Consider the following 53,594-nt stretch of genomic DNA (forward strand, 5'->3'; position numbering starts at 1 on the left):
GCCGGGCGAGGCGAAGGCGACCGCGCCGGCCGGTTGACCGGCGCGGCGCGGGGCCATTCCGCAACCAGCGAGGCGTCCGCGCGCAGGAGGACGAAGCGACCCGGCAAACAATGCCCGGGAATGGTCGTGGACGCACGCTCGCCAGGGCCGGCGCGCCGTGCATCCGCACCGCGCGCTGCACCTCAGTCCTGGTCGGATTCCGCCGCCGCCTCGCGTCCCTGCTGGCGGATCAGGGCTTCCTCGCGCGCATCGTTGATCGCGTGGCGCACGCCATCGACGTCGATCTCCGATTCGTCGTGGGCGAACACGCCGGTCAGCTCGCTGTCCGGCCGCAACTCGCCCGCCTCGAACAGCGCCCACATCTCCTCGCCGTACCAGGTCTCCAGCAGTTCCGGCGCGAATGCGCCCAGGCACGCGGTGAGGTTGTTGACGTCGCGCAGCAGCATCGTGCGCGCGGCGTTGTTGCCGGCGGCGCTCACCACCTGCGGGAAGTCGATCAGCACCGGGCCATCGGGCGCCACCAGCACGTTGTAGGCCGACAGGTCGCCGTGGATCAGGCCCACGCACAGCATCTTCACCACCTGTCGCACCAGGAAGCGGTGGAACCCGCACGCCTGGTCGTGCGACAGCTCCACCTCGCCCAGCCGCGGCGCCGAGTGGCCGTCGGCATCGACCACCAGTTCCATGACCAGCACGCCATGGAAGTAGCCGTGCGGCTCGGGCACGCGAACCCCGGCATCGCGCAGGCGGTAGAGCGCATCGACCTCGGTGTTCTTCCACTCGGCTTCCTGCTGCCGGCGCCCGTACCTGCTGGCCTTGCCGATCGCGCGCGCCTCGCGGCTGCCGCGCACCTTGCGCCCTTCCTGGTACTGCACACGCTGCTGGAAACTGCGCTGCGCCATGTCCTTGTAGACCTTGGCGCAGCGGATGTCCTCGCCCGCGCGCACCACGTACACCGCGGCTTCCTTGCCGCTCTTGAGCGGGCGCATCACCTCGTCGATCACGCCGTCGTCGATCAGCGCTTGCAGGCCTGCAGGGGTTTTCATGGCGTCTCGAGGGGAAAAACGGTGCGGCGCGCGGGCCGAAGCCGGGCCGCCGGCTGGAATCCGGGGCGACAGAGTGCCTGATCGCTACACTGCCTGTCCCGATTTCCGTGGCCCCGATTCATGTCCGATCCGGTTCGACTGTCCAGGCGCGTGGCCGATCTGGCGCGCTGCTCCCGCGGCGAGGCCGAGCAGTACGTGAAGGGCGGCTGGGTCCGGGTGGACGGACGCGTGGTGGAGGATCCGCAGCATCCGGTGGGCGGTGAAGCCGTCGAAATCGATCCGGCCGCGCGGCTCGAAACCGTCGAGCCTGCGACGATCCTGCTGCACAAGCCGGTCGGCTACGACACGATCAGCGGGCCGGAGCCGGCGGCGCGGCTGGTACATCCCGCGACGCGCTGGGACGCGGACGGGTCGGGCGTGCGCCTGCTCCAGCGCCACTTCCAGCGGCTGACGCCGCTGGTGCCGCTCGACCGCGACGCCAGCGGGTTGATGGTGCTGACCCAGGATGGGCGCGTGTGGCGGCGGCTCACCGAGGACGGCGACGAGATCGAACAGGAGTTCGTGGTCGAGGTCAGCGGTGAGATCGCGCCCTACGGCCTGCACAGGCTCAAGCATGGCCTGTCCTACGGTGGCCGCACCCTGCCGCCGTGCAAGGTCAGCTGGCAGAACGAGATCCGCCTGCGGTTCGCGATCAAGGGCGTGCAGGGCGGGCAGCTGCGCGACATGTGCGCGCAGGTCGGGCTGGGCGTGGTGGCGATCCGGCGGCTGCGCATCGGCAAGGTGTCGCTGGCGAAGATGCCGGTCGGTGCATGGCGCTACCTGCCGGTGGGCGAGCGGTTCTGAATCGCGGGCGCGGGCCCTGAGCGCGCGCCCGGCCGGCGCGGACCCGCCCTCGTCCACCGCGACCTCACCGGCGCCCGGCTAGCGTGGAGTCCTGTTCCCGCCGGGACTACCGCAGATGGCACGCAAGGCCGACCGACATCCCGACCCAGGGCAGGACGACCGCGGCCGGCACGGGGCGACCCGCCTGCCCGGCTTCGACATCGACCACTACAACCTGCCGCTGCGCGATCCGGAAGGCGACGGCTTCCTGGGCGACCGCGCCAGCCAGTCCGCCTTCCGCGAACTGCTGGACGTGGCACGCGCCCGCCACCTGACGGGTGAGGATCCGTTCGGCAGGACGCCTTCCGCCGAACTGGGCAAGGACGCGATCGACCTGGCCCTGGTCGGTGGCGATCCCGATGCCGCCCACGCGATCCACCTGGCCGTGGAGGAATACGCGCGCCGCCTGGCCTACGTGGTGCAGGTATTCCTGGCGCAGCCGCAGTGGCGCGGGGTGGAGCGCATCGTCCTGGGCGGGGGCTTTCCCGAGCACGAAACCGGCGAGCTGGCGATCCGCCGCGCCATGCGCCTGCTGCAACTGGCGGATACCGGCGTGACCCTGCACCCGTTGCGGCATGACCCGGACGAAGGCGGGCTGCTCGGCTGGGTGCCGCTGCTGCCGGAAGAGGCACGGGACCACGATGCCTTCCTCGCCGTGGACGTGGGCGGCACCAACATCCGCTGCGGCATCGTCGAACACCGGCTGCGCAAGGACGCGTACGGCGGCAAGGCGCGCGTGCTCGAAAGCCTCAAGTGGCGGCACGCGGGGGACGATCCGGGCCGGAACGAGGCCGTCGCTCGCCTCGCCGCGATGCTCAACGGCCTGTCCGCGTTCGCCCGTACGCTGGACCTGCGGCTCGCGTCGTTCGTCGGCATCGCCTGTCCCGGCCAGGTCGAAACCGACGGCAGCCTGTCGGCCGGTGCCCAGAACCTCCCGGGCGACTGGGAACGGCCCTTCCACCTGCCGGGGGCCCTGGGCGCACGACTCGACCCGATCGACGACATCCCCCCTTCCGTGGTGATGCACAACGACGCCGTGGTCCAGGGCCTGAGCGAGCTGCGGCGTATGCGCAAGGCGCGGCGCTGGGCGGTGCTGACCATCGGCACCGGGCTGGGCAACGCGAGCTACACCATGCGCTGAACGGGAGGCAGGCTGCCGCCGCCCGGTTGCGCCGGCTGTCGAATCCCGCGTTCCCGCCTCGTCGTAGGGGACAGGCGCATGAGTCGCCTGCCATCCATCACGGAGCATGAAGATGACCCACAAGAACACGATCTGCCTCTGGTACGACGGCAACGCACTCGAAGCCGCCACCTTCTATGCGCAGACCTTTCCCGACAGCGAGGTCACCGCCGTCCACCATGCACCCGGAGACTATCCCTCCGGCAAGCAGGGCGACGAGCTGACGGTCGAGTTCACCGTGCTGGGCATTCCCTGCATCGGGCTGAACGGCGGCCCGACGTTCAAGCACAGCGAGGCGTTCTCGTTCCAGGTGTCCACCGAGGACCAGGCCGAGACCGACCGGCTTTGGGATGCGATCGTCGGCAATGGCGGGCAGGAAAGCGCCTGCGGCTGGTGCAAGGACAAGTGGGGCGTGTCGTGGCAGATCACCCCGCGCGCCCTGATCGAAGCGACCACCGACCCCGATCGCGAGGCCGCCAGGCGTGCGTTCGACGCCATGATGACCATGCGCAAGATCGACATCGCCGCGATCGAGGCGGCGCGAAGGGGCTGACGTCCGCTGGTGGCGCTGGCATCGCCGTGCGCTCGCAACAGGCGAGCGCCACCGGTCGCGAAGCAGGACGCCGGCCGGAACGCTGTTCGCGCCGTCGTTCGCGCGGACTTCAGTAACGCGTCAGCACCACCGATGTCGTCACCTCGACCACGCCCGGCAGCGCGGCGATGCGATCGCGCGTCCCGTTGAGCGAAGGGGCGTCCGGGGCAGCGATCTCGACCAGCAGGTCGATTTCGCCCGACAGCGCATCGCATCGCACCACCTCCGGCATGGCGGTTAGCGAATGGACGATGCCCATGTCGGGCGTACGGGCGAGGCGCAGCATGCAGATCGCGGACAAGGTACCCGCCTGTGGCGCCGTTTCGATGGTGTAGCGGCGGATCGCGCCCTGCGCCTGCATGCGCGCGATGCGGTCGCGGACGCTGCTGCGGGACAGGCCGACTTCCGCGGCGAGCGTCTTCAGCGGACGGCTGGCGTCCTCGCGCAGCAGTTCCAGCAGGTGTCGGTCGATGGCATCCACGGGGCCGTCCATTTGACGGGCGCTGCCGGACGAATGTCGGGGCGCCGGCGAGACATGAGGCGGCATCATAGGGCACCCACGGCCCTCCCCTTTCCAGCATGCGACGACGTGACCTGCTGCCCTGCATCTCCGCTGCGCTGGCGTTCGCGATCCCGCTTCCTTCCCGCTCGAATCCGACCGACATGACCATCCAACCGATCGCGCCCACTGGCCTGGCGTATGCGCAGGCCAGCCTCGTATCCGGTGCCTCCCGCTGGCTCTTCGTCAGCGGCCAGGTGCCCGAGGACCCCGACGGCCGCATCCCGGACGACTACCCCTCGCAGTACCGACTTGCCTGGCGCAATGTGGAGACGCAGCTGCATGCCGCCGGAATGACGTTCGACAACCTCGTCAAGGCCACCATCTTCCTGTCCGATCGCGCCCTGATCGCGCAGAGCGGTGGCCTGCGACAATCGATCCTCGGCGACCGCTCGCCAGCCCTCACGATCGTGATCGCCGGGATCTACGACAGCCGCTGGCTGCTGGAGATCGAGGCGATCGCGGCGGCGTAGCGCGGCGGGCGCGCCGGTCCGAAGCCGCTGGGGCGTCGAACCGGCGCAGGGGAGACGATTCCTGCGCGGCGGCGCGGACGCCTCAGAGCTGGAGCGGATTCGAGCGAACCGGTTCTCCCTTCCTGCTGCAGGAGGGCGGGTTGGTCATGCCCATGCTCAGCAGGTTGCCGCCGTTGACCACGCACGTGAACTCGCGGCCGTCGTTCGCCTGGAGGTTGACGTAGGTGTTGGTGCCCTCGGTCCGGCGGCTGGCGATCGTCAGTTCGGAAGGCTCGTAACCCAGCACTCCGGCGGTCATCGACTGGATCCTCTCATCCGACAGGGTGTTGGTGCTCTGCGCGAGCGACGTGCAGCCGACGAGCAATCCGCCCGAAATGACGATCGCGATGAGCAAATGGGGAGCTTTCATGCGTCTACCTCCATGTAGGTTCGTCCACCATCGATGACGCATCGGCAGGTGCGTGGACGGAAGTCACCCGTCGCCGATCCGAGCACTCGATCCTTGTGCTGCGTGCAGTATCCCGCGCCATGGTGCCGCCGGCCATCGGAAAACCCCGACCCGCGTGTCGGACAATCACCCGGCCGCACACATGGCATTCCGATCGCCGCCATGCAGGAGCAATGGCCCCGTGGCAGCGGAAGCGCGAACGGACGCTCTGGCGATTGCCGCGATGCTTGTTCGGCGCTGTCCGCCGGTCGCATCGCCCCACGTTGGCACACTGGAGCCACGGCCGGCCGTACATGCCGTGGGCAGTTCGTCCGGTGGCAACATGCCGTCGGACCCCGCCAAGGAGCCCTGTATGCATCGCATCCGCCTCCCCCGTTCCGTCGTCGCGCGGCGTCCCCGGCGCCTGGGCCTCCTGCTGGTTGCGACCCTCGCCGCCTCGCCGGTCCTCGCCGCGCATGCCGCCGACCCACAGCAGCACGCCGGCCAGCCGCTGGGCACGGTCGAGTTCCCGGTGTCGTGCAATGCCGGGGCGCAGGCGGCGTTCGACCGCGCACTCGCGCTGCTCCACCACATGACCTACCCGCAGGCACGCGAGGCGTTCCGGGCATCCGCCAGCGCCGATCCCACCTGCGCGATGGCGCACTGGGGCGTGGCGATGACGCTGTTCACGCCGTTGTGGCCCACCCGGCCCGATGCCGCCGCGCTGCAGGAAGGCTGGCGCGAAGTCGAACTGGCGCGATCGCTCGCGCCCGAGGACGTGCGCGAGCGCGGTTTCATCGCGGCGGCCGGCGCGTTCTTCCGCGATCCGGAGCAATCCGACTACTGGGTACGCGTGCGGCGCTGGGAGGCCGCGCAGGCGGACCTGTACGACGCTTTCCCGGATGACGTCGAGGTGGCCACGTTCCACGCGCTGGCGCACATGGCCGGCGCACCGCCGACGGGCGACGAGGCGCGGCAGCGTGCGGAACGAGCGGCCGCCATCCTCGTGGCCATGCACCAGGCGCATCCCGGGCACCCCGGCGCGATGCACTACCTGGTCCATGCCAACGACGTGCCGGGGCGCGAGCACGAGTCGCTCGACGTGACCCGCCGCTACGATGCCGCCGCACCGCGCAACCCGCATGCGCTGCACATGCCGACCCACATCTACACCCGGCTCGGCGATTGGGACCGCGTGATCAGCGGCAATCGGCGCGCGGCCGAAGCCGCGCTGGAACATCCCGCCGGCGATCGCGGCCAGTTCGTCTGGGACGAATTCGCGCACGCCATCGAATACCTCGTCTACGCCCACCTGCAGCAGGGCGACGACGTCGCGGCCGCGGGCGAGATGGCGCGACTGCGGGCCGTGCCCAACCTGCAGCCGAGTGCGAAGACCGCATTCCACCTGGCGTCGATCCCGTCGCGACTTGCGCTCGAACGCGGCGACTGGGCGGCCGCCGCTTCGCTCGAACCGCGGCAGCCCGGTTCGCTCGACTGGGACCGCAACACCTGGCCGGAGGCGATCGTGCGCTTCGCACGCGGCACCGGCGCCGCCCGCCGGCAGGAACTGGCCGAGGCGCGCCTGCAACGCGCGCGACTGGGCGATCTTGAAGCCGCCACGCGGGCGAACGGCGAAGACCTGTTCGCCAACCACGTGCGCGTGCTCGCGCTCGCACTGGACGGATGGATCGCCCAGGCCGCGGAGGACCCGACGACCGCGCGTACGCGTCTGGAGGAGGCGGCCCGGCTGGAAGCTTCCATCCCGAAGCCGCCGGTCACGCCCGGTCCCACCCTCCCGGCCTACGAAATGCTCGGCGACCTGCTGTCCCTGCAGCAATCGCATGCGCAGGCACTGGCTGCCTACGAGCAGGCGCTGTCGCTGTACCCCAACCGCTTCAACAGCCTGCTCGGCGCGGCCCGCGCCGCGGAAGCCGCCGGGGAAAAGACGATTGCGAAGCGGCATTACGAAGGCCTGCTGGCCGTGGCGGCGCACGCGACGCGCCCGACGCCAATGGCCGAGGCGCGGGCGTACATCGGACGAGATCAGCAGGCGCCAGACCGCCCCTGAGACCGGCTCCTCGTCTGCGCCAGCCCGTGCCGCCGGCACGTTCGAGGGCGGTGTCGGGGATCCGTCCCGGTTCCGCTCCATCCGGAACGCCGTCGGCACCGACGCTCCGATGCCGCGCACTGGGACGACGCATTGCCCGCGGGACGATCCCGGCACCAAGCGCCAGGCGACTGCCGGATTCTTCGGCGCGTTCGGGGATGGATGATGCAGGCGGTGCTGCCCGGCGCCTACCCTCGCTGCAGGTCGAACGCAAACGCCTGCGCCGGATTGCGAACGAACAGGGCCTGCACCTCGTCCTCGCCAAAGCCGTCGGCGCGCAACGCCGGGATCAGGGTGGTGAACACAGGATCGAACGGATTGAACTCACCGCCATCCGGCACACCGGCGTCGTACCAGCCCGCATCCTGGGAAACCAGCACGCGGTGCAGCAGGCCCTCGTCGCGCATGCGGCGGATCAGTTCGAGGTAGCGATCCACCTGCCCCGGGCGGAAACCGTCGAACGCCACCCAGCCGCCGCGTCGCGCGGCACGGATGTGATGCTCCGCCAGCACTTCGTTCTGGGCGTGTACCCAGATCCATGCCGACGGATGCACGCCCTCGGCTTGCAGCAGGTCGAGCTGCTCGAATGCGCAACGCGCATTGCGGCCCGGCGCCACTTCCTCCCAGGGCCCGGTGTGCGCCGCGATCACCAGGCCGGTGTTGCGATGCGTGAGTGCCGCTGCGCGCACCACCTTGCGCTCGAGCTCGCTGAGCGGATCGCCCTCCAGGCCCAGCTTGACCAGACCCGGGCGCACGCCGCTGCCGTCGATGCCATTCCGCCATTCACCGGTCCAGCGCGCGGCCAGCTGCTCGCCCGTCCCTTCCAGCACATGGGGCGCGTTGAACCGGCCACCCGCGGCGACATAGGCCCCGGTCGCGACCAGCATGTGCAGGCCACTCGCCTGCGACAGGCGCCGGATGAGCCGTGGGTCCCGCCCGAGCGTGGTCGCGGTGCAGTCGACCAGCGAGCGGCAGCCCAGGCTGCGGATCTTCTGCAGATGCGGCAACACCACCCCGAGCACGGCATCCGCGTCCGCCGCGAGCGGGTGCGCCAGTTGCTCGGCGTACGGACGCAGGTCGGCGTACAGATGCTCATGGACGAGGGTCATGCCCAGTTCCGACGCCTCGATCTGGCCGTTCACCGTCATCACGCGTCCATTGCCGCGGGCTTGCGGATGCGTGGGGTGGCTGCGGCATCCCGGCAGGACCAGGCCGCCCGCGGAGGCCGCAAGGGTGGTGAGAAATGTCCTGCGCTTCATCCGCCTCACCCTCCGCTACCTGCATGGATCGACATGCCTGCGTGGCGTTCATCGCACCGCGCTGCCAGGCGGGCGTGCCCCGTCACCCGATGCGCGAGCCGTACCGTGTCCGCATGCGGGGAACACCTGTCGACCATCCTACGTACGCCTCGACCACGCGCGCAGGGTCGTCGCGGCGTTTCGTCGCGCGGATCCTTCGGTTCGCCGATTCCTGATCGCGCCGCCAACGTGCGTACCGGGTTGCACCGAACCCAGGGCAGGCAGTCCGCTACGGCAGGGTGAACTTCCGGCTGGGGCGCAACGGCCAGATGGAGGTGAAACGCGCGCCGCCCACCAGACGATGCGCCGCCGAAACGCTGTGCAGCACGCCCAGGTCCTCGAGCACGGTTTTCGCGCGCCGGAAGGAGTGCCGTGGATCGCCTGTCAGCACGAACAGGTCGATCTCCTTGGCCCCCACGTCGTATCCGTCGGGCACCGCGGCATCGCCCAGCACCTGCCTGAGCCGGTCCTCGATGGTCGCGAGGAAGCCTTCGTCCGTCAGCGACTTCCTCCAGAACCTGATCACGAGCTGATAGTCCATCGCCATCGCGTACTCCTGACGAACCACGCCGCGAAGCGGCATCGGATGGAACGTCCTGCCACGCATCCGCATCTGCGGATGGTCGCGTCGTGGAGTATGCCTGCAGGCGTCGAGGCACGTCCGCCCGTGTGAAAAACGCGGGTCGCCGCGTTCTTTGCGTGCGACCGGTTTTCTCCAGCCCGTTGCGGGGTGGGCTGCGCTGCCCCGGACCCGGGCTGGCCGGCGTCCATCCGCGGACACGGCATGCGCACGCCCCGGCGCCCGCAACTTCGCCCACGTGCCGCCCGGCGCAGCCGGCGCGCGTCGCAGTCGCCTTGACAGGCGCACATCGCCTCTGCTGTGCTGCGCGCGTTATCTCCGTCGCGCTGCCGCCGGCAGCGTGGACCCTCCGTCGAGGGGCGCTGCAGCGGATTCCGATCCGTCACGCTCGACGCTGGCCCGGATGGCAAGGGCGCCTCTTTGCGAAAGAGGATGCGCGATGCATGGCTCCATGAACTGCAGGTCTGTCGGCCGCGTGGTCGGCTTGTGGCGTTACCCGGTGAAGTCGATGGCGGCCGAGGCCCTGCCGGAGGTCGACGTGAGTTGGCACGGATTCGCCGGGGACCGGCGCTGGGCGTTCGTGCGCGATGGCGTGGCACACAGCGGGTTCCCTGGCTGACGCTGCGCGAACGCGCCGACATGAACCACTATCGGCCGTCGTTCGCCGATCCGGAGCGCCCGGACAAGTCGCGGACCGTCGTGCGGACGCCGGCGGGCGCGACGTTCGACGTTACCGACCCCGCGCTCGCGGCGGAGCTGCACCCGGACGGCGCCCGGATGATCCGCCAGGATCGCGGCGTGTTCGACAGCTTCCCGCTCTCGCTCGTCACGAGCGGCACGATCTCGCGGCTCGCAGAGGCGGTGGGTACGCCGCTCGAGGTGGGGCGATTCCGGCCGAACATCCTGGTGGAAGCGACCGATGGCCAGCCGTTCGCCGAGGACGACTGGCTGGGCTGCGTGCTGCACGTGGGCGCCATGCGCATGCGCGTGGACAAGCGCGATGGCCGCTGCGTCGTCATCACCATCGACCCGGTGACGGGCGAGCGCAACCCGGCGATCCTGCGCACGGTCGCGCGCGAGCGCCAAGGCTGCCTCGGCGTCTACGCCTCGACCGTGACGCCGGGGCGCATCGCGCTCGGCGATCCGGTGCTGGTCGAGTCTCCGGCCTGAGCGCGTTGCGACGTCCGGCGCCGTCCGGCGCCGCCCTCGTCCCGCACCCCGGTGCGCGGGTACCGAAACCTCGCGCTCGCGCAGAGGCATGCCGTGCGCCCACGCCGCCGCGCCGTCGTCGACTCAGTCTTCGAGCAGCGGCCGCATGAAGGTCCGCTCGTAGCGCAGCACGCAACCCGACTCGTCCCGGATCCTGTCGGCGGCAAGGAACTCGGGGTCGTGGCCGAAGCGCGCGCGGTAGCGCTCGTAGCTGGCGAGGCTGTCGAAGCTGAAAAGCGCCAGCGCCTTGTCACTGGCGCCCTCGCCGGGCAGGAAGTAGCCGTGATGGCGGCCGCCATGCAGGTTCACCAGCCGTACCCATTCCCGGGCGAAGCGTTCGAACGCCTCGGTCTTCGCCGGATCGATGGTGTAGTGGATCACGCAGGTGATCATCGTGTGGCCGAACGGTCGTCGCGGGGATGTCGCCAGTCTAGCGTCGCCTGGCCTGCGCCAGCGCCTGCACTCGTTGTCCGCAGGAACCGGCCCGCGGAGTGACGGCGTGCGAAATTCGAGACGATGGCGACTGGTGGGCGTCCTCGCCTGCGTGCTGGGCGGCGCCATGTCGGCGCTGGCCTGGTCCCTGCCCGATGGCGCCATTCCGCAGGCTCCGCACGGCGCGCTGGTCGCGGTCGGCCTGACCGCCGCACTGCTCGGGCTGGTGTTCGCCGTTCTCGCGCACCGGACCGCGCGGGCCGGATCCCGGCTGGTGCGCGGGATCGGCGAACTGGCGCGCTGGCGCGTGGATGCCGCCGACTGGCAGGCCTTCGTCGAAGCCGAGCGCGCCGCGCCGACGGATGCCGCCGGGCGGCGCAACGAACTCTCGCTGCCCGCGCACGTGCCGGCCGAGGGGGTCGGGATCATCGTCGGCGAGGATGCCATCGACATCGGCGGCAGCATCCACCTGCTGCCGCGCCATGGCGCGCCGGAAGTCCTCGAGGCGGAAATGCGCGCTGCCGGCGCCGGCCCGGCCGTCGCCGAACTGCACCTGCGCCACCCGCCCAGCCGGGGTCGCAACGGGCGCCTGAATCCGCCGCTGCACAGCCGGCTGACCTTTCCCGTGGCGCCGGGTGCGTGGCGTGATGCGCGACGTGCGATCGGCCGCTATTCGCTCGGTCGTCCGGGCAAGGCCAGCCTGGTGCACGGCCCAGGCGACGGCAGCGATCCGGAGGATCTCAGCCGCTGCGGCCGCTGTCGCTACTGCACCCACCGCTATGCCAGCACCTGCCCCGAATGCGGCGGCGGCATGATCTCGCGCCGGTGGATCCGGCGCCTGGGCGCGGTCCTGGTCGTGCTCGGTGCCGTACTGGCGGTGGGCATGACCGTGCTGCTGGCCAGACTCGCGCCGATGCTCGCCAATCCGGGAGTCGAAATCGAGCGCATGCGCTTCAGCGGATCCCCGGCCCAGGCGGTGCTGGTGTGGGCCGTGCTGGGCGCGGTGTGGGTGTTCGGCACCACCATCACCGCGCAGGGCGCCTTCCAGATGGCGACCGGACGGCGCGACCTGCGCGTGCTGCTCGCCCTGGCCGGCATTGCGACCCTGGCGTGCGGGGCGATGGGAGTCGTCCTGTCGCTGCGCGACGGCGGGCAGTCCTGACCGGTGTTCAGGCCGGGAGCGGTTCGGCCGGCACGGCAGGCGCGTCGATCTCCGCCAGCAAGGTATCGACCAGCCGGTCGACGTTCGTCTCGGCCTCCGCCACCGACGCGGCCAGGCGTCCGCCGCCGAACTCTTCGTTCTCGATCGCGATGCCGCGCAGGTCGTGGATGCCGATGAATCCGAGCGCGGTGCGCAGGTGCGGGTCGAGGTGGTTCATGTGCGCCAGCGGCCCGCCCGCGTCCATGCCGAAGCCACCGCGCGACGACAGCAGCACCACGCGCCGCGGCCGGTCGGCCAGCAGGGGCACGTAAGGATCCTCCTCGCGCGAAGGATCGAACACCACGGTCCGACCGATGCGCACGATCGCGTCGATCCATGCCTTCAGCGGGGCGGGCATGCCGAAGTTGTACAGCGGCGCGCCGATCACCAGCAGGTCGCTGCCGATCACTTCGTCGACCATCGCATCGCTTTCGGCCAGGCGTTCGATCATCCACGGCTCGCGACGGTTGCGCGGGGTGAATTCCGCCCGGATCCAGTCGTGGTCGACCAGTCGTGGCGGCGCGGCACCCAGATCCCGGTAGCGGACCGGATCGTGCGGGCGCGCGGCACGCCAGCGGGCGATGAAACGATGGCTCAGCGCGCGCGTATGCGAGCCGTGCGGGTCGATGCCACGCCGGCCCGGGCGGGCGCTGGCGTCGAGATGCAGGAGGTGGGTCATGGGGGCTCCTCGTTCGGGTTAGGATCATTCACGCATCGATCCGGGTCAGGTCACGCTAGGACCCATTCGATGAGCTGACAAACGATCTTTTCTTCCAGAATGAGTGAGGAATATTTGCTCATGAACCGTCGCCTGCCCTCGCTGTCCGCACTGCGCGCCTTCGAGGCCGTCGCCCGGTTGGGCAGCGCCAAGCGCGCGGCCGGGGAGCTGTCCGTCACCCCGGCGGCGATCAGCCACCAGATCCGGCAACTGGAAGGCGAGCTGGGCCTGGCGCTGTTCGTTCGCAGGCCGCGGCAGCTGCTGCCGACGCCACAGGGACAGGAACTGCAGCGCAGCCTCACCGGCGCCTTCGGTGCGATGGCGGCCGCGGTCGAGCGCGTGCGCGCGCCGCAGCGGCGCAGCCTGACCCTGAGCACCACGCCGGCGGTGGCCTCGCGCTGGCTGGTGCCGCGCCTGCCGCAGTTGCGCGAGGCCTGTCCCGGACTGGACCTGCGCATCCACGTCTCGCACGAACCGGTGGCGCTCGACGGCATCGAGGCCGATGCGGCGATCCGCTACGGCAGCGGCCACTGGCCCGGCCTGATCGCCTACAGGCTGTTCGCCAACGTATTCGCGCCTGTGTGCAGCCCTACCCTGGCGTTGCGCGAGCCGCGCGAGATGACGCGCCACACGCTGCTGCACTTCGCCCCGCCGGGAGCGCGCAGCGCGCCGGTCGACTGGCCCGCCTGGCAACGCCGCGCACGCGTGCCAGGCCTCGATGCCGGGATCGGGCCGGTGTTCTCCGACGAAACCCACACCATCTCCGCCGCGCTGGCCGGCCAGGGCGTGGCATTGATGAGCCTGGCCCTGGTCGCCGACGAACTGGCGATCGGCTCGCTGGTGCAGCCGTTCGGCCCGCAGTTGCAGGCCGAGCCGTTCCACCTGGTGCATCCGGAGGACGGGCGCGAGGACTGCTGGCTGACGACCCTGCGCGACTGGATCCTCGGGCTGCCGCAACCCGGGTTGCAGTCGCAAGCCGCGCGTTGAGCGGACGGGATCGACAGGCCGGGCCGGACGCGGGAGATTGCCTGGCACGGGCGCGCCCCGCCAGGCAAGGAAGCATGCGGACACCGGGCCGAGGCATCGCGACCGTGGGATCCCGGCTCGGCACGCAGCCCGGCAGCGCCTGCGCGGACCGCGAGTAGATCGTTCTACCCCTACTTCAACCTGCGGCGTGCCTGCAGCCGTCGAAGAACCGCAGCATCTGTGCCGAGGCATCGGGTCCTTGCGGATCGGTGTAACTCCCGGCCGCATCGCCGCCGGACCAGGCATGTCCGGAGCCGTGGACGATCCAGTGTTCGGCCGCGATGCGGCCGTCCGCGGTGCGGTGGAGGGTGCGGGTCGAACTGCGCCCGCCTGGTGTGCCGTCGCGCTCGACGGTGCTGGACGTGGCAGCGTGAGCGGCCCCACCGGCGCTGCCCAGGCTCTGTTCGACCACGCCCTGGCCATTGCCCGGATGCACGGTGGTGTCGCTGTCGCCGTGGAAGACGATCGCCGGCACCAGGGGACGGCGCGCCGCGGACGCGCCTCGCCGCGAGACGCCGCCCTTGCGCATGGCGGCGAACGCCGAAGGCACGTCGCTGGCCAGGCCGATCGGCAGGCCGGAGTGCACGCCGATGGCGGCATAGACGTCCGGGTGGGTGCTGGCGAGCACCGCGGCCATCGCGCCCCCCGCGGACAGGCCGGCCACGTACACGCGATTCGCGTCGAGCCGGTGGCTGGCGACCAGGTGCCGGGTGAGTGCGGCAAGCATCGCCGGTTCGCCCTGCCCGCGTTGCTGGTCGCTGCCGCGGAACCAGTTCCAGCACCGGTTCTGGTTGCGCTCGGCCGACTGCGCGGGCCAGGCGACGACGTAGCCGTGCACGTCCGCGAGCTGGTTCATGCGCGTGCCGCGGGCGAAATCCGCGGGCGTCTGGGTGCAGCCGTGCAGCATCACCAGCAATGGCGCGCCAGCCGGGTCGAGCCCCGGGGGGATGTGCAGCCCGTACTGCAGGTCGCCCGCTTCGCAGGAGAATCGGTGCATCGGCAGGCCACCGGTCCGGACCTCGCCGCGCCGCGAGGACCGGAAGGCAGGCTGCCCGCCGGCGCCGGGCGGCATGGTCACGGCGCGTTGCCACAAGCCCGAAAGCGTCGCCGTCGCGCCGCGGGCATCAGCGGCAGCCGTGGTGGCGCGCGCGTCCTCGCGGTGATCGGCTTCGCGGCGGGGATCGCGTGCGGTACCTGTGTCGGTATCGGCATCGCGGCGCGCGTCGGCGGAGGACGCCCTGCCACTCCCGATCACGCGGAACTCGCCCTCGAGGGTCGCGCCCGGCGCGTCCCCGTTCTGCCGCACGTCCGGCCCGGACGCTGCCGCCGTCGCGCCGACATCGCCGCCGAGCGCCTGCTGGAGGGTGCGCGTGGCGGCGTGCAGGTCGCCTTCCTGCATCTGGCGCATCGCGCGGAGCATGGTGTCGTTGCCGGGTTTCATTGAATTCCTGGTCAGTGGATGCGGCCGGCCAATGCGGCCTTGACCTGCGGGCTTGCCTGGAGCACGCCGAGCACGGCGATCGACTCGATCGCCTCGCGTGCCAGGTCCGGGGTGACGTCTTCCGCGATCCGCACCAGTCCCAGGGCCTGGATCCGCAGGCGCTCGCCGGCATCTCGCGCGGCCTCCAGTTCGGGGCGGCCGTAATCCTGCAGGCCGACCACCAGCGTGCGGCGCGCCAGCGTGTTGCGCAGCGCATCGCCATGCGTCGCAAGCTGGTTGCGGATGGCGGTGCGGATCAGGTCGGTGCGGTTGGAATAGAAGCCTTCCTGCACCAGCAGGTCGATCTGGCCCAGGTCGACGACGCCGAGGTTGATGGTGATCTTCTCGCTGTCGGCAAGGGCGCGCGGGCGGGGCTCGGCCATGGACTGGATCCGGCGGATGGTAGAGGCCATCCTAACACCATCCATATGGATGGTGTGAAACCGTACCTGGCCGTCGCCGGACAGCGAAGCAACGGGACGCCAGCCGTTCGGGGAGGCATGGTCTCTGATCCTGGAAAGGCTGGCCGGCTCTCCGCAGCGGCTATCCCGCCAGGCCCGCCCAAGTCGCATCGGGCACCGTGTCCAACCGTTCCAGGGCCGGCCTGCCGAACAGATAGCCCTGGAACAGGTCGATGCCGATCTCCCGCAGGGTCCGGTACTCGGCCGCCGTCTCGACGCCCTCGGCCAGCAGCGTCGAGCCGATGCCGCTGGCGATCCTGGCAACGCCCGCGACGATGGCCTGGCGTACGGAATCGGCGTCGATGCCGCGGACCAGGCCCATGTCGAGCTTGATCAGGTCCGGCTGGAACGCGGTCAGGCTGGGCAGGCCGGCGTAGCCCGCGCCGAAGTCGTCGATCGCGGTCTGGAAACCGCGGCTGCGGTAGTCGCGGAAGATGCGCGCGACATGCGCCTGGTCGCGGATTTCCTCGGACTCCGCGGCTTCGAAGACCAGGTGCTCGGTCGGAAAGCCGCTCATCTGCGCCGCGAGCAGGGTCAGCCGGATGCAGGTGGCGGGCTCGTACACCGCGTTCGGGAAGAAATTGATGAACAGCCGCTGCCGCAGGCCCAGTTCCGCCGCGGTGACGATCGCCTTGACCCGGCAGGTCTGGTCGAAACGGTACAACTGCTCGGGCTCCACCCGCGCCAGCACCTCGCCCGCCCCGCCTCCTTCGGCGGTGCGCACCAGGGCTTCATAGCCGTAGATGGACCGGTCCCGGGCGTCGACCACGGGCTGGAACGCCATCCGGATATCGAAATCCAGGCGCTGGTCGCCCCGGCAGTTCGCACAAGGCCGCGGATCCGGCGTCTGTTCCCCGAAAAACCGCTGCAAGAACATGCAAGCCTCCCGATGCTGCGATGTGCCCGTATTGCGACGATAACGGCACGGCCGGGCGAACCTGTGCGATGCCTGCCATCAGAACACCGACAACCCCGTCATCCGGGTGAAGCGGTGCAGCGCATAGCGCCCGAGCAGCGAATTGCCCTTCTCGTCCAGCCCCGGCGACCACACGCTAAGGCCCATCACGTGCGGCACCACCGCGACGATGCCGCCGCCCACCCCGCTCTTGGCGGGCAGCCCGACGTAGAACGCGAAGTCGCCCGCCGCATCGTAGGTGCCCGCGGTCATCATCAGCGAATTGATGCGCGTCGCGCCCTCCGCCGTGGTCACCTGCACGTCCGACGACGCGCAATGGCCGGCATCGGCCAGGTAGCGCACGCTGCGCGCCAGATCCACGCAGTCCATCCGCAGCGAACACTGCAGGTAGTAGAAATCCAGGACATCCTGCACGTCGTTGTCCATGTTGCCGAAGCTGCGGATGAAGTTGGCCACGGCCACGTTGCGGTAGCCGCTCTCGCGCTCGGACCTGGCCACCACTTCGTCCGTGCCCACGTCTGGATTGCCCGAGCGGGCACGCATGAAGGCCAGCAGCGTCGCCTCCGCATCCTCGAAATTCGACAGGATCACGTCGGCGGAGATCAAGGCGCCGGCGTTCATGAAGGGATTGCGCGGGATCCCCTTCTCGTACTCCAGCTGCACCAGGGAGTTGAACGGATCGCCGGACGGCTCGCGATCGACCCGCTTCCACAGCTCCTCGCCGATCGCCTCCAGCGCCAGCGTCAGCGTGTACACCTTGGACACGCTCTGGATCGAGAAGCGCTCGCGCGAATGGCCCGCTTCGTGGACCGCGCCGTCCGGCAAGGCCAGGGCGATGCCGAAGCGGTCCCTGGGCACGTCGGCCAGCGAGGGGATGTAGTCGGCGACCTTGCCTTCGCCGAAACGCTGCCGCACCTCCTCGTCGATGGTGCCGAGGATATCGTCCAGGTCGTGGCGGCCGAGGTCGTGCGGATTGTGCGGGGGCTTGCGCATGCGGGGTCCGTGGACGGAGCAGGCACACCTTATGCGGCGGCCCGTAAGGCTGCGTCACGCCGCAACCCCCATGAATCGCCTGTTGCGCACCACCCGCTCACTCGATCCGGATCCGCAGCCGGACCGGATCGCCGCTTTGCGCCATCGCGGTCGAAGGCGGGCGCGGACCCACCCGGTTACCGCCGGCGGACTCAGGCCTTGAGCTTCCAGCCGGTCCTGAAGATCCACCACACCGCGCCCAGGCACAGCGCGAGGAAGCCCAGGATCGCCGCCATGCTGATGCCCACGCCGACGTCGGAGACCCCGTAGAAACTCCAGCGGAAGCCGCTGATCAGGTACACCACGGGATTGAACAGGGTGATCTTCTGCCAGACCGGCGGCAGCATGCTGATCGAGTAGAACGCGCCGCCCAGGAAGGTCAGCGGGGTCACGATCATCAGCGGGATCACCTGCAGCTTCTGGAAGTCGTCGGCCCACAGCCCGATGATGAAACCGAACAGGCTGAAGGTGACCGCGGTCAGCAGCAGGAAGGCCAGCATCCACAGCGGATGCGCGATCTCGTAGGGCACGAACACGCGCGCCGTCACCAGGATCAGCACGCCCAGCATCAGCGACTTGGTCGCCGCCGCGCCGACGTAGCCGATCACCACCTCGACGTACGACACCGGCGCGGAGAGCAGTTCGTAGATCGTGCCCGCCCACTTGGGCATGTAGATCCCGAACGAGGCGTTGGAGATGCTCTCGTTCAACAGCGACAGCATGATCAGGCCGGGGATGATGAACGCCCCGTACGAAACGCCGTCGATCTCGCCCATGCGCGAGCCGATGGCCGCGCCGAACACCACGAAGTACAGCGAGGTCGACAGCACCGGCGAGGCGATCGACTGGGTGATGGTGCGGAAGGTGCGCGCCATCTCGAAACGGTAGATCGCGCGGATCGCGTGCCAGTTCATGCGCGTGCCTCCCGGCCGCCGGCGTGCACCAGGCCCACGAAGATCTCCTCCAGCGAGCTCTCGCTCGAATGCAGGTCCTTGAAGTCGATCCCCAGCTCGCCCAGCCGCCGCAGCAGCGCGGCGATCCCGGTCTGGTCGGTCTGCGAATCGAAGGTGTAGACCAGGGTGCGGCCCTCGTCGGCCAGCTCCAGCGCCAGCGTGGACAGCTCCCCGGGGATCCGCTCCAGCGGCTCCTGCAGCGCGAGGGTCAGCTGCTTCTTGCCCAGCTTGCGCATCAGCACGTGCTTGTCCTCCACCAGCACCAGCTCGCCCTTGTCGATCACGCCGATGCGGTCGGCCATCTCCTCGGCTTCCTCGATGTAGTGCGTGGTCAGGATGATGGTCACCCCGCTCTCGCGCAGCTTGCGCACCATCTCCCACATGTCGCGGCGCAGCTCCACGTCGACGCCCGCGGTGGGTTCGTCCAGGAACAGGATGGCCGGTTCGTGCGACAGCGCCTTGGCGATCAGCACCCGGCGCTTCATGCCTCCGGACAGGGTCATGATCTTGCTGTCCTTCTTGTCCCACAGCGACAGGTCGCGCAGCACCTTCTCCAGGTACGCCGGGTCCGGCGCCTTGCCGAACAGGCCGCGGCTGAACTTCACCGTGGCCCACACCGTCTCGAACGCGTCGGTCGACAGTTCCTGCGGCACCAGGCCGATCTTCGCCCGCGCGGCGCGGTAGTCGCGCACGATGTCGTGGCCGTCGGCGGTCACCGTGCCCTCGCTCGGGTTGACGATGCCGCAGACGATGCTGATCAGGGTGGTCTTGCCGGCGCCGTTGGGCCCGAGCAGCGCGAGGATCTCGCCCTTGCGGATCTCCAGGTCGACCGACTTGAGGGCCTGGAAACCCGACCGGTACGTCTTGCTGAGGTTCTGGATCGAAATGATGGAAGACACGGCAATCCTGCGGTGACGCGTGAACGAGGCGGGGATCGTACCGGACTGTCGGCGGCGGCAGTGTCCCGTAACCGGGAGTCTGCATCCCGACCTGTCCGTTCCTGTCCGCAATCTTGACCTGGGGCCATTGGCCCCTATTGCGGCGGCATGGCCGCGACCGCGAAATCCGGCGCCGCCACGAAACGTCGGGGCGCTGCGTCGAGCGGATCGTCGAAGGCCAGCGCGTGGGCGAACAGTTGCAGCGGTCGGCGGTGCTCGTCCGGCCCGGGGTCCTGCAACGCCGGATAGAATCGGTCGTGCAGGATCGGCGCGCCCAGCGCCGCCATGTGCACCCGCAACTGGTGCTTGCGCCCGGTGACCGCTTCCAGGCGGTAGGTCCAGGCGTGTTCGCCGCGCGCGACCACCTCGATCAGTGTCTCGCTGTCGGGCGCGCCCGGCACCTCGCGCATGCGGAAGAACGGCTCGCCGCGCGCCAGCCGGCTGCGGTGCACGTGCGGAAACGCCAGATCGGGCAATGGCGGCGCGAGGGCCAGGTAATGCTTGCGGATGCGCCGCTCGCGGAACAGCGCCGAATAGGCCGCGCGACTGCCGGGATCGGCCGAGAACATCACCAGTCCGGCCGTCTCGCGGTCGATCCGGTGCAGCGGTACCAGCGAGGGATTCCCGAGGCGGCGGACCAGTCGCGTCAGCAGCGTCTCGCGCACGTACGCGCCCGTCGGCGCCACCGGCAGGAAGTGCGGCTTGCAGGCCACCACCAGGTGCGCGTCGGCGTGGATCACGGTCTCGGCGAACGGGATGTCGGGCTCGTCCGCCACCTCCCGGAAATACCGGACCTCGGCGCCCACGCGGTACGCGGTCGAGACATCGAGCGCGCGCCCGTCGCCGTCCAGCACGCGGCCGCGCGCGAAGCGGTCGCGCCAGGTGGCCTCGTCCACGCGCGGGAAGTGCGCGCACAGGGCTTCGAGCACGGTCGCCCAGGGCCCGGGCGGCAGTTGCAGGCGGCTGGGCGGCGGCGGATCGACGTTGGTCGGGATCGCTCGTTCCCCGGATAGCGTGTGTGTCCGGTCCGGACGGACCGGGTTGGTGCCGGGCATGGTACGGAGCCTGCGCATGCGCCGTCGACCTGACGTTACGCCGGCAGGCTGCGGCTTTCGCTTGCGCCGACGAACGATTCCCTGCCGGCATGTCGCCATCGCATTACGGAATCGCAGCCGGTTTCCCCGCCGCGGCGTCCATCGCGCATGGCACCCTGTCGCGGAATCCGCCTCCTGCCAAGTTTGCGAGACCGCCATGAACCCGTTCCCACACCGCGTCATCGCGACGCTCCTCGGCGCCATGCTGCTCGCTTGCGTCGCCGCTCCTCTGCTCGCCGCCGAAAAGCAGACCTTCGTGCTCGTCCATGGCGCCACCGCCGGCGGCTGGGAATGGAAGCGCACCGGCCAGTTCCTGACCGATGACGGGCATACGGTCTACCGCCCCACCCTCACGGGCCTGGGCGAGCGCGAGCACCTCAACAGCGCCGACATCGACCTGCAGACCCATATCGACGACGTGGTCAACCTGATCCTGTTCGAGGACCTGCACGACGTGGTGCTCACCGGCCACAGCTACGGCGGCATGGTGGTCACCGGCGTCATGGACCGGATCCCCGGGCGGCTGCGCCATGTGGTGTTCCTCGACGCCGCCGTGCCGGAAGACGGCCAGTCGATCTGGGACCTGTTCGGCAACGATTCGCCGCCCGATCCGGAGCGCTTCAGGGACGGCTTCATGCAGGTGCCGTGGGTCGAGCCCGGCGCGAAGCCGCCGTACAACGTCAAGCAGTCGATCAAGTGCTTCAACCAGCCGGTGTCCTACCGCAATCCCGCCGCGCTGGCACTGCCGGTGACCTATGTCGCCTTCGTGCCGAAGGACCAGTCCGCGGAGCAGCGTGCGAAGACCGACAGGAGCTGGCAGAACGCGCAGGCCCGCGGCTGGACCATCCGCACCTTCCCCGGCGGGCACGTCGCGCAGCAGGAAGACCCGCGCGGCGTGGCGTCGCTGATCGCCGCTTCGGTGGCCGATCGCAACGCCACGCCAGCACCTGCCGGGGAATAGACTCGACGGCCCTGCCTCCCGCACGATGCGATCGCCTGCCGCACCCGCGGCTCTCCCCCGGACAGGAAACACGCCATGTCGCTCCCGGAACAGGACTCGAGTACCGACGTGTTGTCCGGCCGGTGCCACTGCGGCAATGCGGGCTGGCGCATGTCGGGCGACCCGGGACCGGTCACGGCCTGCAACTGCACCCTGTGCCGCCGCTACGGGGCGCTGTGGGCCTACGACTACGAGCATGAACGCATCGCCATCGACGGCGACACCCGTATCTACACCCGCGTGGCCAAGGCCGACCCCGCGCTCGAGATCCACTTCTGCCCCGCCTGCGCCTGCGTGGTGTGCTGGCGCGGCTTGCGGTTGCATGAAGGCGGGCGACGCCGGATGGCGGTCAACGTGCGGCTGGCCGATCCCGACGCGGTCGCGCATCTGCCGATCGACCATTTCGATGGCCTCGACAGCTTCGACGACCTGCCCCCCGACGGTCGCTGCGTGCGGGACATGTGGTTCTAGCGGGCATCGGGCCTGCCGCAGGTTGTCATGCCGCTCGCCCCGGTCGAAGCCGGCGCGATGAATCCGCCGAGGGCATGGCGCGGGCCGTGCAGGGGTTCCTGGGCGACATGCTTGCGGCCTGCCAGCCGGGCTCCGGTTGCCTTCGCCGCATCCCTAGCCGTGGCGTGCCCGGTGACCGTCGAGCGTGCGCGTCACGCGGCGCAGCGCCGACGCCATTTCCCGCGCGAAGCCGCCGTCCCCGAGCTCCCGCACGGCCGAGTGCGCAGCGCACACGATGCGCGTTCCGGACCAGCGCGATGCCAGCATCCGCGCCCACGCGGCATACGCATCGGCCGCGCCGGCTTCCGGCTTGAGCGCACGCGACAGCAAGGGGTGCATGCGCAGCGACGACTGCGGGAGCAGTGGGCGCAGCAGGCCCGGCGCCGCCAGAACGTTGAGCGTGTCGTCGACGTGCACGATGCCGTCGCTTCGATGCCGGACCAGCACCGAAGCGACGTGCACGCGCTCGTCCGCACACACGAAATCCACGCCGTCCGGCACGGACAGATCGAACACGTCGACGAGCGGATGATCCTCGCCCCAGGCCTCCACCGGGGGTCCCGTCCAGGGCAGCGACGACAACCGCCTGCGATGGCGCGCGGTGCCGTACAGGGTGGCGTCCGGGAACAACCGCCGTGTCGACTCCACGTGCAGGGTGTGGAACGGGTGCACGTGGACCACGGCCGCCACGCGTTCGCCATTTCCGGTGAGCGCCAGCAGCGCATCGCGCTGCGCGTCGTCGAGCGCGCAGCCATCGATGACCACGAAGCGGCCATCGGCACGCCGCGCCAGCGACATCTGGGTCCCGATGTCGAGCACGCCGCCGACCCGGTGCACGCCACGGATGTTCCAGAAGGTGTCGGAGAGCTGCCTCATCGGCGACAGCTTAGGCAGGCGCCGTGAAAGCCGGGGGAAGACCGCGCGTCGGCGTCGTCCGGCGGGTTGCGTCGCCACGCATGTGCGGCGACGCCTGGCGACGCGTGCCGCCCCCTCAGGCCTGTGCGCCGCGCAGGCGCAACGTCAGTCCCTTCAGGAGATTGCGCAGCAGCTGGTCGCCGCAGGCACGGAAGTTGCGGTGCCCGGCCTGGCGGAAAAGCGCAGAGAGCTCCGGCTTGGTCACCGGAAAGCCCGCGTCAGCGAAGATCGCGTGCATGTCGCTGTCGGTGAGCTCGAACGCCACCCGCAGCTTCTTCAGCACCACGTTGTTGCTGATGCGCTTCTCGACCGGCCTGGCGGGCCTGCGCTCCTCGCGCCCGCGCAGGTGCACGATCAGCCCGTCGAGCAAGTGCGCGAGCACCTCGTCGCGGCAGGGCACGTATCCGGGCTCGTCCTCCTTCAGCAGCATCGCGCGCACCTCGTCCCTGTCCAGGACGAACGCGGGGCTTGCCAGTGCGGCGATGTCGATCACCTTCTGGTCGCTCAGGTCGAGCATGTAGCGGATGCTGCGCAGGACGTCGTTGTTGATCATCGATCCGACAGGCGGCTGGGAATGCAGCGCAGTCTAACGTCCACGATCGCGATCGGGCATCCGGCCACGGCCCCGCTGCCGATCCGGCCCCTTGTGCGGCGCTTCCCGGCCAACCAGTCGCTCCCTGCTTCCTCCGATGCAGGGAGCCGGACGTCGCCGCAGTCCCGGGCACGTGAACCACGCCCTGCGATCGCCTATGCTGTTCCCCTGCCCTGGCGGAGAACTGCCATGCGAATCCTGTCGGCCGTATTCGCCCTGTCTTTCCTGCTCGCGCTGGCGCCGGCGCATGCACAGGATTCCGAAGCGCCGCTTTCCTACGCCGGCAAGACCGCACTGGTGACAGGATCCACCGACGGACTCGGTCGCGAACTTGCGCTGGCGCTTGCGGCCGACGGCGCACATGTCATCGTCCATGGCCGCAATGCGCAGCGTGGCCAGGACGTGGTCGACGAGATCACGCGGTCGGAAAAGGGCTCGGCACGCTTCGTCGCCGCCGATTTCTCGTCCCTGCAGGCCGTGCGCGAGTTCGCGGACATCATCGCCAAGCAACATCCCAGGCTGGACCTGCTGGTGAACAATGCCGGCATCGCCATCCGCCAGGCGCCGCGGCGCAGCGCCAATGAAGACGGCCACGAACTGCAGTTCGTCGTCAACTATCTCGCCGGCTGGATCCTCGCGAACCGCCTGCTGCCGAACCTGCAGGCCGCGGCGCCGTCGCGGGTCGTCAACGTCTCCTCGATCAGCGCACACGCGATCGATTTCGACGACGTCATGCTGGAGAAGCCCGACGCCCACCAGCGTGGCTACGGGCAGAGCAAGCTGGCGCAGGTCATGATGACCATGGAGCTCGCACCCGCGTTCGCCGCACGCGGAGTCACCATGATCTCCCTGCACCCGGCGACGCTGATGGACACCACCATGGTCAGGGGCATCGGCGTCCCCGCCCGCACCACCGTCGCCGAAGGACGCGACCACGTGATGGGCCTGGTCACCGCGCCCTCGCTCCGGCCTGGCGCCTTCTACGTGGAAGGGAAACCGGCCACGCCCTTCGACCCACAGGCAAGCGACCCCGAAGCGCGTGCGCGCCTGGTCGAGCTGAGCGCCGAACTGACCGGCATCGCCGCGCCGTAGGGCGGGCCTGAAGCCAGCCAGCTCGCGGGGATCAGGGTCGTGCAGGTGGCGGCGGAGCAATGCGCCCGGTCCGCTTTCGTTCGCATTGGGGAGCTGCCGGGCTGGATCCTGTCGGGGCGGTTGTTTGGCGAGGCACGGCGATTTCGCCGGTTGCAGCTTCACGGCTCCGCTCGATCGTCCGGCCATCGCCCAGCGAGATCGCCACATGCGCACTGGACGGCTTCCCCGCAGCGCTTTCCGGCTGCGGTGCCTTCGAGGCTTCGGGCCGTGCGCTTTCCTGGGCCGGGACGGCTGACGAGGCCAGGGCCAGCAGCACCACTGCACGTTCGATCGAGATCCTCATGAGGTCCTTCCTCGCTGTGAACCCTGCCCGCACCCTTGCACGGGCCTGTTACCACCACAACGATGCGCGGCGTCCCTCGCGGACAGGCAACGTCGCGAATGCCGTCGACCCGCCGGCGCATCCACGTGCGCACGCGCCGGCCGTCGTCGCTGTCGTGACCGGAAGGCGGACGCGCCTCCATAGAAACGGATGCAAACTACACGCCGATGCGCAGGCCCTGCCCCCCATCCGCTGCTGACGCCTCCGCGGCCGATCCCGCACAAGCGCGCGCAAGCCGGGACCCCCGGCTGCTGCGCCGCCTGTTGCGCGCGAAGGACCGGATGGACGCCGCCTCGCACGAGGCCTGGCCGGTACACAGGCTGGCGCAGGTGAGCGGCGTGTCCGAGGCGCACTTCGCGCGATCGTTCAAGGATGCCTTCGGCGTACCGCCGCATCGTTACCTGCTCACGCGGCGGATCGAGCGGGCCACGACCCTGCTGCGCGACACCGACCTGCCGATCACCGACATCGCCTTCCAGACCGGCTGGCAAAGCCTGGGCACCTTCGGCCGCACCTTCCGCGACATCACCGGCGAGAGCCCGGGCGAACTGCGCGCACGGCAGCAGGCGGCGGCGCATCCGCTGGACCGGGTGCCGCCTTGCTACCTCGCCGCGGCCCAGCGCCCCGCCCTCACCACCGCAGTTTCGGAGAAGCGGCGCGGGCAGGCGGCCGATAGCATCCCCGCGTCCAAACGACCGGAGGTCACATGAGCAAGGGAATCGGGGTAGTCGGGCTGTACGTCCGCGACCAGGAGGAGGCGTTGAAGTTCTATGTCGAGGCGCTCGGGTTCCGCGTCCACACGGACGCGCGCAACGGCGACTACCGCTGGCTGACGGTGCAGCATCCGCAACAGCCGTCGTTCCAGCTCGGCCTGTTCCTGCCGGGGCCGCCGGTGCACGATGCGGCCACCGCACAGGCGTTGCAGGAAATCGTCGCCAAGGGCGCCATGCCGCCGCTGGTCCTGCACGTGGACGACTGTCGCGGCGACTATGCGCGCCTGCGTGCGCTCGGGGTCGAGTTCACCCAGGAGCCGGTCGACCGCTACGGCAACGTGGACGCCACCTTCCGCGATCCGTCCGGCAACGGCTGGAAGATGATCCAGGCGGCAGCGCGATGAATGCGTGGATCCGGCAGGCGCACCGCTGGCTGTCGATCGGCTTCACCTCGACGGTCATCGCCAACTTCGTCGCCATGGCCTTCGGCGAACCGCCCGCCTGGGTGGTCTATTCGCCATTGCCGCCGCTGTTCCTGCTGATGGCCAGCGGCCTGTACATGTTCGTGCTGCCGTATGCACCGAGGCTGCGTCACAGGCGTTGAACAGCCGGAGCGCCGGCGCCACCGGAGATGGGCGCATCCTGCGCCAGCGTCGGCACAGCCAGTTTCATCCTGACGGCGCGCGTTCCACCCGGAAGTCGATCGGTTTGTAGCTGAAGTTGTTCGACTGTCCCGCCGAGCACGCCGTCATCGCGACCACGAGCGGCATTTCGGCACGCAGGCGGATGAAGTCTCCGGGTCCGCTCAGCGGCGGCAGCACGGCTACCTTGCCGGTCTCGCCGTCCACGGTGACGTTCATGAAGATGTTGAAGGCGATCGGGATGCGGTCGCGGCCGATGCCCCAGGGCGCCAGCGCCGCGGCGAGGTTGCCCTCGCAGCCGGGCCTCCCCTCTACTTCCCCATACAGACGCTCGAACATCTCCTTGGAACACGGCGTCAGGGTGAAATCGTGGCGGCCGCAGGTGTCCTCGAGGATGGTGAACATCGCGCGGCTGCGGTTGGAGTACAGCAAGTCGCCGCGCGTCAGCCACAGCTTCGACGCATAGTCGATCGAGCGCCCGGACGACAGGTATTCATTCGTGTCATCGCGCGAGAACGCGGTGAGATCGCTCACCTGCTGGCCCATCGGGTCGATGACCACCAGTTCGTCTCCGGTATCGAGCTCCACGGCGCGCCCGGAGCATGGCGCGATGCGTTCGACCGCTGGCGCTGCGCTCATCGCGGCTTCCTGACATGGAACGGGCACGTCCACCCGGCCTCGACCTCGCGACCGCTGTACTGCCTGGTCTCGGGCGCGGTGCCGAAGTCGGCCAGGTTCGGATTGAGCGACCCCTGCAGGGCGAGATCGCGCGCACGCGTCGCCGCCTGCATCTTCGCGTAGCGGCCGTCCTGGCGCAGGCGGTCGAACTGGCGATGCGAGTTGAACACCATCGCCGGCCAGTCGAACCTCCGCGCCAGCCGGGAGGCGCCCGGATGCAGGCCGATCACGAAGAACGGGTGGCCCGCCAGGCTGAGGCTGAAGCGCGGATCGTCGGGATCGCGGCTCACGTCCGCCGCCCACGCGGTTCCGCGGCCCGCATCCACGTCGTGCAGGCGCTGCAGCTGCGACCAGAGCATCGCCTCGAAACGGCGCTCGTCCGCATCCGTCGGCCCGTCGAACAGGGCCACGAAGGAATGGACCGTCGTATCGTCTTCCGGCGCGTCGTCGATGCCGGCTGCGAACTCCACCAGCGCATCGAGCAGCGGCACGTCGTTGGCGCGATGGCCCAGCCGGGCGAATTCCTGCGTCTGGATCGCATCGCGTGCCAGGGCCGCCTTCGATCCCACGCACGGAAAGGCGGGATCGTCGACGAAGGACAGGAAGCGGGAAGACATTTCGCCGCCGGCGGATTGCGCCGGTCGTTTGACTGCAGAAGTTTTCATGTCGCCTACCCTACCGGCGACATCGCCATGACCATGTGTACGTGATTCGCGAGCAGCGCGCCCGCACGCGACTTCCAGCGTGCGCGGTCAGGGACGGTTCACCGCTTTGCGGAGGGCGACAGGCCTCACGCCACCGGCTCGCGCGCAAGCGAAGGAAAGCAGCGCGCAGCGACGCGTTCCACGTGCGCATCGAACTGAACAAGCTGAACACACCCGCCCGCTTCGCGATTCATTGCACGCATACCCGTAGCCCGGGTAAGCGAAGCGCACCCGGGGGCGCTGTGCGCCCCCTGCCCGCGCCGCGTCCTCGCACCCGTTTGACAAGGACAGAGCCGCTTCGGAGCATGCGACGTTCCGCCACGGAGCATCGCCACCATGCGTCGACTTCTCGCACTTTCGCTGTCGCTGTTGCCATTGCTGTGGCCGGCCGTGTCCGATGCCCGCGACACGCAGGCGACTCCGGACCCCGGTGCCGTGGCCCTGCCGCCCGCACCGGCCTGGCTCGGGACGCTCGATGCGCTGTACGACCAGCGCATCCGGGTCGCTGGGCTGGAAGACCGCCGCTTCGCGCCGGAGCACTGGTGGTCCGTCGCCGGTCCGCTGGCGGACGAGGCCGGCGGTTTCGACACCGAAGTGGTGGGCCGCAGCGTCGAGGGGCGCCCCTTGCGCCACGTGTCGTGGGGCCGCGGCGACACGCGCGTGCTGCTGTGGTCGCAGATGCACGGCGACGAGAGCACCGCGTCGATGTCGATCGCCGACCTGTTCCGCTTCCTCGGCGAGCATCCGCGCCACCCGCTGGTGCAGCGGCTGCGCCAGCGCACCACCCTGCACTTCCTGCCGGTGATGAATCCCGACGGTGCGGCGCGCTTCCAGCGCCGCAACGCGCAGGGCATCGACATCAACCGCGACGCGCGTGCGCTGGCCACGCCCGAAGGGCGCGCCCTGCACGACCTGCGCGAGCGGATCGAGCCCCACTTCGGCTTCAACCTGCACGACCAGGACGTCGGTACCCGGGTCGGCGACACCAGCCGCGGCACCGCCATCGCGCTGCTCGCCCCGCCGGCCAACGCCGCCCGCGAGGTGGATGCGTCGCGGGCGCGCGCCATGGAAGTGTCGGTCGCGATCCGCGCCGTGCTCGAGCCCTACATCGCCGGATACATCGCCAGGTGGGACGACACCTTCAATCCGCGCGCGTTCGGCGACCTCACCGCCCGGGCCGGCGTGTCCACCATCCTGATCGAGTCCGGCGGCATCGAGGGCGACCTGCAGAAGCAGCAACTGCGCAAGCTCAACTTCCTTGCCCTCGTCGGCGCGCTCGACGCCATCGCCACCGGTGCGCACGCGGGCCTGCCGCGCGCCGCGTACGAGCAACTGCCCGAGAACGGGCGCGACTGGGCGGACCTGCGCGTCGAGGGCGGCACCCTGGTCCTGCCCGGCACGCCCCCGGCCAGGGCGGACCTGCTGATCGGGTTCGACGACCCGCTGCTGGAGCGCGGCGGTACGATCCTCGACATCGGCGACCTTGCCGACAGTCACGCACGCAGGACGATCGACGCCGCCGGCCTGTACATCGTGCCGGTCGCCGTGCAGGGCGCGGGCGCGAACGCGGAATACCGGAAACTCGCCCGGCACGCGCCGGCCCATTTCCATCTCAGCCGTGACCCGCAGGGCCGCGACATCGTGTGGACGCTGGCGGGCGACGTGGATCCATCGAAGCGCAGCCCCCGGGGCGAGTGAGGCACGCGAAGCCCCGACGCCTGGAGGCCGGGCCCGGCACAGGCTGCGCCTGCATTGGATGCACGGCCTTGCCAGCGGGCCGCGCCCGCGGAACGTCACGAATCGACCACCGGCGTGGTGGTCGATGCCTTGCGCGCTCAGTGATCCGGAAGTGGGACGTCCGCCCTGGGTGCGCGCCCCGAGCCGATGATCGCGACCGCACGCAGCTCGACCACCGCGCCCTCGGCCAGCAACGCCGACGTCCCGACCGCGCTCCACGCCGGATAGTGCGACGGGAAGTATTCGTGGTGGATCGGCCCGAACTTCGCGAACTCGGCCTGGAAGCCCTCGGCATCGGTCGGCCCGGTGTGGAAGCTGGTCAGCTCCACCACGTCCGCCAGGCTGCTGCCCGCCAGTTCCAGGTGCCGCTTGAGCGACTCGAACATCCGCCGCACCTTGTCTTCATACGTGCCCGGCCCCGCCGCCGGGATCCCCGAGACGATCACCATGTCCTTCACCTTGACGACCGGCGTGTAGTGCCACGCGTGGTACGCGCGTTCCGCACCGGGCGGCACGAGGTGCTCACGGGTCGGCACCTCGTCCCCGGCACGCGCGGATGCGGCGGAGGACAGGAGCACGGCCAGCAGGCACGCGTCGCGAAGCTTCCTCATCACGCACTCCGGAGGTCGAGGGCCCCCATGCTGGCGAACGCCGGCACCCGCAGGCAAGCTGCCGTTGGTCATGGGCGATCCCTGTCGGGCCAGCGGCCCAGGGCCGGCACGGCGGGCTGCCCGGGCAAGGGCTGCCGCGCCCCCGCGCTTCGCGGGGGGCATACGCGCCACGGACCGGAATCCGCCCGGTCGATCCGGGTGCGCAGGCGCGTCGACCGGAAGGCCGACCGTCCGTTCCAGCCCCCGCGCGCGGACCCTGTCATGCTGTTCGCGACCTGTTTTCCAGCGCAACCGCCTGCCGAACGATGAATCCGACCCTGCCGCCGCTTGCGGATGTACTCGACCTGCTGCCCGATGCCGTCTGCGTGGTCGACGAGGACGGCCGCTACCTGTACGTGAGCGCCAGCTTCGAGCGCATCCTCGGCTATCGCCCCGCGGAAGTGCTGGGCCGGCAGGCCTTCGAGTTCGTCCACCCGGAGGATCGCCAGGACACCATGCGCCAGGCCGCGGAGGTCACCGCCGGGGCGATCCAGCGCCACTTCCGCAACCGCTACGTGCACAAGCTCGGCCACGTGGTGGACATGCAATGGTCGGCCTGCTGGCATCCGGACCATCGCGTGCGCATCGGCGTGGGTCGCGAAGCCACCGAGTTGCGGCGCGTCGAAGAGGAACTGGAGCATCTCGCCAGCCACGACACGCTGACCGGGCTGCCCAACCGCCACCATCTGCAGCAGGCGCTGACGCGCGCGCTCTCGCATGCGCGTGCGACCGGTGACCGGCTCGCGCTGCTCTACGTGGACCTGGACGGCTTCAAGGCGGCCAACGACCTGGGCGGCCACGACGCCGGCGACCGCCTGCTGCAGGACGTCGCCGGCCGGCTGAAGCAGGGCCTGCGACATGGCGACGTGGCGGCACGGGTGGGCGGCGACGAGTTCGTGGTGCTGCTGCCCGGATGCAGGGACGCCGCTGCCGCCCGCCGTGTCGCCGAGGGCCTGCGTGCCAGGCTGCGCCAGGTCGACCGCGTGGCGGAGCGTCCGTTCCAGCTCGATGCCAGCGTGGGCGTGGCCTGCTTTCCCGGCGATGGCGAGGATGCCGCCAGCCTGCTCGCCCACGCCGACCAGGCGATGTATGCCGTCAAGCGCGGGCCACCGGACGGGGAACGATGAGCGCGACGGCGCGCCGCCTGCCCGGAGCGCGCGCGATCGGAGGCGGGCCCGCGGACATCGGGAAGGGCCGCGTGCCGGGCGCCGCCGGCGTTACGGAACCGGGCTGGCGTCCTGACCGTCGGGAGCCGGTTCCGGATCGGACGCAGGGCCCGCGGAAGCCGGTCGCGAACCGATCACGCCACACAGCGCCGGGTTCGGCAACGCCCTGCCGTAGAGCCAGCCCTGCATCCGGTGCACGCCCGCCGCCAGCAGCGCCGCCTGCTGCTCCGGCGTCTCCACGCCCTCGGCGATCACCTCGATGCCGAACGCCGCGGCGAGGTTGACGATCGCCTGGACGATGGCGCGGTCGCCCTTGTTCTCGAGCATGCCCTGCACGAAGCTGCCGTCGATCTTGAGCGCATCGACCGGCAGGCACTTGAGGTAGACCAGCGACGCATAGCCGGTGCCGAAGTCGTCGATCGCCACCTGCACGCCGGTCTCGCGCAGCGGCCGCAGCAGCTCGAGCGCGCGGTCGACGTCGCGCATCAGGGTGGTTTCGGTCAGTTCCAGGCTCAGGCGGGCCGGATCCAGCCCCGACGCATCGAGCGCCGCCCGCACATCCTCCACCAGGCCGGATTCGTCGAACTGGCGGGCCGAGACGTTCACCCGCACCGTGACCTCGTGTCCGTCGGCGTTGCGCGGCCATGCCACGGCGTCCAGGCAGGCCTGGCGCAACACCCAGCGTCCGACGTCCAGCATCAGCCGCGACGGCTCCAGCACGCCGATGAACTCGCCCGCGACCCGCAGTTCGCCGCCCACGCGCCAGCGCAGCAGCGACTCGGCCGCGACCCAGCGACCGCTGTGGGCGTCGAACTCGGGCTGGTAGTGCAGTTCGAACTCGCCATTGGCGAAGCCATCGCGCAATGCGCGTTCCAGGCGCAAGCCTTCCACCAGCGCCGCGTGGTGCTCCGCGTCGTACATCGCATAGCCGAACCGCCCCGCGGCGCGCGCCCGGGCGGCCGCTTCCTCGCCCTGCTGCAGCAGGGCGGGCGCGTCCAGCGCCGACCCGCGGTCGGCCACGGCGATGCCCACGGCCACGCCGGGATCGACGTCCGTATGCTGCCAGTCCATCGATTCGACCGTCGCCAGCACCGCTTCGGCCAGGCGGATGACGGAGCGCTTCGACGGATTCGCGCCGACCAGGAAGGTGAATCCATCCGAGCCTGTCCGCGCGAGCTCGGTGTCCGTGCCCATCAGCGAACGCAACTGCCGTGCGATGCGGCCCAGCACGTCGTCCACGGTCGGGGCGCCGGCCGACCAGGCGACGCCGCCGCTCACGTCCACCTGCACGTTCACCACCGCCAGCACTTGCTCCCGGCGCAGTGGCGTGGCCAGCAGGCGCTGCCGGATCAGCTCGGTGAGGTAGGCGCGGTTGGGCAGGCCGGTGGCGGCATCGTGCAGGCGCAGGTGTTCCACCTCGGCCTCGGCGCGGCGACGGCGCGCGATCTCGAACGCCATCGCCACGTAGTCGCCCATGCTGGCGGCGAACACGGTTTCCGCGCCGGACCAGTTGCGCACGCGCAGGATGCTCTCGTGGCAGATCACGCCCTGCAGCTCGCCGCCGACGAACGCCGGCGCCTCGAGCATCCCTTGGATGCGATGGCGCTGCAGGTAGTCGCGCAGGGCCAGGTGCGAGCGCGCCATCTCCGCGCCGTCGTCCATCTCGGCCACCTCGAGCACGCGCATGTCGTCGAGCGAGGCGAGGTAACCGTCGCCGTCCAGCGACAGCATCTCCAGCGGCTGTACTGGAAGGTGCGACCCCGAGATGGCATCGAAGGCATGCAGGCAGCGCAGCCGGCCGTCGGCGGCCTCGTAGTTCCAGACGCTGACGCGCTCGATCTGCAGCGCGTCCGCGGCGGTCTCGCAGATCGCCGCAATCGCCGTTCTGAACGTGCACTCCGGGCTCCATACCTGCCGCGTCAGCGCGACCAGCGCACGCGTGAAGCGTTCGCTGGCGGAGGCGTCGCCCGTCGAAGGTGCGGGAGGCAGGACAGTCCTGGACATCTGCAACGACATCACGACACCTGTAGTCGAGGCGCGGCGGGCACCTCTCCACGACTGTGCCACGGCCTCCGACGCAGACCATACTCCGAATCACGACAAGCACGGTGACGGCCGGGCCTGCGGGCGGCCCTGACCGATGCGACGGCCTGCTCTCACCGCTCGGCCCGGTGTTGCATGGCCTCCGCGTTTCCATCGGGCCGGCCCTATGCCGCAGAAGCGTCGCGCGGCCCGGAAAGGCGCAGACGCGGACAAGGGCGGCACGTGCGCCCAGTCGGATCCCGCCCTGTCTGCAGGACATCCCGCATCACCCGGCCGGCACGGTCCATCGCCTGCCCGCCGAGTGGCAGTTGATCACGGCTTGCAATCCCATGCCGCCCCGGTGCGGCCGCCTTTGCTGCTAGGCCCGGACTGCCCGCTCTCCGTGACCGGCCGGGATCTCAACCCTCGTGCCGCAGGGTCGCCAGCCGCAGGAACGTCTCGTGCTGGTAGCGGCTCATGCGCAACTGCTGCCCGTTGTCCATCGTTACCACGTGGTGGCCGTTGAACCAGGGGTCGATCGCGCGGATCCGGTCGATGTTGACGATCGCCGAACGGTGCACCCGCGCGAACCGGGCCGGATCCAGGCGCGTGGCCAGCGTCGCCATGGTCTCGCGCAGTTCGTGCACCTTGCCGCGGGCGTGGAGCTGCACGACATTGCGGTTGGCGCGGATCCAGACGATGTCCTCCACGTCGAGCAGCAACACGCGCTCGTCCTCGCGCACCGGGATGCGGCGCAGGTACCGGTCGCGCTGGCGCAGGTCCTGCAGCGCCTGCGCGATGCGCGCGGCCTGGTCTGCGTCGTTGCCCCGCGCCGCGGACAGCCGGGCCTTCACCCGTCGCAATGCGTCGGCGAACCGCTCGCGTGCGAACGGCTTGACCAGGTAGTCCACCGCATTGGCATCGAACGCGCGCACTGCGAACTGCTCGTAGGCGGTGACGAACACGGTGGCCGGCATCCGCGCGGCGCCGATGGTCGCCACCACATCGAGTCCGGTGATGGCGGGCATCTGGATGTCGAGGAACACCAGGTCCGGCGACCCGCTCCGGATCGCCTCGACCGCGGACACGCCATCGCCGCATTCGCCCGCCAGCTCGATGTCGGTGTCCTCGCGCAGCAGGCGCACGATCGCGTGCCGCGCGATCGGCTCGTCGTCCACCACCAGGGCGGAGATCTTCATGCCGGCGCCACTTCCGGCGCGTCCTGCGGATCGTCGAGCGGGCGGAACGGCAGGCGGATGCGGCAGGCCACGCCCTGCGGCCAGGTCGTGTCCAGGCGCACGTGCGCCGCGTCGCCATAGAGCTCCCGCAAACGCAGGCGCGTGTTCGACAGGCCGATGCCACGTCCTGAAGGCGAATCGCCCTTGCCTTCGAGCGAGCTGTTGCGGTTGCGCACCTCCAGGCAGAGGCTGTCGCCCTCGCGCCGGCTCTCGATCTCGATGCAATCCGCGCCGATGCGTTCTCCGATGCCGTGGCGGATGGCGTTCTCGACGAGCGGCTGCAGGATCAGGCTGGGCACCGCGCATTCCATCGTGTCTGGCGCGATGTAGATCCGCGTGGTCAGGCGGTCCTTGAAGCGCACCCGCTGGATGCCGAGATACAGGTCCAGCAGCACCAGTTCCTGGCGCAGGCTCACCTCCTGCCCGTCGTAATCCTCGAGGAACGCGCGCAGCAGATCGCTCAGTCGCAGCAGCATGTCCTCCGCCGACGTCACGTCCTCGGACAGCAGCGTGGAGATCGCGTGGAGCGTGTTGAACAGGAAGTGCGGCTGCAACTGGGTGCGCAGCACCCGCAGGCGCGACTGCGCCAGTTCCGCTGCCAGGCGGCTCGCCTCCAGCTCGCGCCGGCTCTGCTCGGCGCGGAAATGCAGCGCCTGCCGGATCGCCAGCAGCGCCCAGTACGTCAGCATGCCGGTGGCAGCGTGCTTGCTTGCAAACTGGCGGAACTGTTCCCCGAACCCGCTGGGTTCGAACCAGGTGGACGCCAGCGCGCCCATCACCAGCGCCAGCACCGTCACCCCGATGCTCGCGGCGGCGTGCGTCGCCAGCGCCCGCAGTCGCCCTGGCCCCTGGATCGGATGCCGCCCGGCGATCCGGAACACGAGCGGCGCGAGCGCGGCCCAAGGCAGCCACTGGATCAGCGCCCAGCGCAGGTAGGTCGGCGGCGGCCAGAGGTTGCCGGCGAGCGCATCGTGCACGACGCCCTGCACGGCGAACACGAACGCCACCAGGGTCCACAGGCCGAGGTAACGATACAGGCCGATTTCGCTAGTGCCGAGCCGGACCTTCATCGCGCGCCTGCCGTGGGGAACGCCCGCATCGTATGCGTATCGCCGCACCCCGCAAAGCGTCGCGGCACGTCCGCTACGACTCGCGCGCCCGCCACGACGATTCGTCCCGAACCGCTATCCCGGAGGCCCGCGACCGCGCCTGATGCGGGTGCCGGCGCACACGCGCTCGACCGTTCGCGCCCGCCCGACCCGCATCCGGAGAAGCACCATGCCGTTCAAGCACGCCATCGCCCTGGCCGCCCTGCTCGTTGCCTCCGCCGCCGAGGCGAACGCCGGGCGCGGCAGCGGCCATTACTTTTCGCTGTTCAACGCCACCCACGACAGCGTGACCGCGTTGTCCGTTGCCCGCTCGGGCGACGGCGACTTCCGCCCGGTCGACATCGGCGCGCCGCTGCGCGGCGGCAATACCGCGACCACCATCTGGCTGGACACCGCCGACGGCGGCTGCCGGCAGGACCTGCGCGTCGAGTTCCACGATGGTCGTACCCTGCTCTACCGCGACATCGACGTGTGCCGCAACCGCCAGCTACGCCTGAGGCCACAGGACGGCCGCGCCGGAGACGATGTCCGATAGCGGCACCGGCGCAGCGGCCGGAGCGTCACGAATCCGGTGGCGTCACGTTCCCGACGGGAAACCTCATCGCCTTCAGCGAGGCGCATCCCAGCCCAGGTCGGGTTCGGGGTGATAGCGGATCCCCATCGCGTCCAGGTGCGGCCGCAAGGCGCCCATGCGCTGGCGGAATCCGTGGTAGCCGCGTTGCCCGGCCGGGCTCCACGCCACTTCCGCGGTCGCGGCGAGACGCGGCCACAGCCGGTTGTCCGCGGCTGCATCGGTGTGCACCAGTTCCGTCCACAACGCGGCCTCGATACCGATCGCGGTCCTGAACGGGGCCGGGTCGAAAGCGTAGAGCCGCGCCAGCGGCACGCCCTCCTTGCGGCACCAGTCGTAGGTCTCGGGCTGGCCCGCGTAGTTGCCGTGATCGATGTAGAGATACGAGCAGGGCGAGAGGATCAGCGGGTGTCCTTCCTCGACCGCCGCGGCGATGTCGTAGCGGTCGTTCCACAGTTGCAGCACGACGTCGGTATCGGTATCGGCCACCGAGCCTTCCTCCCAGACGATGGCGGTGCGCCCCATCGCGTCCACCATCGCCGCCGCCCGGGCGACGAAGTCCGCATACAGCGGATGCTTGATCTCGTCGCCACCGATATGGATCTCCTGCGAGGGAAAGATCGCCATCACTTCCTCCAGCACATGGCGGACGAAGGGATACACCACGTCGGGCTTGTCCAGGCACAGGACGCTGAAGCCCACCTCCCGGCCCGAGTACGGCGACAGGTTCTCCACGTCGTCGCAGGCCAGTTCGTTGTACGACGCCAGCGCGGCCTGCACATGGCCCGGCACGTCGATCTCCGGGACGATGGTGATGCCGCGCGCCTGCGCGTAGGCCACCAGGTGCTTCAACTGCGCTTGTGTGTAATGGCCGCTGCGCCCGCCCTCGACCGCGCTGGCGCCACCGATCTGCGTCAGTTTCGGATAGCGCATGATCTCGATGCGCCAGCCCTGGTCGTCGGTCAGGTGCAGGTGCAGCCGATTCAGTTTGAAGAAGGCCATCCGGTCGATGGTCTTCTCCAGGTACGCCACCGACAGGAAGCTCCTGGCCACGTCCAGCGAGAGGCCGCGCCAGCGATACGCCGGCGCGTCGGCGATCACGATCCGCGGCAGGCGGTAGCGGGGCTGCGCTTGCGCCGGCAGCAGTTGTCGCAGGCTCTGCACAGCGTGCAGCAGGCCGGTATCGGTGCGGGCGCTCAGTTGGACGTCGTCGGCGACCACCAGTCGATAGCCTTCCTCGCCCGGGGCCGCGTCGTCCGACAGTCGCAACCCGATGCGCGTCGTCGCCGCATCGTCGGTGGCGATGCCCAGTCCCGCCAGCACTTCCTCCAGCGCGCGCCGCGCATTGGGCGCAGCCGCATCCACCTCCAGTCTCACCGGGCCCTGCAGCGGGAGCTCGCCAGGCTGGATCTCCATCGACTGCGGCGCAGGCACCAGGTTCAACGCCACCTCGGCGGGACGCGACGCGGCGGTGGATTGCGAGGTGCTGCAACCGATGGCTGCAGCGCTCAAGAGGCAGAAAAGCGTGGCCCCGAACCTGGCTGGAAGTTTCATCTCGACGCGTCATCCATGCGGAACGGGACCGGCATCACGGCCATGCGGCGGGCACGCGATCGCGTGCGACGGACGGGAAGTCTACCCTGCCGCCTGCGCGCGGCGGCGTCGTTCCGGCCTCGACCTCGTGCCACCGCGATGCCCGCAAGCGACGCCGGCGAAGGCTTCGATGGCCGTCATCGACGACCACAGGCTGAGCGTGACGATCTGCGACCGGTCCGCGTCGAGGTCCCTTTGCGCGATCGCCACGCCGAGACTGCCGGGCGTCCGCGCATGTTCGACCAGGCCCGTGCCGCGCACGTACCCGGCATACGTGTCACGCGACGGTCCGCGCTCTGCGCGCTGGAGCAGTTGCGGACCTTCGAGGACCGTCTGAAACGCTGCCGCGTCTAAGCCGGTGCGGCTGGCTGTTCCTGGACACCAGCAGGAACGATCGCCGGCAATGGTGTGCGATGGACACCTGCGGAGCGGCCAGCAAGATGGCGCGTTACCGGGCCCGGAAGGCCTGAGCGGACGCGGATCGCCGGGGTCCGTCGACCAGGCTCGATCCGCCTGCCCTTCGCGGCAGTCTCTGCCCGGCCCTCCGGCCCTGCCCTTCCCGCCTCAGCCTCCCAGCAGACGCGCCAGGTCCGCATCCTTCTCCTGCCACAAGCCGTTCATCCATTGCTGGAAGCGGATGCGGAAGGCGCGGTCGTTCTGGTAGTCGCCTTGCAGCAGGTCGGCGGGGATCGGGCGCTGGCGCACATGCACGTGCACGGCGGGAATACGGTTCGCCAGCAGGTCCACCATCGTCGGCCGTCCGTCCGGATAGGCGATGGTGACGTCGAGGATCGCGTGCAGGCCTTCGCCCATCGCGTCGAGCACGAATGCCACGCCGCCCGACTTGGGCTTGAGCAGGTGCCGGTACGGTGCGCCCTGCCTGGCGTGCTTGGCCGGGGTGAACCGCGTGCCCTCGACGAAGTTCATGATCGCCACCGGGATCTCGCGGAACTTCTCGCAGGCACGGCGGGTGGTTTCGATGTCGCGCCTGGCAAGCTCGGGTCGGCGCGCGACCTGCTTCGGCGTATGGCGGCCCATGAACGGAAAGTCCAGCGCCCACCACGCCAGCCCCAGCAGCGGCACCCAGATCAGCTGCCGCTTGAGGAAGAAGCGCAGCAGCGGGATCCGCCGGTTGAACACCTTCTGCAATACCACGATATCCACCCAGCTCTGGTGGTTGGCCAGCACGAGGTAGTGACCGTCGGCCTGCAGCGCCGCGTCCTCCTCCACGACGATGCGCGTGCGCAGGAAGCGGTCCGCCATCCAGCCGTTCGCCCCGATCCAGCTTTCCGCAAGGCCTGTGAGCACGGTATTGCTGGCCTTGCGCAGGCGGTCGAACGGCAACGCGGCCTTGACCAGCGCCACCAGCAGCAGCGGCACGACGTGCAGCACGGTGTTGGCCGCAAGCGCCAGGAAGATCAGCGTCACACGCAGTGGGAGCATGGGCAAGCGGAAGCCGCGGCGGGATGCCCATTGTCGCGGAAATCGGGGCCGGATCCTCGTCGTCCCGCTCGGGCTTCGCAGTCTCCACACCGGCAGGTGGCTAGACTCGAATCCCCCGCTCCGATCGAGGCTCGCATGCGCATCCTGATGACTGGCGCGACCGGACTGGTCGGACAGGGCGTGCTGCTGGAGGCGCTGGCGGATCCGGAGGTGTCGAAAGTCGCGGTGCTCGGCCGCCGCGCGCTCGCGCACCCCGATCCGCGCGTGGAAGACCTGGTGGTGGAGCGGTTCGACGAGCTGACCCGCGTGCGTGAGCGCCTCGCGCCGTTCGATGCCTGCTTCTACTGCGCGGGCGCGCCGCCGCTGGGCACGCCGGAGGACACCTACCGGCACGTCACCCTCGAACTCACCCTGCACGTGGCCCGCGCATTCGCCGAGCGCAATCCCGGCGCGCGCCTGCTCTACATCTCCGGCGCCCGTTCCGACCCCGACAGCCGCCTCATGCCCCTGCGCGTCAAGGGCGAGACCGAAGCCGCCCTGCGCGCCCTGCCCGTCACCACCGTGATGCTGCGCCCCGGCGGCATCGCGCCCGCCCACGACGAACGCAGCCCGCACGCCTGGATGCGGCCCTTCTATACCGTTGCCGGGCCCGCGATGGGGCTGGGCGTGCGGCTGATGCCGGGGGTGATGACCAGTACCGCCCATGTCGGCCGCGCGATGCTGGCGCTCGCGGCCATGTCCCAGCCGCCATCGGTACTGGAGAACGACGGGATCAATCGCCTGAGCCGAACACCCTGACTTGAAGCGGGGTCGCTACGGACCGGCCGCCTGGTCGACCTCGTGCCGTTGCGTCTTTCTCGAGTCCGGCGCCGGGATCCGACCTGCGCCCTGCCAGCCGCACGCGCCGGGTCCGCCCATCCGTCGGCACCAGACGGCGGACGCAGCCTCCCGGACATCCTCGGCAATGGTTCCCGACACGTATGGCAAACCCCATGTTGCAGCACCTCGAGTGCATCGAATCCGTATCGAAACTCCAGCTGCCCTACATGGATGACAGGGCGTCCCCGGCCTTCAATCGGCTCCGTGGCATCGGCCACCCACGAGACCCGCCAAGGAGGTCACCCCATGCTCGCCCAGAATCCGCTTCCACGATCGCCCGCAACCGCACTGTGCCTGTGTGCCCTGCTGCTCGCGGCCAGCCTTCCCGCCTTCGCGCAGACCCCATGGGATGCGCAGGACCAGACCGACATGTGGCGAAGGCTGCAGGCACAGGGGATGGTCAGGCCACCGGAATCCGCACGCACCGAAGCCGCGACACAGGGCGAGCCATCGGCGATGGCCCGCTTCCACGAGGCCGGACGCGACGGCGCGACGGGCGCCGATCCTCGACGCCGCTCCGGCCAACGACGCCCCCTGCGGACACCGCTGGCGCCCGAGGCCCGGGCGCTGCCCCACGCCGGGGCGACGACCGATGTCGAGACCCCGTCCACACCCGCACAGCCCTGCACGTGAACTCCAGCTTCGGCTCTGCAGAACGCGATGACCTCCTGCGCGCTGGAGCCCCTGCCCGCGCGCGAAGGCAGGATGGGCCCGGTTGCGTGGCATGCTCCACGCGGTATCTGCCGGAGCGCGGGCATGCCCGTCGCCTTCCTCGCGGATCGGCCCGGCCCGCGCAATGGCTCACTCGCGCGGAAACGGCGTGACCCGGCTGATCTCGCAGCCATGCGCGAACGCGCCGGTACGGGGACTTCCCATCCGGGCGAAGCCTCCCGACGCCTCGTCGACCAGCACCACCTTGTCGCCCGGATACCCGCACACGGCCGCACCGCCGTTCCTCGACATCAGCCTGATCGAACGGACGCTTGCCAGGTCCGGGCACCTGTTCTCCGTCTCCACCCGGTAATACCGATGTCCTGCGTGGCGCCATGGCGGGACCTCCACCACCAGCCCGTCGCCGTCCTCGCGCCAGCCGCGCACGAAGCGCGCGTCGACACAGTAGTCGGTGGTGCCGCCGATCTCCCGCCAGTGGCGTCCCTGCACCTCGACACGATCCAGCGTCACGTCCGCCTGCGCGCGCGCATGCCGCCTGCGCGAGGCGTCCGCCAGTTCCGCGGCCGACAGCGCACGCATCCGGACCACCTGGCAGGTGGTGCCACCGCCACGCACCCACACGCGGCCGTCCGGACATGCCCAGCCGTCGGGTGCCAGCGTCTCCAGATCCACGCCTTCGGCGAACACCGGGCAGGCCGTGTCCAGTTCCAGGCGCGCACCGGCCTGCCCGCTGGCGCGGATCACAAGCGCGCGCTCGCCGATGCGCCAGCCGCCGCCGGGATCGTGCAGATCGATGCAGCCGGCAGCGGGCGGCTCACGCGCCACCGAAAGCTGCGACCACGTCAGCAGCCAGGCGCACATGGCCGTGGCGATCCATCGCATTGCACCCTGTCCCGCCAACTTCGTCGTTCCTCGAAGAAAGGAAGAGATCAGCCCGATGCCGAGGGTACGGCACAACGGCGGACCCGGCCACGAGCCGCGCGAACCCGCCCGCTGGCGGCCGGGGACCGGCCCCGACGGCGCGCAGGCTCGACGGGGCCGATCCGGCTTTCCTGTCGGGCGGATTGCCACATGTCGAAAAGCGGACGCGACGTTCGTCGTCCAGGCGAATCCCGGCCAATCCATGCGAGGCACTGCCGTGAACAACTCCACGATGCTCTGGACCGGCCGCGTCATGACCGGCCTCTTTGCGCTTTTCATGCTCGGAGCGTCGATCGCGCCCAAGCTGCTCGGCATGCCGGTGGCCGAGGAAACGCTGGCGCAGCTCGGCTGGCCTGCGGGCTATGCCCTGACGATCGGCCTGATCGAGTTGGCGTGCCTGGCGCTGTACCTGATCCCGCGAACCAGCGTGCTCGGTGCGGTGCTCATGATGAGCCTGCTCGGCGGCGCGATGGCCACTCAGGTGAGGGCGGAAAGCCCGCTGTTCAGCCATATCCTTTTCAGTGCGTATCTCGGGCTGTTCATGTGGGGTGGCCTGTGGCTGCGCGACCCCAGGCTCCGGCAACTGTTTCCCGCCATCCGCGAGACCGCACGATGACGGCGAAAGAGGCCCGCTTCGTCGAATCCCCGCCCCACAGACGCTACGGAACTGGACGTTGTCGTTTGTCCGCTCCTTCATCCGTCGAAGGGGCGAGCGCACATGGCGTTTCGAAACGCGGGTTTCCATGGCGAGCGCTGTCCCGGCATGCGCGTGGCCAGTTCCACCGGAACCCGTCGCCAGCTCCATCCACCCGACCCACCAGCAAGGAGAAGACATGAAGATCGTGACCAGCCTGAGCTTCCAGGGACAATGCCGTGAAGCGTTCGAGTTCTACGCGCGCGTACTGGGCGGCAAGATCACCGCGGCCTTCCCCTACGCCGACGCGCCGCCGGACATGCCGGTCACCAACGAGAAGTACAAGAACTGGCTCATGCACTGCTGGCTCGACATCGGCGACCAGTCGCTGATGGGCGCCGACATGGACGTCGACTGGGCGCCCAACGTCGACAAGCCCAAGAACGGTTTCGACGTGTCCCTGCACACCGACGACATCGACCAGGCCAGGCGCTGGTTCGAGCAGCTGTCCGAAGGCGGCAGGCAGGTGATGGCGTTCGAGGAGACCTTCTGGTCGCCCGGCTTCGGTTCGCTGGTCGACCGCTTCGGGGTGCCGTGGATGGTCAACACCGTGCCCGCGGCGGACTGGAAGCCGGCGAAGGGCTGAGGTTCGGAAATCGGCCGCATCGACGGCCTCGACGCGCGCGGGTCTATCATCGGCGGCGAGGAAGATGGACCAGGAGGCGAAGCATGAAGACGCCTGGAAAGGCCGCGAACCGCAAGCCACCGGAGCCTTCGAGCGACCACGCCGGGATCGCGCAATGGCTGCAGGGCACGATGCCTGGCCTGCAGCCCGTCGTCGCCCACCTCGATGGCCTGATCCGCAAGACCATCCCCGGCCTGCAGTACGCAGTGAAGTGGAAGAAGGCGTACTACGGGCTGCCGCGGCACGGCTGGCTCATCGAAATGGTGGCCTACGATGTCTCGGTGAACCTCGTGTTCTTCGCCGGCGCGAAGTTCGAGCCCGAACCGCCCCTGGGGGAAGGCTCGCGCTACGTCAAGATCCGGTCGTTGGAGGAAGCCCGCGCACCGGAGGTGCGCACCTGGATCGAACAGGCGGCCAGGCACGCGGGATGGCGTTGAACTCACGCCGTCCCGCACCCTCGTAGCCCGGATAAGCGAAGCGCATCCGGGGATGCCGGTTGGACCGGATACACCACTCGTCCCGGATGCGCTTCGCTTATCCGGGCTACGGGCCGGCATGTGTGCCGTCGGTTGTCTTCGAGCAGCAGCAACGCCAGCCCGTGGATCACTGCGCACCCGCCACGTCGATGGCCACCTTGCCGCGCAGGGAATGCCGGGCGCTGTTCTCCAGCAGGTCATGGGCATCGCCCATGCGCGCCAGCGGCAGCACCGCGCCGATCACCGGCTTCACCTGCCCGCGTTCCACCAGGCGGGTGAGCGCGTCCAGCTTGCCGCGGTTCTGGCGGGTGAAGACGAAATGGTAGGCCGCGTTCTTTCCCCATGCCTCCACCAGGTTCTGCGGCGTGGGAATGTCCACCAGGCTGACCACGCGGCCGCCATCGGCCAGCGCCAGCGGGCTGCGTGCCAGCGTATCGCCGCCGATGGTGTCGAACACGACGTCCGCGCCCTGCCCCCGGGTGATCTCCGCCACCGCGTCCACGTAGTCGACCGCGGTGTAGTCGATCGCTTCATCCGCGCCCAGTTCGCGCACGAAGGCGTGGTGTTCCGCGCGCGCGGTCGTGATCACGCGGGCGCCCATGGCCCTGGCCACCTGGATGGCGAGCGTGCCCACGCCACCGGCGCCGCCGTGGATGAGGATCGTTTCGCCCACGGCCAGCTGGGCTCGGGTGACGAAGGACTCCCACACCGTGCCGCCAGCCAGGGTGAGGCTGGCCGCTTCCAGGTGGCTGATGTTGTCGGGCTTGCGGCCCACCAGATCCACGTCGGCCACGTGCTGTTCGGCATACGAACCCGGGCCGTCGAAGATCTTCGGGGTGTAGTACACGGCGTCGCCCGGGCGGAATCCGGTGACGTCCGAGCCGATCTCCTCGATGACGCCGGAGATGTCGTGCCCGATGATCGCCGGCAGCGGCACGTGCTCGGCATAGTCGCCACGGCGGATCTGGTAGTCGAGCGGATTGACCGCGGTGGCATGCACCCGCACCCGCACCTGGCGCGGGCCGACGGCCGGCACAGGCACATCGCGCAGTTCGAACGCGTCGCCTCCGCCGAAGCGGGTCAGCACCATGGCTTTCATCGTCTGGCTCATGGGAGGGTTCCTTGTCGTCGGTGCCACGTCGGTGGCGGTGCGTCATGCTCGCGCGACGATGCCGCGCCGGTAACCAGCGCGTGCCTGAATCAGCTTCAAGCGCGGCTTGAAGCTGCGCCCCTGCACAGTTGTTGGCGCCACAGTGGCGATGATTCGGCGATCATGTACGCGGACCCACCTGCCATCTCCCGGCTGGAGGACGCGATGGATTTCAATGACCTGACCCTGTTCGTCCGCGTCGCCCGGCTCGGCAGCATCAGTGCGGCCGCGCGCGATCTCGACATCACGCCAGCCGCGGCAAGCGCGCGCCTGGCCTCGTTCGAAAAAGGACTGGGTGCCCGGCTCGTGCACCGGACCACCCGACGCGCAACGCTGACCGAAGACGGCAGCGCCCTGCTGCCGCATGCCGAGCATCTGCTGGAGGCCGCCGCCACCGCCCGCGCCGTGCTGGGCCGGGAACAGCTGTCTCCGCGCGGCGTGCTGCGGGTGGCCGCGCCGTCCTCGTTCGCACGCCTGCACATCGTGCCGGCGCTGCCCGCGTTCATGGCGCGCTACCCGGATCTGCGGCTGGACCTGCGCATCTCCGACAGCGTGGTGGACCTGGTCGAAGGCGCGTTCGACGTGGCGGTGCGCTATGCCGATCTTGCGGACTCGTCGTTCGTGGCCAGGCGGCTGGCGCCCGACCGCCGGGTGCTGGTGGCCTCCCCCGGCTACCTCGCCCGGCACGGTGAACCGGCCTCCCCCGACGATCTTGATCGGCATGCCTGCCTGGTGGTCGGCACCCTCGACGTGTGGACGTTCCGGGACCCTTACGGTGAAGTCGTGGCCAGGCGCGTGACGCCCGTGCTGCGCATCAACGACGGCACCGCGGTGCGCGATGCCGCCGCCGCGGGCCTGGGCATCGCCCTGATGGCGACCTGGGCGGCCGCCGACGCGCTGCGCGGCGGCACGCTGGTACCGGTGCTGCGGGACCATCCGCTGGTGTCCACCCAGACCCTGTGGGCGCTCTACCCCAGCGCCCGCGAACTCGCCCCCAAGGTGCGCGTGTTCATCGACTGGCTGGTGGAGCAGTTCGGTCCGGAACCGCCGTGGGACCGCGATCTTCCGGTGCAGGCCCACCCCCGCTCGATCCCGTAGCCCGGATAAGCGAAGCGCATCCGGGGCGCACGGTTGATCGGGGACATGCCGCGAGCCCCGGATGCGCTTCGCTTATCCCCGGATGCGCTTCGCTTATCCGGGCTACGGCCGGCTATCCTGCGCGACACCTCAGCAGGGAGATCCATCGACATGCCGTTGCAGTTGCAGATCGAGTCGCGTAGCGGAGATGCCGCCCCCACGACCGTCGCCATCCCGCTTGCCGACGAGCCCGGCTTCCCATCGGATGTCTCCGAGGCGCTGTGCATGCAGGCGCTGGAATGCCTGCACGCCTCGCTGGAACGGGCGAAGCAGGCATCGGACGACGACGGGGTGTCTTCATTCGCCTTCCAGCTCCGGTCCGTGGACGGCGACGGCAACCTGGTGGCGGCCTGGTCGGAATACGAGTTCTGCGAACATGCCGCCCGGTTCGCGTCCCTGCACCCGGCCCTGCATGCCTACGCCGTCGCAACGGCGGATGGAGCGCACGACGACCGGATGTGGGCGGATTCGGAGACGCCTGCCGGAACGACGGCCATGCTGGCGCTGCTGAAGCGCGATCGCGCATGGATCCCGGCCTACGTGGATTTCCTGCGCAGCTGCGACCTGGACCACGAGGTGGACCAGTGGGGCGACATGGACGAGGTGGTCGAGCGCTATGGCTGGCAGCCCGACACCTGTGCGCTGGCCGCCGCGCGCCTGGCGAGCTGCCATGGCCAGCACGGAGAGGAACAGTTTTCCGGCTGGCTGGACGCCGGCTTGCGCGAGTACCTGGACACGGGCGAGGGACGCGCCGGGTTCCTGGCCGCAGCGAAGGCGGAGTTCGACGCCGACGGCCCGCAGATGCGCCGGAATCTCGAGATGTCGCGCGAGGCCTTCTGCGACGATGCCGACTTCTGGGTGGACTTCTTCGCCGCGGCCCTGGACGAGGACGAGGTGGAAGCGCTGCGGCAGCACGCGCACGGCCGTTGGGATCGAGCCCGCGCGTCAGCCGCGTGAAAGTAGCCCGGATAAGCGAAGCGCATCCGGGGTGCGCGATGTCTCCGGCCTGGCCGGAATCCCCGGATGCGCTTCGCTTATCCGGGCTACGTTGCTCGCTTCGGGCAGAAGAAGTCGATTCTGGTCCGCACTTCCCGTAGCGCGATGCCTCCGGCCTGACCGGGATCCCCGGATGCGCTTCGCTTATCCGGGCTACGCTGCCGCGGCTGCGCGCGCATGGGCGGCGGGATCGCGCGCGTGGCTTGGCTGGATCCGGTCACGACGGCAGGGGCCGCGCACTCCTGCCAGGCAAGACCGGGGACAATCGGCTGACGGTCGCGGAGACACCACCCGCGCTACCTCCTACACTCCGCCGTATCCACACACGGGAGCAGGCGGAATGGCAGTTGGGATTCGAATCGGCGGCTGGCTGCTCGCCCCGGCATTGATCGTGGGCGGCCTGGCCATGGCGGCGCCGCCGGAAGCCGCGACGGCAGGCGAAGGCGGCACGACGGTGCTGGTCACCGCCGCGCGGATGCTCGACGTACGCAGCGGGCAACTGGTGGAGTCGCCGGCGCTGCTGGTGCGCGATGGGCGCATCGTCGAGGTCGGCCGGGGCGCACCGGCCAGCGTGCCCGCGGGCACGCGCCATGTCGACCTGCCGGGCATGACCCTGGTGCCCGGCATGATCGACCTGCACACCCACCTCGACAGCGATCCCTCCTACGGCGGCTACACCGGCTACCAGTTCAACGACCGCTTCTGGTCGATGCTGGCGGTCAAGCATGCGCGCGACACGCTCGAGGCCGGCTTCACCACCGTGCGCAACCTGGGCTCGGATGCCTGGAACGACGTCGGCCTGGCCCAGGCCATCGACGAAGGCAAGATCCCCGGCCCGCGCGTGGTGGCGGCGGGCTACTCCTTCGGCGCCACCGGCGGGCACTGCGATTCGACCTTCTTTCCGCCTTCGTTCGAATCGCGCAACCCCTACAACGCCGACACGCCCGACGAGGTGCGCAAGCGCGTGCGCGAGCTGCGCAAGTACGGGGCGAAAGTGATCAAGGTCTGCGCCACCGGCGGCGTGTTCTCGCGCAACACCGAACCGGGCCAGCAGCAGATGAGCCTGGCCGAGATGACCGCCGCCGCGGAGGAAGCGCACCAGTGGGGCCTGAAGGTGGCCGCGCACGCGCATGGCGCCTCGGGCATCAAGGATGCGATCCGCGCCGGCATCGACACCATCGAGCACGCCAGCCTGATCGACGAGGAAGGCATCCGCCTGGCCCGGCAGCACGGCACCTGGCTGGTGTTCGACATCTACAACACCGATTACACCCAGGCCGAAGGCGCGAAGAACGGCGTGCTCGCGGACAACCTGCGCAAGGACCGCGAGGTGGCCGACATCCAGCGCGAAAACTTCCGCCGCGCCCACCAGGCCGGGGCGAAGATCGCCTATGGCACCGACACCGGCGTGTACCCCCACGGCCAGAACGGCCGCCAGCTGGCGATCATGGTCCGCTACGGCATGCGCCCGGTGGAGGCGATCCGCAGCGCCACGCTGCACGCGGCGCAGGCCCTGGGCCGCGACGACGTCGGGGTGCTGGAAGCCGGCCGCTGGGCCGACCTGGTCGCCGTACCCGGCGATCCCACCCAGGACGTGCGGTTGCTGGAGCAGATCCCGTTCGTGATGAAGGGCGGCGAAGTGGTGAAGGACGCGCGCTGAGCGGCTGCCCGCCACCGCACCGGTTGATCCCGTAGCCCGGATAAGCGAAGCGCATCCGGGGATTCAGGCCCACCGGATACCGCTGATCCCGGATGCGCTTCGCTTATCCGGGCTACGTCGGTCATGTGCCCTGCGCCAGTGGAGACGACAGGGCTCCGCGCGTGCCCTAGTCCAGGTCGGTCTGGATCCAGCGCGGCGAGTGATGGATGTCGATCGTCTGCAGGCGACCCGGCCCGAGATTCTCGAAGCGATGCGGCACACCCGCGGGACCCAGGACGACTTCGCCGGCAGCCGCGTCGATGGTCGTCTCCCCCACGAAGAACCTGGCCCGCCCTTGCGTGACGATGAAGGTCTCGTCGTACGGATGCACATGCAGGCGCGGACCCGCGCCTGGCGTGTCCGTGCCGTAGGCCAGCACCGTCACCGCGCCGCCGAGGGCGATGCCCTCGAGGGATCCGCGCCACGGTCCCCCGGCCGCGGGATCGAACAGCCGCGCCTGCGCCGGCGGGCGGCCATCGGGCTCGACCGTGGCAGGGTCGAAATCATTGCGCGCCATGGGACCTCCTCATCATCAGTGCATGGTTCTTCAGCTAGCCATACCCCGACCGGGACGGCGTCGCCCGCGGCGGTTGGCGCGTGCAGCGTCCCGACCCGCTCCAGGCGCTCGGCCAGTTCGTCATCGGAGAGCGCGCCCTCGCGGTGCAGCCACTGTTTGCGCTCGACCAGGGGCTGGCGGTCGCGACCGATCCGGGCAGGGTCCACCGGGAAGGCCCGGCTGCCGGTGCCATCCCCGATCGAACAGTCGAGCGCATCGACGTGGAACACGAAGCGGATCCGGTAGGAATTCTACTTCCGCCGGATGTCCATGCATGCGCTCCCCGGCACGTGATCGGCCCCGCCCCGCGCCCGCGACAACCCGCGTAGCCCGGATAAGCGAAGCGCATCCGGGACTCCCGACCAACCCCCGGATGCGCCGCTGAGTCCCGGAGGCGCCGCTGCTCTCCGGATACACCGCTGGTCCCGGATGCGCTTCGCTTATCCGGGCTACGGGTTACGGGTGCGGCGGGCGGAGCCTATGGAGACCGTGGATGCCACCGATCCCATGCCATCCGCCGCCACCTGCAGCGCCAGCACGTCTACGGGCCGCAACGGTTTCGCATGGCAATCGGGGCGGAGCGTCGGACCGGAGAAGACGGGACGGCCGAGGAAAAGCGGCAGCGCTGCTCAAAGAGGGTTGAGAAAGTCGAACCCGCCCCTGTTGTCGACCCCTGTTTTCGCCAGGGGGTTGAATCCGTACCCCGGCTGCGTTGGGATGGCAGCCCCACGATCCGGACCACCCCATGCGATCTCCCGTACCCGACTACCTCGCCGACGTGCTCGATGCCGTGCGCTCGATCGACGACGGCGCGCCCGCCGACTACATCGAAGTGCTGGCCAACGCCGACACGTCGCGGCTCGCCGTGGCGCTGGCCACCGTCGATGGCGAAGTCTATGCGGCGGGCGACAGCGACGTGGCCTTTTCGATCCAGTCGATCTCCAAACCGTTCGCCTATGCCGCCGCCATCGAGGACGTGGGCCTGGACGCGGTGCTGGCCCGGATCGGCGTCGAACCGTCGGGCGATGCCTTCAATGAGCTCTCGCTCGAGGACGGCACTCATCGGCCGATGAATCCGATGATCAACGCCGGCGCGCTCGCCACGCATGCACTGGTCGCCGGCCCCGAGGCGAGCGGCCCGCAGCGGGTGGAGCGCCTGCGCGCGCTGATGTCGGCGATGGCCGGTCGCGAACTCGGTTACGACGAAGCCGTGTACGAGGCGGAACTGCGCGACGCGCATCGCAACCGCGGGCTGGCGCACATGCTGCGCGCCGGCGGCATCATCGACGCCGAGCCCGAGACCATCGTCGATGGCTACGTGCGCCAGTGCGCCGTCGACGTCACCGTGCGCGATCTCGCCCTGATGGCCGCCACCCTGGCCAATGCCGGCGTGCAGCCGCTCACCGGCCGTCAGGTGATCGATCGCGCCGGCGTACGCCAGGTGCTGTCGGTGATGACCACCTGCGGCATGTACGACGCCGCGGGCGACTGGGTGTCCAACGTCGGCATCCCGGCCAAGAGCGGCGTGGCGGGCGGCATCATCGGTGCCCTGCCCGGCCAGCTGGGTCTTGCCGTGTTCTCGCCGAAACTCGATGCGCACGGCAACAGTGCACGCGGCGTGGCGGTCTGCGAACGCCTCTCGCGCGACATGGGCCTGCACATGATGGATGTGAGCCAGATCGGCCGTGCGGTCGTGCGCAAGCTGGTGGTGACGCTGGCCGGCGGCAAGGGGCGCACGGGCGATGCCATCGTGCCGGTCTACGAACTGCGTGGCGCGGTGCGGTTCGGCGGCGCCGAACTGTTGACGCGCGCACTGGCGCACGACCTCGGCGAGGCCAACGACGCCGGTGGCGGCCGCCATCGCGAAGCCACCGCGGTGATCCTCTCCCTGCTGCACACCCATTCGCTCAACGATGTCGCCACGCGCATGCTGCTGGAGAACCTGCGACGCCTGCACGCCGGCCGCCGCGCGGTGGTGCTGGTCGATCCCGACGGCGTGCTCGACCTCACGTCCCTCGACCCCGCGCAGCGGCCACGCGTCGTGGCCACCGATGCCGAGGCGCAAGTCGTGGTCGGTGGTGATGCCTGCCGCGTCGTCGCCAGCCAGGAAGACACGAGTCGCTAGGCAACGGATTCGGGCGAAGGGTGCATCAGGACCGGCATCCGCGACCGTCGTAGAACCGAGCAGTCCGGCGAGCACCCCGCCCGCGACGATCGTCATCACCGTCATGCCGGCGCTCCCGGCGTCCATGATGGCCTCAGGCCGCCAGTTCAGCGGCGGGCGTGCAACGACCGAGCCTCGGCCCGCTCAGCAGCGGTGGGCGCGCTTGTGTCCCGCGCCCGTCATTCCCGGTTCCACCACTCGCCTTCCCTGCTCCAGTCCACGCCGTGCCACTGCGTGGCGAGGCGCCTGAACTCCGCCCTGTCGATCTCTTGCCATTCGCTGCGCCAGCACCATTGCCGCTGACCTTCGGGAAACAGCGTCCGCGTCGGCCCCTTGCCGAAGATGCCTCCATGCAGCGCCTTTCGCTCAGGGCACGCGTAGTACTTCTCGACGATCATTGCGAAGGCAGGAGGCTGCCTCAGCGACTGTCCCCAGATGCACGCCAAGAGCGCTGCGACCGCAAGCGCGATGACCGCGAGCATGACGAACACGACGGTAGCGAGGGTCTGGACCATGATCCGTGGAGAGCCCGCCGGCGACCGCGGCAGCACCACCGGAGGATACCCAATGCCAGCGCATGTGAGATCGGGACCGCTCCACCCCCAGATTCAACAGGCCGCCCCGTCTCCTTCAATGCCGTAGCCCGGATAAGCAAAGCGCATCCGGGGCTCCCGACCAGCCCCCGGATGCGCCGCTGATTCCCGGATGCGCTTCGCTTATCCGGGCTACGGGATGCGGGAACGCGTCGCCCGAGCCTCCCCACCAATACCCCCACCGGTAGCGGGCGCCGTAAAATCCGCCTGGCACCATTCTCCGGCTTTCAAGCATCCGTCTTGTCGAACACCTCTTCGACGCTGAGGCCGAAGGCGTCGGCGATGCGGAACGCGAGGGGCAGCGACGGATCGAACCGGCCGTTCTCGATGGCGTTGATCGAGTTGCGCGAGACGCGCACGTGGTCGGCCAGTTCGGCCTGGCTCCACTGCTTCTCGGCACGCAGCACGCGGATGCGGTTCTTCATGACGACACCCGGCCGCAGGTCATGGCTCTCCCCCGCCTCCCATGCGCCGCTGCCAGATCGCGGAGGCGAGGATGACGGAAGCCAGCTGCATCAGCACGACCAGGATGACGCCGAAGAACAGCGCCAGGTGCACGGCGCCGCGATCGGCCGCGTCGGGCGTCCCGGTGCTCAACAGGTTCGTCATGTCGATCAGCCAGTTCGTCACCGGCGGCAACAGCAGCAGCGCCACCGTGGCCATCGCGCCCCAGACCCAGCCACGGGACGTGGCGAATCCCGCGCTGGCGATCTCCACCTCGTCCAGCTGTTGCTGCAGCCTGTGCGAGATGAATAGGGAGTAGCCCATCACGAAGAGCGACACCGCGGCAGTCAGGGCCAGGACGAACGCATCGTCCTGCTGCTTCAGCCACGGGATCGCGGCGAAGAAGCCGCCGGCCGCGATCACCACCGGTGAAAACCACAGCGCGTAGCGGCCGATCCTTCCGGACGAGTGGGTTGTCATGAGGGTTCTCCTTTGCAAAAGGGCTGCGGACGACGATTCTGGTGATCGCGGCGCGAATGCCCACAGGGCGGCCCGCGGAGCCGAGGAGCCGAGGGGCCGAGGGGCCGAGGGGATGGAGCCGGAACGCATGAAAAATGAACTGCCTACTTGTCACGACGCAAAGCAAGCTTTGCATATTCGCGGCCTGATGACAAGTATTCTTTGCATACTCGCGATGGCCGGCAGCGCGTCCGCCCAGGACGACCGCGATCTGTGGCCGGTAGGCAGTGCGCGGCACACGCTCTTCGTCGAGGTCGAGCGCGAGCAGGCCCTGCGCTCGGCGCTGGACGCCGCCCACGCCCGCCTGCTCGGTGCGTTCGGCGACACGCCCGACGATCCCGCTCCACTCGCCCAGGCCGTCGCCAACCAGCAGCAGGCGTGGCTCGCGTACCGCGGCAGCGATTGCCAGCTTGCCGGCATGCTCACGGGCGCGGGCGGGGCCTGGCCCCACGTCCACGCCCTGACGTGCAGCAATGCCGTCCTCGCGCAGCGGACCGCAGTGATCGACGCTGCCGCCACCTGCCTGCAGCGGCTGCCCGCCGAGCGCTATCCGTCCGACGAGGAGGCATGCCTGCGGCCGCTGGTGGAAGGGTCGACGGGCGAACCCTGAGCGTGCCCCCTGCGAGGCGCGAGCGGGTCGAGCCAGGCCTTCGCCCCATCCCTGTGGCCCCTTGCGCGCCAGCCCACCAAGCCAGTGTCGATCAGCCGC

The 53,594-nt window shown here is 69.8% G+C and carries 61 protein-coding genes and 1 riboswitch (2 of these 62 running past the window's edge); of the genes, 30 read left to right on the forward strand and 31 right to left on the reverse strand.

The features are described from left to right. On the forward strand, positions 1–37 hold the 3' portion of the coding sequence (locus FZO89_RS00530; protein ID WP_149101434.1) for an alpha/beta hydrolase. It extends 953 nt beyond the left edge of the window; the window shows 37 of its 990 coding nt (coding positions 954–990); its start codon lies off the left edge, out of view; its stop codon occupies positions 35–37. 145 nt (positions 38–182) lie between these two features. Here the strand turns inward: FZO89_RS00530 and FZO89_RS00535 are convergent, their stop codons facing one another. Beyond that, complete coding sequence (locus FZO89_RS00535) at positions 183–1,046, reverse strand: PA4780 family RIO1-like protein kinase (protein ID WP_149101435.1); 864 nt, start codon at positions 1,044–1,046, stop codon at positions 183–185. Positions 1,047–1,166: 120 nt separating this feature from the next. Between FZO89_RS00535 and FZO89_RS00540 the strand changes: the two genes are divergently transcribed. The 3 genes from FZO89_RS00540 (at position 1,167) to FZO89_RS00550 (ending at position 3,661) form a co-directional block, all read left to right on the forward strand. Further along, positions 1,167–1,889: an rRNA pseudouridine synthase gene (locus FZO89_RS00540; RefSeq protein ID WP_149101436.1), complete on the forward strand. Its 723-nt coding sequence runs from the start codon at positions 1,167–1,169 to the stop codon at positions 1,887–1,889. A gap of 115 nt (positions 1,890–2,004) precedes the next feature. After that, positions 2,005–3,069, forward strand: a complete 1,065-nt coding sequence (locus FZO89_RS00545; protein WP_187470984.1) for an ROK family protein — start codon at positions 2,005–2,007, stop codon at positions 3,067–3,069. A gap of 112 nt (positions 3,070–3,181) precedes the next feature. Next, complete coding sequence (locus tag FZO89_RS00550) at positions 3,182–3,661, forward strand: VOC family protein (protein ID WP_149101437.1); 480 nt, start codon at positions 3,182–3,184, stop codon at positions 3,659–3,661. Between the two features lie 109 nt (positions 3,662–3,770). Here FZO89_RS00550 and FZO89_RS00555 read toward each other — a convergent pair whose 3' ends face one another. Next, positions 3,771–4,181 (reverse strand): Lrp/AsnC family transcriptional regulator, encoded by a 411-nt coding sequence (locus FZO89_RS00555; protein ID WP_187470985.1) that lies wholly within the window; start codon positions 4,179–4,181, stop codon positions 3,771–3,773. Positions 4,182–4,363: 182 nt separating this feature from the next. Between FZO89_RS00555 and FZO89_RS00560 the strand changes: the two genes are divergently transcribed. Continuing rightward, positions 4,364–4,732, forward strand: a complete 369-nt coding sequence (locus FZO89_RS00560; RefSeq protein WP_149101439.1) for a RidA family protein — start codon at positions 4,364–4,366, stop codon at positions 4,730–4,732. 82 nt (positions 4,733–4,814) lie between these two features. Here FZO89_RS00560 and FZO89_RS00565 read toward each other — a convergent pair whose 3' ends face one another. Then, a complete protein-coding gene (locus tag FZO89_RS00565) occupies positions 4,815–5,141 on the reverse strand; it encodes a hypothetical protein (protein ID WP_149101440.1) in 327 nt (108 codons plus the stop codon). A gap of 391 nt (positions 5,142–5,532) precedes the next feature. On the opposite strand from FZO89_RS00565, the gene FZO89_RS00570 reads away from it, so the two are divergent. Beyond that, positions 5,533–7,227 (forward strand): hypothetical protein, encoded by a 1,695-nt coding sequence (locus FZO89_RS00570; protein WP_149101441.1) that lies wholly within the window; start codon positions 5,533–5,535, stop codon positions 7,225–7,227. Positions 7,228–7,454: 227 nt separating this feature from the next. On the opposite strand, the gene FZO89_RS00575 is transcribed toward FZO89_RS00570, so the two are convergent. Beyond that, entirely contained in the window at positions 7,455–8,525 is a 1,071-nt protein-coding gene (locus FZO89_RS00575; RefSeq protein WP_149101442.1) for a phosphotriesterase family protein, read from the reverse strand. Positions 8,526–8,793: 268 nt separating this feature from the next. After that, entirely contained in the window at positions 8,794–9,147 is a 354-nt protein-coding gene (locus FZO89_RS00580) for a hypothetical protein (protein ID WP_149101443.1), read from the reverse strand. A 345-nt stretch (positions 9,148–9,492) separates the two neighbouring features. After that, a riboswitch (S-adenosyl-L-homocysteine riboswitch) is annotated at positions 9,493–9,569 on the forward strand. 26 nt (positions 9,570–9,595) lie between these two features. On the opposite strand from FZO89_RS00580, the gene FZO89_RS18605 reads away from it, so the two are divergent. Together FZO89_RS18605 and FZO89_RS00585 are read left to right on the forward strand one after the other, a co-directional pair. After that, entirely contained in the window at positions 9,596–9,763 is a 168-nt protein-coding gene (locus FZO89_RS18605) for an MOSC N-terminal beta barrel domain-containing protein (RefSeq protein WP_222928060.1), read from the forward strand. A gap of 20 nt (positions 9,764–9,783) precedes the next feature. After that, a complete protein-coding gene (locus tag FZO89_RS00585; RefSeq protein WP_222928061.1) occupies positions 9,784–10,314 on the forward strand; it encodes an MOSC domain-containing protein in 531 nt (176 codons plus the stop codon). A 123-nt stretch (positions 10,315–10,437) separates the two neighbouring features. Here the strand turns inward: FZO89_RS00585 and FZO89_RS00590 are convergent, their stop codons facing one another. Continuing rightward, positions 10,438–10,746: an NIPSNAP family protein gene (locus FZO89_RS00590; protein ID WP_149101444.1), complete on the reverse strand. Its 309-nt coding sequence runs from the start codon at positions 10,744–10,746 to the stop codon at positions 10,438–10,440. A 133-nt stretch (positions 10,747–10,879) separates the two neighbouring features. Here FZO89_RS00590 and FZO89_RS00595 point away from each other — a divergent pair, with 133 nt between their 5' ends. Beyond that, positions 10,880–11,947, forward strand: coding sequence for a hypothetical protein (locus FZO89_RS00595; protein WP_149101445.1), 1,068 nt, complete (start codon positions 10,880–10,882; stop codon positions 11,945–11,947). A 7-nt stretch (positions 11,948–11,954) separates the two neighbouring features. Here the strand turns inward: FZO89_RS00595 and FZO89_RS00600 are convergent, their stop codons facing one another. After that, positions 11,955–12,665: an FMN-dependent NADH-azoreductase gene (locus FZO89_RS00600; protein WP_149101446.1), complete on the reverse strand. Its 711-nt coding sequence runs from the start codon at positions 12,663–12,665 to the stop codon at positions 11,955–11,957. A gap of 120 nt (positions 12,666–12,785) precedes the next feature. Here FZO89_RS00600 and FZO89_RS00605 point away from each other — a divergent pair, with 120 nt between their 5' ends. Next, positions 12,786–13,691, forward strand: a complete 906-nt coding sequence (locus FZO89_RS00605) for a LysR substrate-binding domain-containing protein (RefSeq protein WP_149101447.1) — start codon at positions 12,786–12,788, stop codon at positions 13,689–13,691. A gap of 175 nt (positions 13,692–13,866) precedes the next feature. On the opposite strand, the gene FZO89_RS00610 is transcribed toward FZO89_RS00605, so the two are convergent. The 7 genes from FZO89_RS00610 to FZO89_RS00640 form a co-directional block, all read right to left on the reverse strand. Further along, the gene (locus FZO89_RS00610) at positions 13,867–15,171 is read right to left on the reverse strand and encodes an extracellular catalytic domain type 1 short-chain-length polyhydroxyalkanoate depolymerase (protein WP_149101448.1); all 1,305 of its coding nucleotides are present in this window, start codon (positions 15,169–15,171) and stop codon (positions 13,867–13,869) included. A gap of 11 nt (positions 15,172–15,182) precedes the next feature. Beyond that, positions 15,183–15,593 (reverse strand): CopG family transcriptional regulator, encoded by a 411-nt coding sequence (locus tag FZO89_RS00615; RefSeq protein WP_149101449.1) that lies wholly within the window; start codon positions 15,591–15,593, stop codon positions 15,183–15,185. A 160-nt stretch (positions 15,594–15,753) separates the two neighbouring features. Then, entirely contained in the window at positions 15,754–16,548 is a 795-nt protein-coding gene (locus FZO89_RS00620; protein WP_149101450.1) for an EAL domain-containing protein, read from the reverse strand. Between the two features lie 78 nt (positions 16,549–16,626). Continuing rightward, complete coding sequence (locus tag FZO89_RS00625; RefSeq protein ID WP_149101451.1) at positions 16,627–17,580, reverse strand: glutaminase; 954 nt, start codon at positions 17,578–17,580, stop codon at positions 16,627–16,629. A 191-nt stretch (positions 17,581–17,771) separates the two neighbouring features. Further along, complete coding sequence (locus FZO89_RS00630) at positions 17,772–18,533, reverse strand: ABC transporter permease (protein WP_149101452.1); 762 nt, start codon at positions 18,531–18,533, stop codon at positions 17,772–17,774. After that, on the reverse strand, positions 18,530–19,471 hold the full coding sequence (locus FZO89_RS00635; RefSeq protein ID WP_149101453.1) for an ABC transporter ATP-binding protein: 942 nt from the start codon (positions 19,469–19,471) through the stop codon (positions 18,530–18,532). The genes FZO89_RS00630 and FZO89_RS00635 overlap by 4 nt, the downstream gene beginning before the upstream one ends. A gap of 134 nt (positions 19,472–19,605) precedes the next feature. After that, positions 19,606–20,565, reverse strand: coding sequence for a pseudouridine synthase (locus tag FZO89_RS00640; RefSeq protein ID WP_149101454.1), 960 nt, complete (start codon positions 20,563–20,565; stop codon positions 19,606–19,608). A gap of 196 nt (positions 20,566–20,761) precedes the next feature. Here FZO89_RS00640 and FZO89_RS00645 point away from each other — a divergent pair, with 196 nt between their 5' ends. After that, entirely contained in the window at positions 20,762–21,565 is an 804-nt protein-coding gene (locus tag FZO89_RS00645) for an alpha/beta fold hydrolase (protein ID WP_149101455.1), read from the forward strand. A gap of 75 nt (positions 21,566–21,640) precedes the next feature. Continuing rightward, complete coding sequence (locus tag FZO89_RS00650; RefSeq protein WP_149101456.1) at positions 21,641–22,075, forward strand: GFA family protein; 435 nt, start codon at positions 21,641–21,643, stop codon at positions 22,073–22,075. 153 nt (positions 22,076–22,228) lie between these two features. Here FZO89_RS00650 and FZO89_RS00655 read toward each other — a convergent pair whose 3' ends face one another. Then, entirely contained in the window at positions 22,229–22,990 is a 762-nt protein-coding gene (locus tag FZO89_RS00655; RefSeq protein WP_149101457.1) for a hypothetical protein, read from the reverse strand. 115 nt (positions 22,991–23,105) lie between these two features. Continuing rightward, a complete protein-coding gene (locus FZO89_RS00660; RefSeq protein ID WP_149101458.1) occupies positions 23,106–23,582 on the reverse strand; it encodes a YehS family protein in 477 nt (158 codons plus the stop codon). A gap of 228 nt (positions 23,583–23,810) precedes the next feature. Between FZO89_RS00660 and FZO89_RS00665 the strand changes: the two genes are divergently transcribed. From FZO89_RS00665 to FZO89_RS00680, 4 genes are all read left to right on the forward strand, one after another. Next, the gene (locus tag FZO89_RS00665; RefSeq protein WP_187470987.1) at positions 23,811–24,713 is read left to right on the forward strand and encodes an SDR family NAD(P)-dependent oxidoreductase; all 903 of its coding nucleotides are present in this window, start codon (positions 23,811–23,813) and stop codon (positions 24,711–24,713) included. A gap of 663 nt (positions 24,714–25,376) precedes the next feature. Continuing rightward, entirely contained in the window at positions 25,377–25,805 is a 429-nt protein-coding gene (locus tag FZO89_RS00670) for a helix-turn-helix transcriptional regulator (RefSeq protein ID WP_222928063.1), read from the forward strand. Next, entirely contained in the window at positions 25,802–26,212 is a 411-nt protein-coding gene (locus FZO89_RS00675) for a VOC family protein (protein ID WP_149101461.1), read from the forward strand. Before FZO89_RS00670 ends, FZO89_RS00675 begins: the two co-directional genes overlap by 4 nt. Then, on the forward strand, positions 26,209–26,412 hold the full coding sequence (locus tag FZO89_RS00680; RefSeq protein ID WP_149101462.1) for a hypothetical protein: 204 nt from the start codon (positions 26,209–26,211) through the stop codon (positions 26,410–26,412). The genes FZO89_RS00675 and FZO89_RS00680 overlap by 4 nt, the downstream gene beginning before the upstream one ends. A 64-nt stretch (positions 26,413–26,476) precedes the next feature. On the opposite strand, the gene FZO89_RS00685 is transcribed toward FZO89_RS00680, so the two are convergent. Together FZO89_RS00685 and gntA are read right to left on the reverse strand one after the other, a co-directional pair. Beyond that, positions 26,477–27,088: a DUF1989 domain-containing protein gene (locus FZO89_RS00685; protein WP_149101463.1), complete on the reverse strand. Its 612-nt coding sequence runs from the start codon at positions 27,086–27,088 to the stop codon at positions 26,477–26,479. Continuing rightward, a complete protein-coding gene (gntA, locus tag FZO89_RS00690; RefSeq protein WP_149101464.1) occupies positions 27,085–27,792 on the reverse strand; it encodes a guanitoxin biosynthesis heme-dependent pre-guanitoxin N-hydroxylase GntA in 708 nt (235 codons plus the stop codon). Before gntA ends, FZO89_RS00685 begins: the two co-directional genes overlap by 4 nt. Before the next feature lie 375 nt (positions 27,793–28,167). Between gntA and FZO89_RS00695 the strand changes: the two genes are divergently transcribed. Continuing rightward, positions 28,168–29,529 (forward strand): M14 family zinc carboxypeptidase, encoded by a 1,362-nt coding sequence (locus FZO89_RS00695; protein WP_149101465.1) that lies wholly within the window; start codon positions 28,168–28,170, stop codon positions 29,527–29,529. 137 nt (positions 29,530–29,666) lie between these two features. On the opposite strand, the gene FZO89_RS00700 is transcribed toward FZO89_RS00695, so the two are convergent. Then, on the reverse strand, positions 29,667–30,179 hold the full coding sequence (locus FZO89_RS00700; protein WP_149101466.1) for a Rid family hydrolase: 513 nt from the start codon (positions 30,177–30,179) through the stop codon (positions 29,667–29,669). A gap of 305 nt (positions 30,180–30,484) precedes the next feature. On the opposite strand from FZO89_RS00700, the gene FZO89_RS00705 reads away from it, so the two are divergent. Further along, the gene (locus FZO89_RS00705; protein ID WP_149101467.1) at positions 30,485–31,345 is read left to right on the forward strand and encodes a sensor domain-containing diguanylate cyclase; all 861 of its coding nucleotides are present in this window, start codon (positions 30,485–30,487) and stop codon (positions 31,343–31,345) included. 90 nt (positions 31,346–31,435) lie between these two features. Here FZO89_RS00705 and FZO89_RS00710 read toward each other — a convergent pair whose 3' ends face one another. The 3 genes from FZO89_RS00710 to FZO89_RS00720 all read right to left on the reverse strand — a co-directional run bounded on the left by FZO89_RS00710 (position 31,436) and on the right by FZO89_RS00720 (position 35,714). Beyond that, positions 31,436–33,388, reverse strand: coding sequence for a putative bifunctional diguanylate cyclase/phosphodiesterase (locus FZO89_RS00710; protein ID WP_187470988.1), 1,953 nt, complete (start codon positions 33,386–33,388; stop codon positions 31,436–31,438). A gap of 437 nt (positions 33,389–33,825) precedes the next feature. Further along, positions 33,826–34,605 (reverse strand): LytR/AlgR family response regulator transcription factor, encoded by a 780-nt coding sequence (locus FZO89_RS00715; RefSeq protein ID WP_149101469.1) that lies wholly within the window; start codon positions 34,603–34,605, stop codon positions 33,826–33,828. After that, on the reverse strand, positions 34,602–35,714 hold the full coding sequence (locus FZO89_RS00720; RefSeq protein WP_149101470.1) for a sensor histidine kinase: 1,113 nt from the start codon (positions 35,712–35,714) through the stop codon (positions 34,602–34,604). The genes FZO89_RS00715 and FZO89_RS00720 overlap by 4 nt, the downstream gene beginning before the upstream one ends. A gap of 208 nt (positions 35,715–35,922) precedes the next feature. On the opposite strand from FZO89_RS00720, the gene FZO89_RS00725 reads away from it, so the two are divergent. Further along, positions 35,923–36,288, forward strand: coding sequence for a hypothetical protein (locus FZO89_RS00725; protein ID WP_149101471.1), 366 nt, complete (start codon positions 35,923–35,925; stop codon positions 36,286–36,288). A gap of 72 nt (positions 36,289–36,360) precedes the next feature. Here the strand turns inward: FZO89_RS00725 and FZO89_RS00730 are convergent, their stop codons facing one another. Continuing rightward, positions 36,361–37,836: a beta-N-acetylhexosaminidase gene (locus tag FZO89_RS00730; RefSeq protein ID WP_187470989.1), complete on the reverse strand. Its 1,476-nt coding sequence runs from the start codon at positions 37,834–37,836 to the stop codon at positions 36,361–36,363. Between the two features lie 422 nt (positions 37,837–38,258). On the opposite strand from FZO89_RS00730, the gene FZO89_RS19030 reads away from it, so the two are divergent. After that, a complete protein-coding gene (locus FZO89_RS19030) occupies positions 38,259–38,387 on the forward strand; it encodes a CGNR zinc finger domain-containing protein (RefSeq protein WP_425480450.1) in 129 nt (42 codons plus the stop codon). 94 nt (positions 38,388–38,481) lie between these two features. Here FZO89_RS19030 and FZO89_RS00740 read toward each other — a convergent pair whose 3' ends face one another. Continuing rightward, positions 38,482–39,360, reverse strand: coding sequence for an acyltransferase (locus FZO89_RS00740; RefSeq protein ID WP_149101473.1), 879 nt, complete (start codon positions 39,358–39,360; stop codon positions 38,482–38,484). 135 nt (positions 39,361–39,495) lie between these two features. On the opposite strand from FZO89_RS00740, the gene FZO89_RS00745 reads away from it, so the two are divergent. Then, positions 39,496–40,158, forward strand: a complete 663-nt coding sequence (locus tag FZO89_RS00745) for an NAD-dependent epimerase/dehydratase family protein (protein ID WP_149101474.1) — start codon at positions 39,496–39,498, stop codon at positions 40,156–40,158. A 327-nt stretch (positions 40,159–40,485) separates the two neighbouring features. Next, a complete protein-coding gene (locus FZO89_RS00750; protein ID WP_149101475.1) occupies positions 40,486–40,872 on the forward strand; it encodes a hypothetical protein in 387 nt (128 codons plus the stop codon). A 168-nt stretch (positions 40,873–41,040) separates the two neighbouring features. Here the strand turns inward: FZO89_RS00750 and FZO89_RS00755 are convergent, their stop codons facing one another. Further along, positions 41,041–41,772: a hypothetical protein gene (locus FZO89_RS00755; RefSeq protein ID WP_149101476.1), complete on the reverse strand. Its 732-nt coding sequence runs from the start codon at positions 41,770–41,772 to the stop codon at positions 41,041–41,043. On the opposite strand from FZO89_RS00755, the gene FZO89_RS18610 reads away from it, so the two are divergent. The 3 genes from FZO89_RS18610 to FZO89_RS00770 all read left to right on the forward strand — a co-directional run bounded on the left by FZO89_RS18610 (position 41,771) and on the right by FZO89_RS00770 (position 43,588). Next, entirely contained in the window at positions 41,771–42,448 is a 678-nt protein-coding gene (locus FZO89_RS18610) for a DoxX family protein (RefSeq protein WP_222928064.1), read from the forward strand. The two genes, FZO89_RS00755 and FZO89_RS18610, sit on opposite strands and share 2 nt — an antisense overlap. A gap of 217 nt (positions 42,449–42,665) precedes the next feature. Continuing rightward, complete coding sequence (locus tag FZO89_RS00765; RefSeq protein WP_149101477.1) at positions 42,666–43,112, forward strand: VOC family protein; 447 nt, start codon at positions 42,666–42,668, stop codon at positions 43,110–43,112. Between the two features lie 83 nt (positions 43,113–43,195). Next, on the forward strand, positions 43,196–43,588 hold the full coding sequence (locus FZO89_RS00770; protein WP_262378463.1) for a DUF1801 domain-containing protein: 393 nt from the start codon (positions 43,196–43,198) through the stop codon (positions 43,586–43,588). 166 nt (positions 43,589–43,754) lie between these two features. On the opposite strand, the gene FZO89_RS00775 is transcribed toward FZO89_RS00770, so the two are convergent. Next, complete coding sequence (locus tag FZO89_RS00775; RefSeq protein ID WP_149101478.1) at positions 43,755–44,738, reverse strand: zinc-dependent alcohol dehydrogenase family protein; 984 nt, start codon at positions 44,736–44,738, stop codon at positions 43,755–43,757. 204 nt (positions 44,739–44,942) lie between these two features. On the opposite strand from FZO89_RS00775, the gene FZO89_RS00780 reads away from it, so the two are divergent. The 3 genes from FZO89_RS00780 (at position 44,943) to FZO89_RS00790 (ending at position 48,570) form a co-directional block, all read left to right on the forward strand. Further along, the gene (locus FZO89_RS00780) at positions 44,943–45,875 is read left to right on the forward strand and encodes a LysR family transcriptional regulator (protein WP_149101479.1); all 933 of its coding nucleotides are present in this window, start codon (positions 44,943–44,945) and stop codon (positions 45,873–45,875) included. A 150-nt stretch (positions 45,876–46,025) separates the two neighbouring features. After that, a complete protein-coding gene (locus FZO89_RS00785) occupies positions 46,026–46,871 on the forward strand; it encodes a hypothetical protein (protein WP_149101480.1) in 846 nt (281 codons plus the stop codon). Positions 46,872–47,250: 379 nt separating this feature from the next. Continuing rightward, positions 47,251–48,570 carry a Xaa-Pro dipeptidase gene (locus FZO89_RS00790; protein WP_149101481.1) on the forward strand — a complete coding sequence of 440 codons (1,320 nt, stop codon included), beginning with the start codon at positions 47,251–47,253 and terminating at the stop codon, positions 48,568–48,570. Between the two features lie 166 nt (positions 48,571–48,736). Here FZO89_RS00790 and FZO89_RS00795 read toward each other — a convergent pair whose 3' ends face one another. Further along, positions 48,737–49,126 (reverse strand): cupin domain-containing protein, encoded by a 390-nt coding sequence (locus FZO89_RS00795; RefSeq protein ID WP_149101482.1) that lies wholly within the window; start codon positions 49,124–49,126, stop codon positions 48,737–48,739. A 784-nt stretch (positions 49,127–49,910) separates the two neighbouring features. Here FZO89_RS00795 and FZO89_RS00800 point away from each other — a divergent pair. Further along, positions 49,911–51,290, forward strand: a complete 1,380-nt coding sequence (locus FZO89_RS00800) for a glutaminase (protein ID WP_149101483.1) — start codon at positions 49,911–49,913, stop codon at positions 51,288–51,290. A 218-nt stretch (positions 51,291–51,508) separates the two neighbouring features. On the opposite strand, the gene FZO89_RS00805 is transcribed toward FZO89_RS00800, so the two are convergent. From FZO89_RS00805 to FZO89_RS00815, 3 genes are all read right to left on the reverse strand, one after another. After that, entirely contained in the window at positions 51,509–51,844 is a 336-nt protein-coding gene (locus tag FZO89_RS00805; protein ID WP_149101484.1) for a hypothetical protein, read from the reverse strand. 305 nt (positions 51,845–52,149) lie between these two features. After that, complete coding sequence (locus FZO89_RS00810; RefSeq protein WP_149101485.1) at positions 52,150–52,347, reverse strand: helix-turn-helix transcriptional regulator; 198 nt, start codon at positions 52,345–52,347, stop codon at positions 52,150–52,152. A 19-nt stretch (positions 52,348–52,366) separates the two neighbouring features. Continuing rightward, positions 52,367–52,846 (reverse strand): hypothetical protein, encoded by a 480-nt coding sequence (locus tag FZO89_RS00815; RefSeq protein ID WP_149101486.1) that lies wholly within the window; start codon positions 52,844–52,846, stop codon positions 52,367–52,369. Between the two features lie 127 nt (positions 52,847–52,973). On the opposite strand from FZO89_RS00815, the gene FZO89_RS00820 reads away from it, so the two are divergent. Then, positions 52,974–53,495, forward strand: a complete 522-nt coding sequence (locus FZO89_RS00820; RefSeq protein WP_187470990.1) for a lysozyme inhibitor LprI family protein — start codon at positions 52,974–52,976, stop codon at positions 53,493–53,495. 91 nt (positions 53,496–53,586) lie between these two features. On the opposite strand, the gene FZO89_RS00825 is transcribed toward FZO89_RS00820, so the two are convergent. After that, positions 53,587–53,594 carry the 3' end of an AraC family transcriptional regulator gene (locus FZO89_RS00825; protein WP_149101488.1) on the reverse strand. 934 nt of this gene lie beyond the right edge of the window, so the window shows 8 of its 942 coding nt (coding positions 935–942); its start codon lies beyond the right edge, outside the window; it ends in the stop codon at positions 53,587–53,589.

The organism is Luteimonas viscosa (assembly GCF_008244685.1).
GTDB classification, from domain to species: domain Bacteria; phylum Pseudomonadota; class Gammaproteobacteria; order Xanthomonadales; family Xanthomonadaceae; genus Luteimonas; species Luteimonas viscosa.

Bases quoted from the DNA above. Each gene is read 5' to 3' on its own strand.
- FZO89_RS00535 (WP_149101435.1), bottom strand. From the start codon at position 1,046: ATGAAAACCCCTGCAGGCCTGCAAGCGCTGATCGACGACGGCGTGATC.
- FZO89_RS00540 (WP_149101436.1), top strand. From the start codon at position 1,167: ATGTCCGATCCGGTTCGACTGTCCAGGCGCGTGGCCGATCTGGCGCGC.
- FZO89_RS00545 (WP_187470984.1), top strand. From the start codon at position 2,005: ATGGCACGCAAGGCCGACCGACATCCCGACCCAGGGCAGGACGACCGC.
- FZO89_RS00550 (WP_149101437.1), top strand. From the start codon at position 3,182: ATGACCCACAAGAACACGATCTGCCTCTGGTACGACGGCAACGCACTC.
- FZO89_RS00560 (WP_149101439.1), top strand. From the start codon at position 4,364: ATGACCATCCAACCGATCGCGCCCACTGGCCTGGCGTATGCGCAGGCC.
- FZO89_RS00565 (WP_149101440.1), bottom strand. From the start codon at position 5,141: ATGAAAGCTCCCCATTTGCTCATCGCGATCGTCATTTCGGGCGGATTG.
- FZO89_RS00570 (WP_149101441.1), top strand. From the start codon at position 5,533: ATGCATCGCATCCGCCTCCCCCGTTCCGTCGTCGCGCGGCGTCCCCGG.
- FZO89_RS00575 (WP_149101442.1), bottom strand. From the start codon at position 8,525: ATGAAGCGCAGGACATTTCTCACCACCCTTGCGGCCTCCGCGGGCGGC.
- FZO89_RS00580 (WP_149101443.1), bottom strand. From the start codon at position 9,147: ATGCCGCTTCGCGGCGTGGTTCGTCAGGAGTACGCGATGGCGATGGAC.
- FZO89_RS18605 (WP_222928060.1), top strand. From the start codon at position 9,596: ATGAACTGCAGGTCTGTCGGCCGCGTGGTCGGCTTGTGGCGTTACCCG.
- FZO89_RS00585 (WP_222928061.1), top strand. From the start codon at position 9,784: ATGAACCACTATCGGCCGTCGTTCGCCGATCCGGAGCGCCCGGACAAG.
- FZO89_RS00590 (WP_149101444.1), bottom strand. From the start codon at position 10,746: ATGATCACCTGCGTGATCCACTACACCATCGATCCGGCGAAGACCGAG.
- FZO89_RS00600 (WP_149101446.1), bottom strand. From the start codon at position 12,665: ATGACCCACCTCCTGCATCTCGACGCCAGCGCCCGCCCGGGCCGGCGT.
- FZO89_RS00605 (WP_149101447.1), top strand. From the start codon at position 12,786: ATGAACCGTCGCCTGCCCTCGCTGTCCGCACTGCGCGCCTTCGAGGCC.
- FZO89_RS00610 (WP_149101448.1), bottom strand. From the start codon at position 15,171: ATGAAACCCGGCAACGACACCATGCTCCGCGCGATGCGCCAGATGCAG.
- FZO89_RS00615 (WP_149101449.1), bottom strand. From the start codon at position 15,593: ATGGCCGAGCCCCGCCCGCGCGCCCTTGCCGACAGCGAGAAGATCACC.
- FZO89_RS00620 (WP_149101450.1), bottom strand. From the start codon at position 16,548: ATGTTCTTGCAGCGGTTTTTCGGGGAACAGACGCCGGATCCGCGGCCT.
- FZO89_RS00625 (WP_149101451.1), bottom strand. From the start codon at position 17,580: ATGCGCAAGCCCCCGCACAATCCGCACGACCTCGGCCGCCACGACCTG.
- FZO89_RS00630 (WP_149101452.1), bottom strand. From the start codon at position 18,533: ATGAACTGGCACGCGATCCGCGCGATCTACCGTTTCGAGATGGCGCGC.
- FZO89_RS00640 (WP_149101454.1), bottom strand. From the start codon at position 20,565: ATGCCCGGCACCAACCCGGTCCGTCCGGACCGGACACACACGCTATCC.
- FZO89_RS00645 (WP_149101455.1), top strand. From the start codon at position 20,762: ATGAACCCGTTCCCACACCGCGTCATCGCGACGCTCCTCGGCGCCATG.
- FZO89_RS00650 (WP_149101456.1), top strand. From the start codon at position 21,641: ATGTCGCTCCCGGAACAGGACTCGAGTACCGACGTGTTGTCCGGCCGG.
- FZO89_RS00655 (WP_149101457.1), bottom strand. From the start codon at position 22,990: ATGAGGCAGCTCTCCGACACCTTCTGGAACATCCGTGGCGTGCACCGG.
- FZO89_RS00660 (WP_149101458.1), bottom strand. From the start codon at position 23,582: ATGATCAACAACGACGTCCTGCGCAGCATCCGCTACATGCTCGACCTG.
- FZO89_RS00665 (WP_187470987.1), top strand. From the start codon at position 23,811: ATGCGAATCCTGTCGGCCGTATTCGCCCTGTCTTTCCTGCTCGCGCTG.
- FZO89_RS00670 (WP_222928063.1), top strand. From the start codon at position 25,377: ATGGACGCCGCCTCGCACGAGGCCTGGCCGGTACACAGGCTGGCGCAG.
- FZO89_RS00675 (WP_149101461.1), top strand. From the start codon at position 25,802: ATGAGCAAGGGAATCGGGGTAGTCGGGCTGTACGTCCGCGACCAGGAG.
- FZO89_RS00680 (WP_149101462.1), top strand. From the start codon at position 26,209: ATGAATGCGTGGATCCGGCAGGCGCACCGCTGGCTGTCGATCGGCTTC.
- FZO89_RS00685 (WP_149101463.1), bottom strand. From the start codon at position 27,088: ATGAGCGCAGCGCCAGCGGTCGAACGCATCGCGCCATGCTCCGGGCGC.
- gntA (WP_149101464.1), bottom strand. From the start codon at position 27,792: ATGAAAACTTCTGCAGTCAAACGACCGGCGCAATCCGCCGGCGGCGAA.
- FZO89_RS00695 (WP_149101465.1), top strand. From the start codon at position 28,168: ATGCGTCGACTTCTCGCACTTTCGCTGTCGCTGTTGCCATTGCTGTGG.
- FZO89_RS00700 (WP_149101466.1), bottom strand. From the start codon at position 30,179: ATGAGGAAGCTTCGCGACGCGTGCCTGCTGGCCGTGCTCCTGTCCTCC.
- FZO89_RS00705 (WP_149101467.1), top strand. From the start codon at position 30,485: ATGAATCCGACCCTGCCGCCGCTTGCGGATGTACTCGACCTGCTGCCC.
- FZO89_RS00710 (WP_187470988.1), bottom strand. From the start codon at position 33,388: ATGTCCAGGACTGTCCTGCCTCCCGCACCTTCGACGGGCGACGCCTCC.
- FZO89_RS00715 (WP_149101469.1), bottom strand. From the start codon at position 34,605: ATGAAGATCTCCGCCCTGGTGGTGGACGACGAGCCGATCGCGCGGCAC.
- FZO89_RS00720 (WP_149101470.1), bottom strand. From the start codon at position 35,714: ATGAAGGTCCGGCTCGGCACTAGCGAAATCGGCCTGTATCGTTACCTC.
- FZO89_RS00725 (WP_149101471.1), top strand. From the start codon at position 35,923: ATGCCGTTCAAGCACGCCATCGCCCTGGCCGCCCTGCTCGTTGCCTCC.
- FZO89_RS00740 (WP_149101473.1), bottom strand. From the start codon at position 39,360: ATGCTCCCACTGCGTGTGACGCTGATCTTCCTGGCGCTTGCGGCCAAC.
- FZO89_RS00745 (WP_149101474.1), top strand. From the start codon at position 39,496: ATGCGCATCCTGATGACTGGCGCGACCGGACTGGTCGGACAGGGCGTG.
- FZO89_RS00750 (WP_149101475.1), top strand. From the start codon at position 40,486: ATGCTCGCCCAGAATCCGCTTCCACGATCGCCCGCAACCGCACTGTGC.
- FZO89_RS18610 (WP_222928064.1), top strand. From the start codon at position 41,771: ATGGCCGTGGCGATCCATCGCATTGCACCCTGTCCCGCCAACTTCGTC.
- FZO89_RS00755 (WP_149101476.1), bottom strand. From the start codon at position 41,772: ATGTGCGCCTGGCTGCTGACGTGGTCGCAGCTTTCGGTGGCGCGTGAG.
- FZO89_RS00765 (WP_149101477.1), top strand. From the start codon at position 42,666: ATGAAGATCGTGACCAGCCTGAGCTTCCAGGGACAATGCCGTGAAGCG.
- FZO89_RS00770 (WP_262378463.1), top strand. From the start codon at position 43,196: ATGAAGACGCCTGGAAAGGCCGCGAACCGCAAGCCACCGGAGCCTTCG.
- FZO89_RS00775 (WP_149101478.1), bottom strand. From the start codon at position 44,738: ATGAGCCAGACGATGAAAGCCATGGTGCTGACCCGCTTCGGCGGAGGC.
- FZO89_RS00780 (WP_149101479.1), top strand. From the start codon at position 44,943: ATGGATTTCAATGACCTGACCCTGTTCGTCCGCGTCGCCCGGCTCGGC.
- FZO89_RS00785 (WP_149101480.1), top strand. From the start codon at position 46,026: ATGCCGTTGCAGTTGCAGATCGAGTCGCGTAGCGGAGATGCCGCCCCC.
- FZO89_RS00790 (WP_149101481.1), top strand. From the start codon at position 47,251: ATGGCAGTTGGGATTCGAATCGGCGGCTGGCTGCTCGCCCCGGCATTG.
- FZO89_RS00795 (WP_149101482.1), bottom strand. From the start codon at position 49,126: ATGGCGCGCAATGATTTCGACCCTGCCACGGTCGAGCCCGATGGCCGC.
- FZO89_RS00800 (WP_149101483.1), top strand. From the start codon at position 49,911: ATGCGATCTCCCGTACCCGACTACCTCGCCGACGTGCTCGATGCCGTG.
- FZO89_RS00805 (WP_149101484.1), bottom strand. From the start codon at position 51,844: ATGGTCCAGACCCTCGCTACCGTCGTGTTCGTCATGCTCGCGGTCATC.
- FZO89_RS00810 (WP_149101485.1), bottom strand. From the start codon at position 52,347: ATGAAGAACCGCATCCGCGTGCTGCGTGCCGAGAAGCAGTGGAGCCAG.
- FZO89_RS00815 (WP_149101486.1), bottom strand. From the start codon at position 52,846: ATGACAACCCACTCGTCCGGAAGGATCGGCCGCTACGCGCTGTGGTTT.
- FZO89_RS00820 (WP_187470990.1), top strand. From the start codon at position 52,974: ATGAAAAATGAACTGCCTACTTGTCACGACGCAAAGCAAGCTTTGCAT.